Source organism: Pedobacter planticolens, from assembly GCF_014172375.1.
Classification (GTDB): domain Bacteria; phylum Bacteroidota; class Bacteroidia; order Sphingobacteriales; family Sphingobacteriaceae; genus Pedobacter; species Pedobacter planticolens.
Genome location: NZ_WNXD01000001.1, coordinates 115344 through 173014 on the forward strand (window position 1 = coordinate 115344; position 57671 = coordinate 173014).

The 57671-nt window shown below is 40.4% G+C and carries 53 protein-coding genes (2 of these 53 cut by a window edge); 33 read left to right on the forward strand and 20 right to left on the reverse strand.

Features of this window, described 5'->3' with window-relative positions; all coding sequences use genetic code 11:
- Together GM921_RS00450 and GM921_RS00455 are read left to right on the forward strand one after the other, a co-directional pair.
- On the forward strand, positions 1–913 hold the 3' end of the coding sequence (locus GM921_RS00450) for a SusC/RagA family TonB-linked outer membrane protein (RefSeq protein ID WP_182920644.1). It extends 2291 nt beyond the left edge of the window; only the last 913 of its 3204 coding nucleotides appear in the window; its start codon lies beyond the left edge, outside the window; it ends in the stop codon at positions 911–913.
- 6 nt (positions 914–919) lie between these two features.
- Complete coding sequence (locus GM921_RS00455) at positions 920–2281, forward strand: RagB/SusD family nutrient uptake outer membrane protein (protein WP_182920645.1); 1362 nt, start codon at positions 920–922, stop codon at positions 2279–2281.
- A 35-nt stretch (positions 2282–2316) separates the two neighbouring features.
- Here GM921_RS00455 and GM921_RS00460 read toward each other — a convergent pair whose 3' ends face one another.
- The 4 genes from GM921_RS00460 to GM921_RS00475 all read right to left on the reverse strand — a co-directional run bounded on the left by GM921_RS00460 (position 2317) and on the right by GM921_RS00475 (position 4324).
- A complete protein-coding gene (locus GM921_RS00460) occupies positions 2317–2640 on the reverse strand; it encodes a hypothetical protein (RefSeq protein WP_182920646.1) in 324 nt (107 codons plus the stop codon).
- A 133-nt stretch (positions 2641–2773) separates the two neighbouring features.
- Complete coding sequence (locus tag GM921_RS00465; protein ID WP_182920647.1) at positions 2774–3208, reverse strand: MauE/DoxX family redox-associated membrane protein; 435 nt, start codon at positions 3206–3208, stop codon at positions 2774–2776.
- 85 nt (positions 3209–3293) lie between these two features.
- Complete coding sequence (locus tag GM921_RS00470; protein ID WP_182920648.1) at positions 3294–3854, reverse strand: Crp/Fnr family transcriptional regulator; 561 nt, start codon at positions 3852–3854, stop codon at positions 3294–3296.
- A 62-nt stretch (positions 3855–3916) separates the two neighbouring features.
- Positions 3917–4324: a hypothetical protein gene (locus GM921_RS00475; protein WP_182920649.1), complete on the reverse strand. Its 408-nt coding sequence runs from the start codon at positions 4322–4324 to the stop codon at positions 3917–3919.
- Positions 4325–4533: 209 nt separating this feature from the next.
- On the opposite strand from GM921_RS00475, the gene GM921_RS00480 reads away from it, so the two are divergent.
- Both GM921_RS00480 and GM921_RS00485 read left to right on the forward strand, forming a co-directional pair.
- Positions 4534–5439, forward strand: a complete 906-nt coding sequence (locus GM921_RS00480; RefSeq protein WP_182920650.1) for a LytTR family DNA-binding domain-containing protein — start codon at positions 4534–4536, stop codon at positions 5437–5439.
- Between the two features lie 311 nt (positions 5440–5750).
- The gene (locus GM921_RS00485) at positions 5751–6533 is read left to right on the forward strand and encodes a helix-turn-helix domain-containing protein (RefSeq protein WP_182920651.1); all 783 of its coding nucleotides are present in this window, start codon (positions 5751–5753) and stop codon (positions 6531–6533) included.
- A 58-nt stretch (positions 6534–6591) separates the two neighbouring features.
- Here GM921_RS00485 and GM921_RS00490 read toward each other — a convergent pair whose 3' ends face one another.
- The 4 genes from GM921_RS00490 to GM921_RS17630 all read right to left on the reverse strand — a co-directional run bounded on the left by GM921_RS00490 (position 6592) and on the right by GM921_RS17630 (position 11108).
- Positions 6592–8763: a glycosyltransferase gene (locus GM921_RS00490; RefSeq protein ID WP_182920652.1), complete on the reverse strand. Its 2172-nt coding sequence runs from the start codon at positions 8761–8763 to the stop codon at positions 6592–6594.
- Complete coding sequence (locus tag GM921_RS00495; protein ID WP_182920653.1) at positions 8760–9662, reverse strand: glycosyltransferase family 2 protein; 903 nt, start codon at positions 9660–9662, stop codon at positions 8760–8762. The genes GM921_RS00490 and GM921_RS00495 overlap by 4 nt, the downstream gene beginning before the upstream one ends.
- A 66-nt stretch (positions 9663–9728) precedes the next feature.
- Positions 9729–10115 (reverse strand): hypothetical protein, encoded by a 387-nt coding sequence (locus GM921_RS00500; protein WP_182920654.1) that lies wholly within the window; start codon positions 10113–10115, stop codon positions 9729–9731.
- Positions 10116–10124: 9 nt separating this feature from the next.
- A complete protein-coding gene (locus GM921_RS17630) occupies positions 10125–11108 on the reverse strand; it encodes a hypothetical protein (RefSeq protein WP_235969753.1) in 984 nt (327 codons plus the stop codon).
- Positions 11109–11394: 286 nt separating this feature from the next.
- On the opposite strand from GM921_RS17630, the gene GM921_RS00510 reads away from it, so the two are divergent.
- A complete protein-coding gene (locus tag GM921_RS00510; RefSeq protein WP_182920655.1) occupies positions 11395–13677 on the forward strand; it encodes a peptidase domain-containing ABC transporter in 2283 nt (760 codons plus the stop codon).
- 94 nt (positions 13678–13771) lie between these two features.
- Positions 13772–15109, forward strand: a complete 1338-nt coding sequence (locus GM921_RS00515; RefSeq protein ID WP_182920656.1) for an HlyD family secretion protein — start codon at positions 13772–13774, stop codon at positions 15107–15109.
- Positions 15110–15188: 79 nt separating this feature from the next.
- Here GM921_RS00515 and GM921_RS00520 read toward each other — a convergent pair whose 3' ends face one another.
- Positions 15189–15821: a Crp/Fnr family transcriptional regulator gene (locus tag GM921_RS00520; RefSeq protein ID WP_182920657.1), complete on the reverse strand. Its 633-nt coding sequence runs from the start codon at positions 15819–15821 to the stop codon at positions 15189–15191.
- A gap of 264 nt (positions 15822–16085) precedes the next feature.
- On the reverse strand, positions 16086–17312 hold the full coding sequence (locus GM921_RS00525; RefSeq protein ID WP_182920658.1) for a hypothetical protein: 1227 nt from the start codon (positions 17310–17312) through the stop codon (positions 16086–16088).
- Between the two features lie 273 nt (positions 17313–17585).
- Between GM921_RS00525 and GM921_RS00530 the strand changes: the two genes are divergently transcribed.
- Positions 17586–18440: an RteC domain-containing protein gene (locus GM921_RS00530; protein WP_182920659.1), complete on the forward strand. Its 855-nt coding sequence runs from the start codon at positions 17586–17588 to the stop codon at positions 18438–18440.
- A gap of 79 nt (positions 18441–18519) precedes the next feature.
- On the opposite strand, the gene GM921_RS00535 is transcribed toward GM921_RS00530, so the two are convergent.
- Positions 18520–20379 carry a P-loop NTPase fold protein gene (locus GM921_RS00535; protein ID WP_182920660.1) on the reverse strand — a complete coding sequence of 620 codons (1860 nt, stop codon included), beginning with the start codon at positions 20377–20379 and terminating at the stop codon, positions 18520–18522.
- A 264-nt stretch (positions 20380–20643) separates the two neighbouring features.
- On the reverse strand, positions 20644–22071 hold the full coding sequence (locus GM921_RS00540; protein WP_182920661.1) for a hypothetical protein: 1428 nt from the start codon (positions 22069–22071) through the stop codon (positions 20644–20646).
- Positions 22072–22280: 209 nt separating this feature from the next.
- On the opposite strand from GM921_RS00540, the gene GM921_RS00545 reads away from it, so the two are divergent.
- From GM921_RS00545 to GM921_RS00570, 6 genes are all read left to right on the forward strand, one after another.
- Positions 22281–22820, forward strand: a complete 540-nt coding sequence (locus GM921_RS00545; RefSeq protein ID WP_182920662.1) for a hypothetical protein — start codon at positions 22281–22283, stop codon at positions 22818–22820.
- 66 nt (positions 22821–22886) lie between these two features.
- Entirely contained in the window at positions 22887–23150 is a 264-nt protein-coding gene (locus GM921_RS00550; RefSeq protein WP_449415948.1) for a DUF4134 domain-containing protein, read from the forward strand.
- An 11-nt stretch (positions 23151–23161) separates the two neighbouring features.
- On the forward strand, positions 23162–23497 hold the full coding sequence (locus tag GM921_RS00555) for a DUF4133 domain-containing protein (RefSeq protein ID WP_182920664.1): 336 nt from the start codon (positions 23162–23164) through the stop codon (positions 23495–23497).
- A complete protein-coding gene (locus GM921_RS00560; protein ID WP_182920665.1) occupies positions 23484–25943 on the forward strand; it encodes a TraG family conjugative transposon ATPase in 2460 nt (819 codons plus the stop codon). Before GM921_RS00555 ends, GM921_RS00560 begins: the two co-directional genes overlap by 14 nt.
- 7 nt (positions 25944–25950) lie before the next feature.
- Entirely contained in the window at positions 25951–26328 is a 378-nt protein-coding gene (locus GM921_RS00565) for a hypothetical protein (RefSeq protein WP_182920666.1), read from the forward strand.
- On the forward strand, positions 26321–27118 hold the full coding sequence (locus GM921_RS00570) for a conjugal transfer protein TraI (protein WP_317170943.1): 798 nt from the start codon (positions 26321–26323) through the stop codon (positions 27116–27118). Before GM921_RS00565 ends, GM921_RS00570 begins: the two co-directional genes overlap by 8 nt.
- On the opposite strand, the gene GM921_RS00575 is transcribed toward GM921_RS00570, so the two are convergent.
- Positions 27115–27483, reverse strand: coding sequence for a VOC family protein (locus GM921_RS00575; protein WP_182920667.1), 369 nt, complete (start codon positions 27481–27483; stop codon positions 27115–27117). The genes GM921_RS00570 and GM921_RS00575 overlap by 4 nt on opposite strands.
- A 36-nt stretch (positions 27484–27519) precedes the next feature.
- Between GM921_RS00575 and GM921_RS00580 the strand changes: the two genes are divergently transcribed.
- The 11 genes from GM921_RS00580 (at position 27520) to GM921_RS00630 (ending at position 35243) form a co-directional block, all read left to right on the forward strand.
- Positions 27520–28158 (forward strand): hypothetical protein, encoded by a 639-nt coding sequence (locus tag GM921_RS00580; RefSeq protein ID WP_182920668.1) that lies wholly within the window; start codon positions 27520–27522, stop codon positions 28156–28158.
- Positions 28145–28768: a TerB family tellurite resistance protein gene (locus GM921_RS00585; RefSeq protein WP_182920669.1), complete on the forward strand. Its 624-nt coding sequence runs from the start codon at positions 28145–28147 to the stop codon at positions 28766–28768. The genes GM921_RS00580 and GM921_RS00585 overlap by 14 nt, the downstream gene beginning before the upstream one ends.
- A 17-nt stretch (positions 28769–28785) precedes the next feature.
- Positions 28786–29985, forward strand: coding sequence for a conjugative transposon protein TraJ (traJ, locus tag GM921_RS00590; RefSeq protein WP_182920670.1), 1200 nt, complete (start codon positions 28786–28788; stop codon positions 29983–29985).
- A gap of 29 nt (positions 29986–30014) precedes the next feature.
- Entirely contained in the window at positions 30015–30626 is a 612-nt protein-coding gene (gene traK, locus GM921_RS00595; protein ID WP_182920671.1) for a conjugative transposon protein TraK, read from the forward strand.
- 3 nt (positions 30627–30629) lie between these two features.
- A complete protein-coding gene (locus tag GM921_RS00600) occupies positions 30630–30854 on the forward strand; it encodes a hypothetical protein (protein WP_182920672.1) in 225 nt (74 codons plus the stop codon).
- 26 nt (positions 30855–30880) lie between these two features.
- Positions 30881–31924 (forward strand): conjugative transposon protein TraM, encoded by a 1044-nt coding sequence (gene traM, locus GM921_RS00605; protein ID WP_182920673.1) that lies wholly within the window; start codon positions 30881–30883, stop codon positions 31922–31924.
- On the forward strand, positions 31925–32143 hold the full coding sequence (locus GM921_RS00610) for a hypothetical protein (protein WP_182920674.1): 219 nt from the start codon (positions 31925–31927) through the stop codon (positions 32141–32143).
- Between the two features lie 208 nt (positions 32144–32351).
- A complete protein-coding gene (locus tag GM921_RS00615) occupies positions 32352–32549 on the forward strand; it encodes a hypothetical protein (RefSeq protein ID WP_182920675.1) in 198 nt (65 codons plus the stop codon).
- Positions 32550–32567: 18 nt separating this feature from the next.
- On the forward strand, positions 32568–33578 hold the full coding sequence (locus tag GM921_RS00620; RefSeq protein WP_182920676.1) for a hypothetical protein: 1011 nt from the start codon (positions 32568–32570) through the stop codon (positions 33576–33578).
- A 119-nt stretch (positions 33579–33697) separates the two neighbouring features.
- Complete coding sequence (locus GM921_RS00625) at positions 33698–34072, forward strand: hypothetical protein (RefSeq protein WP_182920677.1); 375 nt, start codon at positions 33698–33700, stop codon at positions 34070–34072.
- 28 nt (positions 34073–34100) lie between these two features.
- Positions 34101–35243: a hypothetical protein gene (locus GM921_RS00630; protein WP_182920678.1), complete on the forward strand. Its 1143-nt coding sequence runs from the start codon at positions 34101–34103 to the stop codon at positions 35241–35243.
- An 18-nt stretch (positions 35244–35261) separates the two neighbouring features.
- Here the strand turns inward: GM921_RS00630 and GM921_RS00635 are convergent, their stop codons facing one another.
- The 3 genes from GM921_RS00635 to GM921_RS00645 all read right to left on the reverse strand — a co-directional run bounded on the left by GM921_RS00635 (position 35262) and on the right by GM921_RS00645 (position 38990).
- Positions 35262–36140 (reverse strand): hypothetical protein, encoded by an 879-nt coding sequence (locus GM921_RS00635; RefSeq protein WP_182920679.1) that lies wholly within the window; start codon positions 36138–36140, stop codon positions 35262–35264.
- 256 nt (positions 36141–36396) lie between these two features.
- A complete protein-coding gene (locus GM921_RS00640; RefSeq protein WP_182920680.1) occupies positions 36397–38307 on the reverse strand; it encodes a hypothetical protein in 1911 nt (636 codons plus the stop codon).
- Between the two features lie 8 nt (positions 38308–38315).
- Positions 38316–38990, reverse strand: coding sequence for a hypothetical protein (locus GM921_RS00645; RefSeq protein WP_182920681.1), 675 nt, complete (start codon positions 38988–38990; stop codon positions 38316–38318).
- A gap of 350 nt (positions 38991–39340) precedes the next feature.
- Between GM921_RS00645 and GM921_RS00650 the strand changes: the two genes are divergently transcribed.
- Positions 39341–40054, forward strand: a complete 714-nt coding sequence (locus tag GM921_RS00650; RefSeq protein ID WP_182920682.1) for a hypothetical protein — start codon at positions 39341–39343, stop codon at positions 40052–40054.
- Positions 40055–40076: 22 nt separating this feature from the next.
- Positions 40077–40268 carry a hypothetical protein gene (locus GM921_RS00655; protein ID WP_182920683.1) on the forward strand — a complete coding sequence of 64 codons (192 nt, stop codon included), beginning with the start codon at positions 40077–40079 and terminating at the stop codon, positions 40266–40268.
- A gap of 14 nt (positions 40269–40282) precedes the next feature.
- On the opposite strand, the gene GM921_RS00660 is transcribed toward GM921_RS00655, so the two are convergent.
- The 3 genes from GM921_RS00660 to GM921_RS00670 are packed head-to-tail and all read right to left on the reverse strand — an operon-like array spanning position 40283 to position 44282.
- Positions 40283–41338, reverse strand: a complete 1056-nt coding sequence (locus GM921_RS00660; protein ID WP_182920684.1) for a hypothetical protein — start codon at positions 41336–41338, stop codon at positions 40283–40285.
- Positions 41322–43991, reverse strand: a complete 2670-nt coding sequence (locus GM921_RS00665) for an AAA family ATPase (protein ID WP_182920685.1) — start codon at positions 43989–43991, stop codon at positions 41322–41324. Before GM921_RS00665 ends, GM921_RS00660 begins: the two co-directional genes overlap by 17 nt.
- Positions 43992–44045: 54 nt before the next feature.
- The gene (locus GM921_RS00670) at positions 44046–44282 is read right to left on the reverse strand and encodes a transposase (RefSeq protein WP_182920686.1); all 237 of its coding nucleotides are present in this window, start codon (positions 44280–44282) and stop codon (positions 44046–44048) included.
- Positions 44283–44628: 346 nt separating this feature from the next.
- On the opposite strand from GM921_RS00670, the gene GM921_RS00675 reads away from it, so the two are divergent.
- The 3 genes from GM921_RS00675 to GM921_RS00685 all read left to right on the forward strand — a co-directional run bounded on the left by GM921_RS00675 (position 44629) and on the right by GM921_RS00685 (position 46714).
- Positions 44629–45093 (forward strand): JAB domain-containing protein, encoded by a 465-nt coding sequence (locus GM921_RS00675; RefSeq protein WP_182920687.1) that lies wholly within the window; start codon positions 44629–44631, stop codon positions 45091–45093.
- A 5-nt stretch (positions 45094–45098) separates the two neighbouring features.
- Positions 45099–45305, forward strand: coding sequence for a hypothetical protein (locus GM921_RS00680; RefSeq protein WP_182920688.1), 207 nt, complete (start codon positions 45099–45101; stop codon positions 45303–45305).
- Positions 45306–45415: 110 nt separating this feature from the next.
- On the forward strand, positions 45416–46714 hold the full coding sequence (locus GM921_RS00685) for a hypothetical protein (RefSeq protein WP_182920689.1): 1299 nt from the start codon (positions 45416–45418) through the stop codon (positions 46712–46714).
- A gap of 79 nt (positions 46715–46793) precedes the next feature.
- On the opposite strand, the gene GM921_RS00690 is transcribed toward GM921_RS00685, so the two are convergent.
- Positions 46794–49691 carry a hypothetical protein gene (locus tag GM921_RS00690; protein ID WP_182920690.1) on the reverse strand — a complete coding sequence of 966 codons (2898 nt, stop codon included), beginning with the start codon at positions 49689–49691 and terminating at the stop codon, positions 46794–46796.
- 356 nt (positions 49692–50047) lie between these two features.
- On the opposite strand from GM921_RS00690, the gene GM921_RS00695 reads away from it, so the two are divergent.
- From GM921_RS00695 to GM921_RS00710, 4 genes are all read left to right on the forward strand, one after another.
- Positions 50048–50734 (forward strand): hypothetical protein, encoded by a 687-nt coding sequence (locus GM921_RS00695; protein WP_235969754.1) that lies wholly within the window; start codon positions 50048–50050, stop codon positions 50732–50734.
- A gap of 248 nt (positions 50735–50982) precedes the next feature.
- On the forward strand, positions 50983–52038 hold the full coding sequence (locus tag GM921_RS00700) for a DUF932 domain-containing protein (protein WP_182920691.1): 1056 nt from the start codon (positions 50983–50985) through the stop codon (positions 52036–52038).
- A gap of 272 nt (positions 52039–52310) precedes the next feature.
- Positions 52311–56549 (forward strand): hypothetical protein, encoded by a 4239-nt coding sequence (locus tag GM921_RS00705; protein WP_182920692.1) that lies wholly within the window; start codon positions 52311–52313, stop codon positions 56547–56549.
- Between the two features lie 517 nt (positions 56550–57066).
- On the forward strand, positions 57067–57671 hold the start of the coding sequence (locus tag GM921_RS00710) for an ATP-dependent nuclease (protein ID WP_182920693.1). The gene runs 1399 nt beyond the window's last position; 605 of the gene's 2004 nt are visible here — the first part of the coding sequence; the start codon lies at positions 57067–57069; the stop codon falls past the right edge of the window.

A 57671-nucleotide genomic window follows, 5' to 3' on the forward strand; every position in this document is an offset into this window, starting at 1 on the left:
CGTGAAACGCGGAAAGGATTTGTTGGGTAACCGCACAATCGATCCCACTACAGGCCTTGGTGCAGCGGCAATTACTAATCTGGTGAACTATGCTTCGACTAGAACTAATGGTTTAGATTTTTCGTTGGACTACCGTTCAAAAGGTGCTATCCGATGGACTGCATCATTGCTGTTATCTTATGCAAAGGATATAGTGACCGAATATGAAGAAAAGGCAAATGTGCCAGTCATTACATTGGTGACGGGTACTGTGGTGCCCCCAGCAACGGGAAGATCGCTGAATAGTATATACAGTCTTCCTTGGTACGGGCTAGATCCGGCAACAGGTGATCCGTTGGTGATGGTTGGCGGTGTATTGGGGAAGGACTATACGGGTTATTTTCAACAGCTTAAACCAGAACAACTCATTTACCATGGTAGAGGGAATCCACTGCTGACTGGATTTGTTCGTAACGGAATAAGTTACGGCAATTTTTCGTTAAGTGCAACGCTCAGTTTCAAGACTGGTTATTATTTCAAGCGTGACGGACTGAACTATTCCACACTTTTTTCCAGTGGTGCTGGAAATGTGGAGTTTGCCTCTCGGTGGAAAGTGCCAGGGGATGAACAGTTTACTAGTGTCCCTGCTATTCCTGCCAGTATCAATGCCAATAGAGAAACGGTCTACGGCCAGTCCAGCCTGATGGTGGAACGGGGTGACCATATTCGGCTACAGGATGTCAACCTTTCTTATCAACTGAAGCTTCCATCGAGAACTAAAATGGGTCTACGTGTCATGCAGCTTTATCTGCTGGGGAACAATCTGGGCCTACTGTACCGAGCCAATAAATTGGGACTGGATCCAGATATGCCCTTAGCAATCTATCCGCTAGCTCCCACTTTTACGATTGGTATCAAAACAAACTTAAACTAGATTCTCATGAGAAAAAGAACTAAAACAACTGGACTGGTGATTGTATTTTTACTAGCATTAGTGTTTGGCTGTAGAAAAGATTTTCTGGAAGTCAAATCCAATAAAAAATTGGTTGTACCCACCACGGCGAAAGATCTGCAGGCTCTGCTGGACAATACGGCTGTGATGAATCAGCAGGGAGATCCTTCGCTCGGCGAACAGGGAGCAGGAGATTTTGTACTTGCTGATGCGAGATGGGAGACGATTTCTGCTGCCTCGGAGCGCAATGCCTATATCTGGGCAAGGGATATCTTCGGCTCCGAACCGACTAGCTATGATTGGAACCGTCCTTATCAGATGATTTTCTACGCCAATACGGTGATTGAGGGTGCCCAAAGACTGAAGGATGGCGCTGACGCTGCAAAATTGCGTGGACAGGCGCTGTTTTACCGGGCATGGGCCTTCCATAACCTATTACAGGTTTTTGGCAATCCTTATATGCTAGGTGCCAGCAATGATGCCGCAGGAATTCCCTTAAGGCTGGAGGCCGATATCAATTTGCCTTCCGTAAGATCTACGGTGGCCCAAGGATATGCTCAGGTCATTTCTGATCTGACCGAAGCCAGTGGGTTATTACCAGATCTTCCACTGGTTAAGACCAGGGGATCCAAAGCGGCTGCCTATGCACTACTAGCGAGGGTTTATCTTCAAATGGGCAAGTATGAACAAGCATTAGACTTTGCTGAAAAAGCGCTTACTCTTCAGGCTGTACTCTTGGATTACAATAGCATCAGTCCGACCGCGGCAAATCCTTTCAAGGTTTTGAACGATGAGGTCATTTACCACTCGGAACTAGTCTATGCCTCGGCCTTTGGAAGTACACGTCTTAATGTCGTTCCTGAGCTCTACAATTCTTATGGGGCAGATGATCTGAGGAAGGTGTTATATTTTTTCAACAATGCAGGAACGATGGCATTCAAAGGGAGCTATACGACCTTGCCATTCTTTTTTTCTGGACTTGCAGTGGATGAAATGCTATTGATCAAGGCCGAGTGCCTTACAAGGATGACAAAAGATACTCAGGCGCTTGAGGTGCTGAATACACTCCTAGTGAAAAGGTATAAAACTGGTAAATTTGTGCCACTTGTTCCAAGTGTAAACCAATCGGTGCTAGATCTGGTACTTTCAGAAAGGCGAAAAGAACTGGTATTTCGTGGCATTCGATGGGCGGACCTTCGCCGGTTAAACCAAGATCCTAATTTACAACGCGAACTCATTAGGGTGATCAAAGGACAAACCTATCGATTGCCACCGGGTGATCCAAGATATATAATGCCTTTGCCTAACGATGTACTTCGCCAGTCTGGTATGCCCAATAATAACAGATAGAAAAAGGGGAACGAGTTTACCCGTTCCCCTTTTTATTAATCCAATAATCTTCTGAGCTCGTCAATTTGGTTGGAAGGATCGGAAGCTACGTTTGAAATCGGCGCTTCTGGATTCATCGGATCGGAAATGTCTGTCTCGTCAAAGGCTACACTGCATACAGGTTTAGATGGATTGGAAGATACACAGTCTCCTCCTGGTTCTTCATTGCCTTGATAGCTCAGAATGTCACCGGTTGAGGTGTCTACTTCGAACCAGTACTGGGTATCTTGTTTAGGCTGAAAAGCACTCATGCCCAAGACTAGAACAAGGCCAAAGAAAGCAGCAAGAATGGCGAAATTGAGTTTTTTGATTGTTTTCATGTGATTGATCACTGTTTTGCATTTGAAAAAGCGAACGAAAAAGTTGGGTTTGAATTAGGACGATTTATCTACCGGTGAGGTGGGTAGCTACCGCTATCTCTAGGCTCCCAGAGCCTAGAGGTAGCGTTTTAGTTTAGATTCGGTTCTTCTGTTGGTAAACGACAAGACTTGCATAGGTAGATAAGGCAAAGAAGACGAGATTAAATAGCAGGTGCTGTTTCCAGCCCAAGCTTTTCAACACCCCGCCACAGGAACAGGGCACTTTTTCAAATACCCCTAAAAGTGCTATGACAATGTAAATGGTGAATACGGTTAATAGTAAGGTCGAGAGATAAAATCCTAAGGGTCTTGTAGCTGTAAAGACTAGGAGTGTCGCTGCAGTAAGTTCTGATAGGGGCAGGACCCAGAAAATGAAATCTGAAAAGGATGTGCTAAAAGGTTGCCTATACAGCGAGAAACGAAAGGCTGTTGGTTCGGACCACTTGCTTAGTGCGGTATAGGTCCATAGAAGGATGAGTAAAAAGGTAATGCACTGGATAGCCAGTGTGTTGTATTTTTTAGGTATCATGCCAGTTCTGTTTATTGAACCAAATTAACTAGGATGGAATTTTTTATACGGGAAGGGTTGCACGATTTGGTGAGAAATCATGCAATCAGAGTAGATCGCTGAGGGTTCGTCGGGTGATATTGAGGAAACTGGCTTGTTGTTCTCGCGTCAATTGGTTAAAGGCGCTGTGGAATTCCTTTTGGGCATAGGCGAATTTTTCTGCAGGGCTGTGATAGGTGAGCATAAAGCTATGCCTGATAGACTGGGTGAGGGCCTCTGCTAAGTAAAAGTTCAGGATAAAGTGCATATCATCGTATTTTGCACTCAGGGCATTGACGGTTCGATGGTTGATGGAGTAGGCCGTCGCGTCGGATAGGAACCAGATGTCTTGCTGCGAGGGTTGCTGGTGAAAGAAGCTTTCTCCAGAAAAAACGATATCATGAGCTGTCCATAGCATAGTGATACAATTGGTTTGCTTATAATGCTGGCTGGAGGCCATTGCTCCTTGCTGGATCAATAGGATATCTCGTGATTGTTGTCCGCTTGCCAGCCATTGCTGCCCTTTTTTATAGTGAACCTGTTCGGCTGATGCGGTGAACTCTTGGAGGAAACGTCTGGAAATCATTCGAAGTTCATTTGGCCCTGCGAATAATGTGTTATGGTCCATGGGTTTGCATTTTTAACGGGCTGACTAGTCTTTTCTTGCCAGCCCGTTAGGTGAGTATGGTGCTATACTGGGTTTTGGTAGCTGATGGTGAAGATCAATTCTTCGCTACTGGTGTAGCCATTTGCTGCAGAAAAGCTTGAACTGGTCTTTTTATCCAGATCCAGCAATTTGCCGCGATCCTCGCTATCCTCAGGCTCAGCTCGCTGGACTTGTGCTTCCTTAACTAAGGAAATCGGTAGTCGGTTTCCCAGGAAATACTGGCAGTCACTTGCGGCCCTGGCGATGAATTGTTCATCGATTACTTGTAGAAAATTGATTTGACTTTCATCGAGAATAAAATGTTCGATGATCCAAGCGCTAAAGTCGCTTCCAATAGAATCGGCCTGTTGTTGAAGCTGGGCATCGGGAAGAGCATACATTTCGCTGATGAGGTCCTGTAGACCGCTTGTCGATAAGGGGAATTTTTCCATGATATTGATATTTTAGGTGAATGATCCGTACTCGTAATAGCTACGGCTTGGGTCAAAACTAGCGGATGAAAAAGCGGTTTCTTCACTATTAAAGCCTGTTTTATGGTGAATGGTAGATTTAGGGTGTTCAGTGGTAATTCTTGGAGTGTTAAGGTGTCCAGGCAATGCTGAAAGAAAAAAAATATATACTTTTGGCCTCACCTATGCCTATGAGAAATACATTACATCCTGAAAAAGTCGACTCGATCAATTACCTGAAATGGCCGTTCAGGCTAATACTTTCCATTGTCGTTGCGCACCTGATTACCGTGGAGGGCCAGTCCAAGTCTTCCTGGCAGCTATTCCATCAGTTGAACTATTGGGTGGCTTTGGCCTTTAGTGTAGTGGCTTCCTTTCTACTGATCCAGATGGTTCACTGGATAACCAAATGGTTAGACAGCAAGTACGATTGGGTGAGATCATGGTTGCCAAGAGTATTGTTGCAATTTGTATTGGGAATCCTGCTGGTGTTGGTGCTGGATATTCTTTTTATTAGAGGATATTTCTGGGTCTTCAATAATGATTTTGATAGGAGCGGTTACATGACCGTAGAATTTCCGATCATCAAATGGATGGTATTGTCCTTGAATATACTGTATGTAGCGTGGTTTTTTGCTGCTCATTATTTCGCAAGTTCACTAGTTAATCAGCAGTTGAGCAGCGAGCTTGATGGATTTTACCAGATGCGAGAGAAACAGGAAGGCTATCAGTATACCATTGAAACCAAGCTAGGAAACAAGGTGGTCATGGTGCTACCACAAGAAGTATTGTGTTTTGAACGAGAGGAAAATGTTGGTTATGTTTGGATGAAGGATGGCAGAAAATACAACATCGACCTGAAGATGCAGGAGCTTGCCGAACTATTGGATCCCCTAGAGTTTTATCAAATCAGTCGCTCACTGATGTTCTCCCTTTCGGCTATTAAGGGTTATGAGAAAGTGAAGAACAAGCAGGCCAACCTGATTTTGACCGATGATTTCGAGGTTTCAGTTTCCTTGCTAGTCAGCCGTAACCGTTTCGATGGTTTCAAAAAGGCTTTTGAGGCGTCAAAAGGGCATGCCTTGGGTAAGCTTTAAGTAGAGAAGTTATTGTTTGGATTTTTCGATATGCTTACTTTCATACTGCTCTTTTTTGTTCCAGGAAAACGGTATAGAAATAGGAGAGGTTCTTTTGAAGAAAACAATACCGCTAAACTTATCAATTAAAGGCATATAGCCTGGTTTTACATCTTTATCACAATTTTGTTAAGATGCCCCTATATTTTTAAGGTCAATAATTATGGGAGATCTATACGGCTCGTCTTTCCTTTCCTACCATTGACCACCTAAATAGCGTCTAAGTTCCATTTTTTTAAACCAATCCTATTATTTCGCCTTAAAAAGAAATAATGTATTCAGTTTTTCAAGTAATGGATTCGGCTTTACCTGATGGCTTTAGTGGTCAAAACCAAGTTCTTTTTGTGTTAAGGGGTGATGGTCATTTGAGTATTGGAGCGACGGAATTCAGCTATACTTCGGCAATGGCTTTTGCCTTCAAGGGGGATGTAGCCCCAGAGTTGTTGTCTGGTAGGATGGAGGTGGCTTATCTTGTGTGTTTTTCTGATAAAGATCTTGAGGATTTTGTGTTGCGTTATCCCTTAGCTAGGAATGTTGCTCGAGAGGTTCGGCCCTGGCGACTTAACCTAACCAAAGAACGGATACCTCATTTGGAACAGGAATTAGGACTTTTGAAAATGGAATTGGTTCTCGGGACTAATAGGGAGCGGCTCAGGCTGCTGTTCTCCCTGTTGATGTTACAACTTTTTGAAGGTGAGATTCCAGCTAGGGGTAGCTTGACTGGGAAAAAGGACTTGATCGATGAATTTAGGGAGAGTTTAGAAAGATATTTCCGTTTACAGCGGTCTACCCGTTTCTATGCCCGAAAACTGGCTGTTTCTTCTCGGCGCTTGAATGGTCTGTGCAAGGATTGGTATGCAGGAAAAAGAATGTTTGAGGTGGTGTTGGAACGAATCTGCCTAGAGGCCGAAATTTTGTTGCTAGATATTGATATTCCGATAAAGGCGGTGGCTTATGAACTAGGTTTTTCATCAACACAGCATTTTAGGGTGTATTTCAAACGGTTCAGGGGAATGAGCCCTAGTGAATTTAGGTTTGGGTTAGAGAAAACTTAACTAGCTTACGGTTGAGGATAGTGGTTTTTAATGACAATAAATGTTCTTATAAACGCATTTACTCTACACATTTTTCAAGCAAAAATCTTCTAAACTTTTCAAGCTCCGTTTTTGTATGCTTAGAACTGATATTTTCACTTGCAAAAACCTTATTTAACCAATTATTTAGATTTTCTAGGCGCTCTGAGGTATTAAAAAATCTTTTTCCCATTCCAAAGCCAATAGCGCAATGTAAAACTAGTTCTTCAGTGGTATGCTCTATACCACGCTTGTCCAATTGATCACTTAACAGTTCCATTACGTTTTGCTGCATTTCCTTTTGATGATGCATCACGGTATTGTTAGGATGAGTACGGTAATTGATCAAAGGTATTTGTATGTTTTTTATTTTTGTTTTTCTAGACAATCTGAACCATAGCTCGTAATCCTCACACCTACTGTATTCTATATTATATGGATTTTTTTTTGCTAATTCACTTCTCATAATGACAGTTGGATGAGAAATTGGATTAAAAAAAAGCATTCCTAAATCTATTTCCTTGTTTTCTTCGGGCACTTCAATTTTATAGAATGGCATGCCATTAGGGTCAACAACGTTATGCAAACTACCTACTAAGCCATAATCTAAATTAGCTTCCAAAAAATCTATTTGCTTTTTTAGCCTTTCGACATGCATGGTGTCATCAGCATCCATACGAGCAATGTATTTGCCTTTTGCTAGTTTAATGGCTTTATTCAGTGAATAAGAAATACCTAAGTTACTTTCATTTTGCAAATAAACTATTCGGGTATCGGTTTGGTTTTTAATGAGCTGGTCAGTGCCATCCGAAGAACCATCGTTAATAAGAATAACTTCAAAATCAGTAAAAGATTGTTTAAAAATACTCTCCAAACATTCTTGTAGATATTTTTGGGCATTATAGCAAGGTATGATAATACTGACGAAGGGCGTACTGGATGAAATCACCTTGCTTTGAATATTGTTCTTTATCAATTCGGTTTTTCCCGAAAGAGTTTTCTCGTATACTGCTACCGTTTCTTCAGCCATACGCTCGGCTGTAAAGTTTGCCAAAGCATATCGCATTGCATTTTTAGTTAATCGTTTAGCCTTTTCAGGATTTTCTAGCAAAAACGAGATTTTTTCGATCAGGTCTTTTTGGTTAAGTGAGGCTTTATCTTTTTTAAAATCTACCTTAATTCTTAAACCACAATCATCATTTACCATCTCTTTCAGTCCATCTACATCACTTACAATTATAGGTAGACTGTTATGCATCATTTCCATGCAAGTATAACTGCATTGTTCTACATAGCTAGGAACAATTCCCATATCGCTCATAGCATAGAAATCATACAGTGTTTGCTTGTCTAAACTGCCACATAGTGTTATTCTACTCCAATTGTTTTTAGCGAGTTTTAAGATCCCTTCATAATTACCCGGACCAGCTATAATTAAACGGAAATTGGGGTGCTTTTTTAGTAATAGACTTAAGCTGGATACAATATCAAATATACCTTTTTGTAGATTAATATTACCTGCAAAAATCATCAATTTTTCAACCTCATCAAATCCGTATTGCTTACGTAATTTGTTTTTGTTATGATTAAACTGAGGTTGGATTAGCGAAGGATTTAAGCCATTCGAAATTTTAGTGAGCTTATGGGTATCTATTTTAAACAATTGCGTAAATGATTTCTTAGCGCAATCTGTTACTGTTATAATGTGATCTATATAAGTGTATGACCCAATTTCATAAAGTATTTGCTTGTTTGTAATTTTGATTGCCTTATTTTTTGTAAATGCATTGTGTAGCTCATAAAATAACTTGTAATCAGAAGAAACATATTCTTTCCAGGAAATACAATGATTGACTAAAATTGTTGTACATGTAATCTGTTTTTTGATAAGATATGCTAGATTGCAAAGATTGATCCAGTTAAATTGAAGAACTATATTCTTACAATTTTTGATTTCGTTCACAAAAAAGGATATTGATTTTAAATCAATATCATCTGTGAAAAGCTTTGAAAAGCTACTTACTGGTAACTTATAAAGTTTTCTAGAAGATTGTTCCTCAACTTTTGGTTCTGTAAACTTATCACTAAAGACAACATAATGTAGAATGATATTTCTATTGGCTTCTAAATAAGGAATAATATTGTTTTTGTATGAAGAAACTCCGTTTATAGAGTTTTTCAGATCTAGATCAAAATAAAAAACATTTATCATTCTTGCTCAGTTTCAAGGCCTGCATTTTTCATAATATTTACTTTGAAAGTATCCAACATATACTGAGAAAAGTTTTTTTTTAAGTAACTTGATGAGAATATTTTTTCAAACCACTGTCGCAAATCATTTTCCACCTCTTTTTGTCCAACAAGTTTTTTACTTGAGCCAAAACAAATTGATGCATGTAACATCAATTCTTTAGGAGTATGGCAGATGCCCTTTTTATTAAGTTCTTTAGAAAGTAACTTAATAACAGAAGTTTTTAATTCTTTTTGGTTTAAGTTGCAAGTGCTTTGGGAATGAGATCGAACATTTAAAAAGAAGAATGGTAAATTCGTGACTTTTGAGATTTCAGAAAACCGAGTCCAAAGTTCATGATCTTCGCAGTGCAAAAAATTTTTATCGTAAAGAAGTTTTTTAACAAGTTTAGTTCTCATCATAACAGTAGGATGAGCAAAATGATTTGTAAACATCAATCCTAGTCGTAAGTAATCAGGATCAGTATAATTCTTCATTTCAGAAATTATCCTTCCATTGCTATCCATTATTTTATACCACGAGCCAACTATACCAAATTGCGGGTTCTGATCCAGGAAATCAACTTGCATTTGTAGTCTATTTCCTACCATGATATCATCTGCATCCATACGAGCAATATATTTTCCCTTTGCGAGTTTTATCCCTAAGTTAAGGGTTTCTACGATGCCCAAATTTGCTGGATTCTTTAAGTAATGAATTCGCTTATCTTTTATCCTTTCAACAATTTCCGTTGTATTATCGATACTTCCATCATCCAGAACCAAAAGCTCGTAATCTTTATATGTTTGTTCAAGAATACTTTGAATGCATTTCTCAATATAGTTAGCGTAGTTATAGGTGGGAAGTAATATAGTTATCAAAATTGTTTCAAATAATTAATTTTTAGAAAAAATATAGTACTAGAAATATTATTTCTAGTACTATATTTAAATTATATTAAAATAATTAAAAATAATAGCGGTTACTATTGCAACAGGAGTTAGGATTAATAAAATAAAAATGAATCCAACAAATGCTAATTTGATTGGCTTTTTTTTTCTTTTAAATTCACATATTAATCTTTCTTCATCACTAGATATTGGTTTCTTATAGTATAGAAATAAACCACTATAAAAAAGTAATGCTAAAGAAATAATTGAAATTAAAGGATTAAATCCTATATACTTATAACCTGCTGCACTTAAAAGAAAAGCCGTAATTCCAATAATTATTTCTACTACTCGATATGCCGATCCAATAGAATAAAATCTAAAAATTTTTTGTTGGATTACTAGTGTTGCAGAGATTAAATTTTCATAAAATCGGAATAGCATATTGATATATTAGGGGGTAGTAACTGGTTCAGGAAAGTACTCATCAACTAAATTGGTGATTTGTTCACCAACCCAATCATCTGCGCCAGTAACATCATAAAGAGTAGCGATTATACCACCAGCCAATGGAACAGCACCAAGCGCACGCCCTACAACCTGATCGGTTAAAAAGGTTATTAACTCGCTTCTAGTAATTTGACCATCTTGATAAATTTCTATAAAATCAGTAATTAAACCAAGAGCGCTTCCTATTGCCCCTGAATATTTTTGAAAATCTTTTAAAAGTTGAGTGGCTTCTTTGGCGAAATCTCCCATCTTAGCAATACCTTCAACTGATTGCATCACACCATCAAATGCGTCAGCAGTTTTGCCTGTTGCATCCATTAAAGCAACAAATTCTTTGTCCATCCCTGAGGTATTGAATCCTGCGGAATTGTATCCTGCGGAATTGTATCCTGCGGAATTGTAACCTGCGGAATTGTAACCAGTCAAGTATTCATTATCTCCCGGGGGGTAATATTCACCGCTCGGTGAAAAATTATTAACAACACTATCATAAAAATTATCCCAATTAACATTCAGCCAAGGTTCCTCTTCAATTGGAGGTGGGATTATCCCACTACCTGTTGGGGGATTTGGATTTGAACCACCACCGTAATTGGGTGGCGCAGGAGGCAAAATGTCCGACCAGCCATTTATAGCCTCACCATTTTGTTTCTTCATACCGCCATTTGGTGTGATAGTAACCTCATCAAGATTAATAGTTAAAGGTTTGGGTGCTCCATCTCCAATTTTTATCATCCAATTACCATCCGCATCAACACCACTAGTAACTGGTTTACCAAATGCTATACTTAATTCATTTGTCAACCAACCACCAGAACCCCATGTTATTGGACCGTCACCACCATTAAAATTCTTCAATTCATTTTTTTCAATCAGCTCCATCTCCATCTCCAGCATCTCGAACGCTAATTTAGCTTTGTTTTTCATATTTATATTTGGTTTTAAGTTTAAACGAAACTAGAAGAAATTGTTTACTACTATTTTATAAAGTAAACGCAAACGTTTGTGTAGTATTAAGACTATATAAAGGGGGAATGGTTAATGATCTAGAATAGATCTAAGCATTCTTTAACTAAATACCTAGTTTTATTTTCTTAAATAGTTATCTAAAATTAGATTAAAACAAACACAAACGTTTGTGTAAGATTAATGATGTGGAATTTGTCTAATACAGATTCGTCCATGTTACCTTAGCCAGCAAAATAAAGCTACTATGCTCAATACTAAATTTCCCCTCGATTTACAAATGGATATGATGGACTGTGGTCCAGCCTGTCTTAAAATGATTGTTAAACATTATGGAAAATTTTATTCTTTACAATACTTAAGGGATAAGTGTGGGCTAACTAAAGAAGGTATTTCGTTTGCAGATTTGAGCCACGCAGCAGAAGGGATCGGTTTACGATCATTGGCCTTAAAATGTACAGTAATAGATCTCATCGATAAAATTCCTTTACCCGCCATCGTGCATTGGGATAATAGTCATTTTGTAGTCGTATATAAGGTTAAAGGAGGAAGACAGAAGACTGAAGATTTAGGAAGTAAAATGGGTACCATTTATGTAGCAGACCCAGCAAAAGGGTATGTGAGCTATACTGCAGCAGAATTTGCCGCAAAAACCATCAAGAAAGATGGAGGGGTTGTGAATGATGAAACGAATAAGGAAAAATTGGTGTTAATGGCGCTGGAGCCACAGGCTGATTTTTACGAGCGCCAAGTAGATGAGAAGATAGAGCGTTTGAAAACTTTTGAAAATTTCTTGGGTTATTTTAAACCCTATAAAAAAAGTTTTGCTAACCTGTTTTTTGTTATGTTATTGGTAACCATTCTTCAGGGAATGATGCCTTTTATTAGTAAGGCAATTATTGATGTGGGTATTCAAACACATGACCTTGATTTTATCAATATCATTCTCATTGCCAACGTTGCCATTATCGTTAGTGTTTTGTTGAGCAATATGGTTCGCGATTGGATTTTGTTGCACATTACCTCAAGGATTAACATTGCATTGATTTCCGATTACTTGATCAAGTTAATGCGTTTGCCCATTACTTTTTTTGAGAATAAAAAAACGGGGGATATTTTACAACGGGCACAAGATCACGAGCGCATCCGTTCTTTTTTGATGAACAACTCCATAGGAATGATTTTCTCGATGTTGACTTTTGTCGTTTTTGGTATTATCCTATTCATTTACAACCCTATTATCTTTTATATTTTTTTAGCTGGAAGTACACTATATGTAGGCTGGGTAATGGCTTTTTTAAAACTGCGGAAAAAACTAGATTGGGAGTATTTTGATTTGGTGAGTAAAAATCAGAGTTATTGGGTGGAAACCATTTCGAGTATACAGGATATTAAAATCAATAATTATGAAAAGCAGAAACGCTGGAAATGGGAAGGGATACAGGCTAGGTTGTATAAAGTAAATCTGCGGGTCATGAGTGTCACCAATACGCAGAATTTGGGCGCCCAATTTATCGATCAACTTAAAAACCTGTTTATTACCTTTTATTGTGCTAAGGCGGTTATCTCGGGTGATATCACTTTTGGGGTAATGATTTCTACACAGTTTATCATTGGGATGCTAAATGCACCCGTTAGCCAGTTTATCCAATTTATTATTGGCTTCCAGTTTGCCCAACTGAGTTTTTTACGATTGAATGAAATACACCAATTACCAGATGAACACGACAATGTGGGCCAGAATAGTATGGAGCTGCCTGAAAAAAAGAGTTTAATCATCAACAATGTTGGTTTTCAATATACCCCTGCAGGAAAACCTATTTTGCAAGGCATTCGTTTGATAATTCCTGAAGGAAAGGTAACAGCCATTGTTGGCGATAGCGGTAGCGGGAAATCAACTTTACTAAAATTATTGCTGCGTTTATACAAACCGACCTATGGTGATATTAGAATTGGGGACATGAACATTAATAATATCAGCTTACGTCAATGGCGGGATAAATGTGGGGCAGTGATGCAGGATGGCAAGATATTTAACGATACCATTCTGAACAATATCACTTTGGATGATGAAAAAGTGGATTACGATAGATTGAAAAAAGCTTTACAAACGGCTAACATTTCTCAGGAAATAGAAGCCTTGCCTTTAGGATATGAGACCATCATGGGCGAGCAAGGTCGTGGACTGAGTGGAGGTCAGAAACAGCGTGTTTTAATTGCAAGAGCCCTATATAAGAATCCAGATTACCTTTTTTTCGATGAAGCGACGAATTCACTGGATACCATTAATGAGCAAAAAATAACCGCTGCCTTGGATGATGTTTTTAAAGGAAAAACAGTAATTGTGGTAGCCCATCGTTTAAGTACTATCCGCAAGGCTCATCAAATTGTGGTAATGCAAAATGGGATGGTGGTAGAAATAGGTAATCATGATATGCTCATGCAAAAAAAAGGTAGGTATTATCTATTGGTTCAGTCGCAGGTCGATTTAAGTAGTACGACTATAGCACCTATGGCCTTGGAGAATTAATACTCTCTCTTTTATGAAGAGAACCTTAGCCCTTTCCTAATAATAAATTAAACATGTTAACACATCACTAAAAATAAGATTATAACAGCTAATAATGGAACCTATACCTACAGAACATACTAAACTCGGCATCGCTCTTCAGTCCCAACGTTCAGAAGAAGTGACGGCCATCATCGAGCGGATGCCCAGTCGCTTCGGTTTGGCAGTCAGTGCAATTGTATTATTTCTTTTTATCCTAATGGCTATCTTCGGTTGGATTGGGCGTTATCCTGATATAGCTTCTGGGCATATTGTTGTAAATGCGAGCAATGCTCCTATTAAATTGATTGCTAATGGTAGTGGTAAATTAAAGCTCAATGGCATTGGTTCATTAGACCAGGTAAAAGAAGGGCAAATTATTGCTTACATAGAAAACTCAACAACTCCTTTTGCCGTCGATTCCATAAGTCAGTTGCTTAAAAAATACAATCCATCTTCAGATGATATCAGTAGTATTCGTAATCATGTTCCTAAAAACATCTCCCTTGGTGAATTGAATATCAAATATTATGGTTTTATCAATGCTATTCAACAGTTCATGAATTATAAGGAAGATAAATTCTATGATAATCAGAAGGCCAGTTTCAATTCTATTTTAGTCGAACAGCGCAAAGCAATCGATAATAGTCAAAATCAATTGGCAATGGCAAAGAGTTCGCTGGGTTATGTGTACAAGTTTTATAAAAGAGATTCAACATTATTCAAGAAAAAAGTGATTAGTGAAGCCGAACTTGACCGAACGGAAATGAGTTATTTGAGTGCAAAGGATAGAGTACAGTCTTCAACCAATGCTGTTATTGCAGCTAGACAGTCCATACAGGAAACGCAAAACAAAATACAGCAATTGCATATCGAAGATCCAGAGAAAGAAAAAGAATTGCATATCAACCTCATCTCATCGTATAATGATCTGATTGACAATATCAAAATTTGGGAACAGAAATATGTTTTTAAAGCTCCTTTTGATGGGAAGCTACAATATCTCAAATTTTATAATGAAAATCAGTTTGTGCAAGCGGGAGATCCAATTTTTACAATTGTACCTATTAATAATATGCCTTATGGACAAGTTATATTGCCAGCCATGGGTGCGGGTAAAGTTAAACTTGGGCAGGAGGTAATTGTGAAATTGGACAACTTTCCCTACATGGAATACGGTTCTGTGGAAGGAAAAGTAAAAACTATTTCGCTGACAACAAACACTGAGAAAACTCAGAATGGTAATATCGAAACCTATTTAATTACAGTAGACTTTCCAAATGGGTTAAAAACCAATTATGGCAGTAGACTTGATTTTAAATACGAGAGTAAAGGCACCGCAGAAATTATTACGCATGATAGGAGGCTAATAGAAAGGCTGTTTGATAATTTAAAGTATGCCGTTAAAAAATAATTATCGCTAACTAATTAGCGAATACTGAGGTTTTTCCTGGGGAAGGAAAGTGCCCAATAAGTTCCATGATTGGGTTTTCTTATTTTTTCTTATTAAGGTTGGGTAAGCCGATGCTGGATTTATACCTAAGTAGCTGGCTTCGCATTCGGCTGAAGGTCTCGCGTTCCATGCCCAGGTAAGAAGCGATGTTGACCGTGGTGGTCATCTGTTCTATGCAGGGATATCTGCTTAGCAGCAGCTGATAACGCTGCAGGGGAGATTGAGTGCGGAGGAAAAGTGCACGTTCCTCAGCCTGGATATAGTAGCGTTCGGTGAAGATTCGACTGATGAGGTTTGCTTGAGGGAAATCGGCGTAATAAGATTGAAGCTGATTCCAGGTTAGAGACTGCAGTATGGATTGCTGTAGGGTTTCAATGTATTCTTCAGAGGGCCGTTGGGTGAAGAAGGAACGGGCTGAGATCATCAGTTCGCCACTACCTGCGAACCAAATGGTATGTTGTTTTCCATGGTGATCCAAATGATAGGCACGAAGGAAGCCGGACTTGATAAAGTAGATTTGCCGGGAAATGTCTCCTGGTTGCTGTAATAGATCTTTGGCCGGGTGATGTTCGGTCAACAGTTGTGCCATTATTCTTTCTTGGAAGTTGGCAGGAAGTGGACTGATGCGGCTAAGCACCTGTAAAAAGTCCTGGCTTTGATATGATGTCTCCATGTGTGGCGATATTAGTTTACACTTGGGTCAGTCTTGACCATAGATAAGGCCTTTTGGTCCCTTTCTGACTGTGTTAAACAGCTGTAGTTTTGTAGGTGTTTTGGATGGAGGATGACTTTTTGGGGTCATGAATGGTATTTTTTGGGGTATAGAATTGCTGAATGCTACAGGTATGGGATGTTGTTTCTCCGCTAGGCGGGAATATATTTGCTCAGAATAAGCCTATGCTAATTCTATAAGAATCAGCATAGGCTTATTCGTTAGCTATTGATTTGATGAATTATCTTTCATCATATTTTCTTTTTCAATTTCAGTCATAACAGCAATAGATATGTCCATTAAATCTTGACAGAAGGGGATTTCTTCTGCTGTTGGTGGTTTTCGAAACATCAGGTCATCGGTCAATAGCGCAAGTACGCCTAGGAAGATAGCCGTGTTTTTGCGGTGCTGACCCAAAAGGATATCATAATATTCAGCAATTGGTGAGGCAGACATCTCCTTATCGAGATAACTGTGTGGTTGTAGGGTGGATACGCCCTTTTTATGATTTACCCCATTTCTTAGGCTATTGAGCTTATCGAGTTCGTCAGATTGGATAAACTTCCAGACAAAAGTAAAATAAGGTTGCTGCTTAGCTTTGGGAGGAAGCTTTTGGTCCAGCGCCCGTAATTTTTGCTGATGCTTTTGTTTGGAGTCAAGATCGGTGATCTCAAAGGTAAGTCCAAGGATCATCACGATTTTCTCTACAGATGCCTTGAGGTAATTGATGATGGAATCACATTCCGAAATCGCTTCCATTTCATTGCCTGTAAGTTTATAGTCCCCTTTTTCGTGTTTGATCTCGTTCATCAGATGTATTAAGCTATGGAAGGATGAAAAAATTTTCTGTTGGATAGTTAAAGTTTCATACAGAAATGCAATAAGATCATCTGCCTGTGGGTGTTTGGCGGCCCTAATGGAATTGAAGGTAAAACCCTCTTGCAGTTCCAACCCGTAACGAAGAGAAGTCACAGGGATTTTTGCCATCATTGGAATAACTAGGCTGCACATCAATGGGCTGTAAAGCGCAAGGTTTAAGTGCAAATAATCGCTGGTTGATTTGCTGTTTTTCTGGGCCGTCAATAACCTGACACCCTGTAGGGCTTCAATCTTCTGCTGGTCAATTGCTGTGAGGTAATCTAGGTCCCATTTGCGATGATGATGAAGCAGGTTTATGTCAAAGAGTACATTTCCGAAATCTGTTTTTGTACCAAAGACATCATTGTGCAATACTTCTTTTGCCTTGGCGATCATTTCTTCATTATCTGGCTTCCATCTGATGGTTAAAATTGCCTTGAGTTTGGACGAGAGCTTTAGCTTTTTCCATATCGGCTCGATTTGCACCGACGCCATGTAGGAGCCTTTTTGGTCAAATGGACCAAATGGCACCAAATAATCCTCTTGTAGGCGGAAGTAATATTTGAGCAGGAGCTTAGAGAGCTTTATTTTCATGTGATCGTGTGGGTCAGTTTTTAACAGGATTTATTCTTGGGCAATTTACGAATCACCAGCAGTCATTTGAAAAATTTTTATTCGCCAGAAAATTTCTATCCACATCGCTTTTGTGACCTAAATCACAGGGAATTTCTTTTTTTTAACTTTCTTCGCATGCGTGTTAGGTTTCTTTTTTTCCTTTATCGATTGTGGCTCTGGTCACAGCGCTAGGAGAGTATCCACTGTAGTTTTGACCTGTCTTATCGCTCTTTCAACTTTAATTGAGATGTTATGAATAAAAAATGCGATGCACTGCTTTCAAAACTGCAGGGCGAACTTACAAAAGTGGAGAATGGGCAGTTTTCTGTTCTGGAAATTTTAAGGTCCAGTTTATTCCTGATACAGAGGGCCCTGGATGAGTTACGAACAGTCGTGGTTAAGGGGTTTTCTTCTGAGCAAGAGGAAATTGATTTTTTTAAGGTGATAAAGCCCAAGTGCTATAGTCAGTTAATCTATGTCACCGAACGATATGGTTTTGAAAACGGTAAGCCAGTTTTGGTTAGCGAGTATTCGGCGTATTGTAAGGAGCAGCTGAATTATTTCTCATTGTTTTTTCGCCAGCATGAGTTTTTGTATCAGTATTACCGTTTGGGTGCCCAAGAAATGGATTCTGTTTATTTTGTTCGGGGAGCAGATGTTGGTGGTGTCATGGGTTTGGGTGTGCCAGAACTTGATCCTGCTTTTGCCACTGCGGGCGATTATCTGTTTTCAACGTTCATGGCCTATGAAAAAATGCAGGCTTTTATCCTTGCTGAACTGCAGGCTCCTGTAGCTTTGGTGGGTTCAGATTTGATGAGCAAGAAGGGGCGTAAACTGCGATGGACGGGAGAGGTGACCAATCTGATCGAGCTTTTGTATGGTCTTTTTGAGACCAAGCAGTTCAATGAGGGCGATGTTGATATATCGGATATGGTGGATGTGTTTGAGCAGGCCTTTGAAGTGAATTTGTCCAATTTCTATCGCAGATTTACGACGATCAAACGCCGCAAGTCGATTTCTAAGACCAGGTTTCTGGATGAACTTCGAGATACCGTTGCAAAACGGATCGATGATGCGGATGCCTATGTGCCTGCTTGGGCAAAGTAGTTAGTGATTGTTTTGGTGAATCAGAAGGAGAAATGCTATTATGAAGACCAGTTTTGTGTTTTCTGGAAACAGACCCTTGCTAATATGATAAACAGGAGATGGCTTCTGTTAGATGGGTATTTACAAAATATTTTAGGTTATGTCTCAAAAGACCTTTTTTCAATGGAATGATTTTTTTTGCCAGCAACTCTTTTACCTTAATTAACCATTCAAGTTCAGGAAGAAGCTGGGCTTTAAACTGATGAATATACCTTCTCGAAAATGCTTCGCCAATTTCTACTCTTGCTGCATTGGAAGTTTGCCATATTAGGTCTGAGAATTTTTGTGGCTCAATATGGATGAATATTGGAGTATCATAATAGACGCTTTGAGAAAAATTGGTCACTGTAACCTGCTGAACGAAAAGTTGTAGGTTCGTTTGCATTAGGTCCATTAATTCTTGCGCTAACTTAGGACGTACTTCGCCTTTCTTTTCTATGATACTTTGGAGAATCAATTGTTGAAAATCATTCACTTCCTTTATCATCAATCCCTGATAGGATAGTCCCAAAGAATGTGATCCAGAAAAATAACTTAATGTATTCACGCTGGTATTGGCAATTATATTTTTCAGGCACGCCGTTCCTAATTTAATAATTGCTGATATTTTTATAGGAATTATATCCAAGTTTGAAAGATTACATAGATTGCCCACAACATGCATAAGTATCTCTAAATGGTCTATGGTCTTGTTTTTTAGACTGTTTGTGATGTGGACACGTAGAAGATTGAAATCTTTTTCTTCAATGGTTTGAAAGTAATACAGTTTTACCCAGTCTGGTGTATTCTCATCCAAAAAATAGACGCTATTTTTTACTGATTTTTCTAATAATTGTTTGTCTGCCAGTCCGTATCTAAAGAAAGCAATGAGCTGATTTGTATCTAATGGGTGGTTATAGTTCCTGAAAACAGGATATTTATCACGGATTTCCTGGCATGGTTCTTTCTCTTTGGTGCTAGAGCTCACTTGGAAGTCGATCAAGAATATTTTATGGAGTTGATCTTCTTGAATTTTCCCCATTCTGACTTCAAATGAGATGGAGAAGAAAAGCTCCAAAATGTGTGTTAAAAGGCCAGGTTTTTGTAATTTATTTTTGGGTAGAAATTCATAGAAATGTACGAATTCAAGCACTGATTGTCTGAGGTGACGGAGATTGCCGTATTTGGCTGATTCGAAGATACCTCGGATAAGTTCTTGATTATCCGAGAGGATTTTACTTGCATTGGAATAGTCAATTTCGTTACAGAAGCATTTAAAAGCTGAGAGATAATCAGCTTTTAAATCAAAGCTTTTTCCTATTAGTTTTTCCTTTACGCTAGTATAGCGTATTTTGCTGTTGGGATCTTCAAGATTCAATTTTATGAGTTCCACTTCATTTGCAATTACAACCACCTTCATGTCCATGTTCTCAACAAGTTGGTTGATATATCCAAGTAAACTTTGTAGTTCCACGGAACATCGCTCCAAATCATCAAATATTATTGTTCTGCCATCCAATTTTTTAGCCATTGATTCTACATCAAGTGATGGAATTTTGCCAGCAACTTCTAGGTCTTCCTTTCCATCTCCATTTAAGTCGATTTTTAAGGTCGCCTTTAATACTGTGGTTAGGAATTTACCAGCAAACTTCATTCCTTTTGATCCCAGTAATGGATGTAGTTGGACAAAAAAAGCATCCTCAATTTCTCGAAAACTAGAAATTCCATAAAGACTTATGTAAATATAATTCTCCGGGTTCTCTTTCATGTAATCTTTAATAAACCATGATTTACCACTGCCCCAATTCCCTCTCAATAACATAGCGTAACCAGGAGCAACTGGCATCTGCTCAAATCTTATGAGATAAGTTTTTATATGTTCATTGCTTGACTCTTGTTGTTCGGGAGATTGTTTTTGCATTTTTATTTTGATTGTTTGAATAAGGCTTAAAATACTAGGGCACTTATTTGGTCAGCTAGTCTCTAGTCAAAATGTAGAACCTTAAAAGCAATGATATCTAAAATATACGGAATTTTAGACTTTGACTTCTTAATTTTTTATTGAAAGATAAATTAGTTTTAATCAATGGAGATCAAGAAGATGCCCCTGCCAATTTTGTTAGCTATGATCAAAATGTACACTTAGGGCAGCTGTTCAAGTGCCTTTATCGATGCACTAATTAGTCTAAAAACTAAAGGGTATGGCAGTTTTTATCCCAATCTCACTGCGTTTATAAAATTTTCCTTTGACCTCATACTGCCTGCCACCAAGATCATTGAACCCATAATAGAGCTCGAAGCTGATCGGGCTGGAATCAGCTTTCTCCTTGGTCGGTTTTGAGTTGGTGTTGAAGATCACCCCGATTTCGGCATCTTGCTGAGAACGCCTGAATTTTTCATTTAGCTTATCTTCTCCATAGGGCATATCGAAAAGATATTTGGTCCGCAGACCAAAATTTCCGTTTTTTGAGATCAAGAAATATCCTTCAATAAAGGCCTGGCTAGCATGGTAGGACTTGTAGCTACTCTGGTCATATACGGTATAAGAGTCAGATTTGGTGTAAGTATTGGGGTCGATCTCTTTTTTGGCAACGACTTTGTATTCGGACCCAGAAAGTTCATCAAAGTTGTTGAAACTACCTGCTGAAATACCAAAAGTACCCAAGAACCTGAAATTCCGCTTACTGTTGTTATAATAATAATTAAAGGTGGCACTGGACTGATAGACTGAGCGGTTGGATTTTCCATTTGCAATGGTCTTCTCTGGGAGTACCGCATCGTAAAACCTAAATTGGTTGCCCCCGGCTTTTTGCGTGAGGGTGATCCAGGTCATGTGTTTTGATGGGAATTTCATGGGCGTATAAAGCGCATCCAGTTTCTCTTGCCTGTCATTGATCTTTTTGACAAGCTCTTCTTTTTCCTTCCTGAAAGTTGTATAAGTGTCAAGTTCGTCGGTAATTGCCTTACGTTCTGCACTTACATCTGCACCTTTTTTGAGGAGCTGTTTTTCTAGGATATCGTAGGCTTTGGAAAGTCTCTTGGCTGACTCCTTGAGTTCGTATTCAAGGTATTCTACAGTCGGTCGTTCGTAATCGTAAATGTGGAGTGGAGCGTATGCGGTCTTTAGCTCTTCCTTCAGGGTATAGTTGTCATTTGGGGAATACTTATAGACAGAGCTAAGGATGTAAGAGAAAGATGCATTTGCGGCATAACTTTTTGCGGGCTTCTGGTTTTCCACTAGGGTGATCAGGTCATCGTCAAAACCACCGCTTGCACCCAGGTTGATGAACCATTTCTTGTTCTTTGTCGGGCCGATCGTGTAATTGACTGACGCATTTGGTTTGGTAATGTTAACTGTGGCGTAGTTCAATGGCTTGCCGCTGGTTCCACCTGCTTGCAACAGTTTTGTAAAGTCTACATAAACTAATTCCTTGAAAAGTCCATCGGGAACTGGTTGCTTGGTGGTAACTATTTCCACCAGCTTTTTGTTTAGTTCGGCATTTTTGGCAATGTAGTCGGGTACCAGAGGTCGGGTTGGCGGTGTTTTTTGTGCAAATGATTGGGCAGTGATTAGGCACATAGATGCCATAAGGCACGAGAGGTTAGTTTTCATGATTTGAGAGGTTATTGTTCAAGTGAATTTACGAAGTTTTATAAATAGTTGCAAGTGTTTGTCCTTCAGTCGGTGACACAAGACCTTTCTTCCCTTCATTTATTTTTTTATGGGTTATAACCTGGGTTATTGTGAGGGTTTGGCCTTGGGCTTCAGGACTTTTGAAGTATGCTAAGAGCAATTCCGCATTTAGTGATAATTAAAATAATATGTTACAACAGTTTTCTTGGGGAGCTTTTTTACTTGCCTCATTTGTGCTCAGTTTTTTATGGTATGGTTTTGTGCTGCTAGTATGCTATCGGAAAGAAATGTTGGCGTTTCTGGGAAATGGAAAGCTTGGAGAGCGGCTTCCCCACCGCTGGGAAAAGGGAGTAGAAATTCTGAATAAGGGTTTAGGTGATGGGCGTGCACATGGTGAAGAGCTGGTAGAAAGTCTAATGGGAAAGTCAGCTAGCCCTGCTGGACTTTCGGTACTTGCTATGGGGCAATTATCATTCGCTGGAAGTGAAGATGCACGGTCTGAACAGGTGGGACTTGTGGCGGACGTGATCCAGGAGCTCAAACTGATTTTTGCTACGCTGGAAAAAGAGGCTGGTTCCAAGCTTGATTTTTTTAGGCTATTGGAAAAAGTGAAGGAGGATTATGGGAAGATTGGAGCGCATCCTAATATTGGAAGCATCAATGCATTTATTGCTGAACATGTTCCTTTTTATTTAACTGCGGATGAGCTGGAAAACCTGTGGTATTAATTTAAAAAGAATTGTATGAGAAAAATAGTAGGATTTAAGGTAAGTATAGTTGGGTTTTTGGTGCTGATGGCGGTTTCGATACGGTGTTTTTCACAGGATGGGAATGCGGGAATACAGGAGGCGACCAATAAGGTGAAGAGCTATTTTGATACAGGCTGCGATCTGATGTATGCCATTGGTGCGGTCGTGGGTATAATCGGCGCTGTTAAGGTGTTCAACAAGTGGAATGCGGGAGAGCCTGATACCAACAAGGTAGCTGCTGCCTGGTTTGGCTCCTGCATTTTCCTTGTTGTTGTGGCGACAGTCTTGAAATCGTTCTTTGGGATTTAACGGGTTTGGTTATGGCTAGTGTATATCAGATCAATAAAGGGGTATCTAAGCCCATTGTCTTTAAGGGATTGAAGGCGCAGTATATCGCCTATCTGGCGGTTGGACTAGTATTTCTGTTAGTGCTTTTTGCGGCGCTCTATATTGCTGGGCTTTCGCTTTTTGTGGTTTTGCCGTTGGTGCTGGGTTTGGGTTCGGGCTTGTTTTTTACAGTGTTTAGGTTGTCCCATCGGTTTGGGGAACATGGCTTGATGAAATATTTTGCAAAGCGAGGCATTCCAAAATTCATCAGGTTCAATTCACGTCGGGTTTTCATTTCGCTGAAAGGGGGTTCTCATGAAAGAGGCTAGGGAAATTCTGCCGATCTATAAGATTGAGCATAACTGTATTTTGTCAAGGCAGGGAGATATTACCGTTGGCTTTAAGGTTTCATTACCAGAGATATTTACCCTATCGGATAGGGATTACGAAAGCTATCATCAGGCTTGGGTGAAGGCGATCAAGCTGCTTCCCCAGCACTGCGTTTTCCATAAACAGGACTGGTTTTGCTCGGGCCGCTATGAGGCTGACTTTGGTGCTGCTCGTGATAGTTTTTTATCTCGTTCTTCCGAGCGCTTTTTTAACGAGCGGGAATGTTTGGATCATAGTTGTTATATCTTTTTGACCAAGAAACCGCTGGGAAGAAAATGGTCTTCTTCAGTATATAGCAATGTGCTTCGCAAGAGTATCGCTCCAGCGCAAGTGATACAAAAATCTTTGGCTTCGGATTTCCTTGATTCGGTCGGCCAGTTCGTTCGGGTGATGGAGGATTCGGGGTTTGTGTCATTGGCTAAACTAACTGACGATGAACTGACGGGTACGGCAAATATACCGGGGGTGCTAGAGCGTTATTGTTTTTTGTTGGAAGAGGGACAGGCTTCTGTGATCCGTGATATTCACTTAAAGGATCAGATCAGGGTTGGTGATAAGGCTTTGGAACTCTATACGCTTTCAGACGTGGAAGATCTGCCTGCGCTTTGCGGTTCTAGGATCAACTATGATAGGTATTCTACCGATAGGACAAAGTTTTCTGTCGGGTTTGCTTCTCCTCTTGGGCAGCTATTGCCCTGCAATCATATTTTAAATCAATATGTGTTTTTGGGCGATCCGTCGGTGACGCTAAAAAGATTAGAGGCAAAGAAATTGCGCTTGCAGTCGCTTTCTGGTTATTCTAGGAAAAATGCGATCTCTCGCGATTCGGTGAATGATTTTCTCAACGAGGCGATTGCCTCGGGCAGGCTTCCGGTAAAGGCGCACTTTAATGTTTTGGCCTGGAGCGATGATGCCAGCGGTCAGGCCGATCTTCGGAATAAGGTGTCTTCCGCGATGGCGCAACTGGATGCGGTTGCAAAGCAGGAAACCGACGGTCAGGCGCAGATTTGGTTTGCGGGATTGCCGGGCAACGAGGCAGATTTTCCAATGAACGATACCTTTGATACTTTTTTGGAACAGGCGACGTGCTTTTTCAATCTTGAGTCTAACTATCGTTCGAGTGTTTCTCCTTTTGGTATCCGTTTGGGCGACAGGCTAACTGGTCGTCCGGTACATGTGGATATTTCCGATGAGCCGATTGCTTTGGGTGTTGCGACCAATCGCAACAAATTTATCTTGGGGCCTTCGGGTTCGGGAAAATCGTTTTTTACCAACCATATGGTAAGGAGCTATTATGAACAAGGGGCACATGTGGTGCTGGTAGATGTTGGGCATAGCTACAAGGGGCTTTGTGATCTGGTGGACGGCTATTATTTTACCTATTCACAGGAAAATCCGATTGCCTTTAATCCGTTCTTTTTATCGGATGGTGATGTGTTGGATACCGAAAAAAAGGAGAGCATCAAAACGCTATTGCTTGCGCTCTGGAAAAAGGATGATGAGAACTTTAGGCGCTCTGAGTATGTGGCGCTTTCCAATGCATTAACGCTTTACTTTGAGCATCTGGATTCCCGTTCAGATATCTTTCCCTGCTTTAATACTTTTTACGAGTTTTTGCAAAGTGAGTACCAATCGGTGCTGGATATTTCCAAAGTAAAGGAGAAGGATTTTGACATGGCGGGTTTTCTGTATGTGCTTTCACCCTATTACCGTGGTGGTGAATTTGACTACCTTCTGAATGCAACGGAGAACCTAGACCTGTTGAACGAGCGGTTTATCGTTTTCGAACTGGATCAGGTGAAGGATCATCCTATTTTGTTTCCAGTAATTACGCTGATTATTATGGAAGTATTTATTTCCAAGATGCGCAAGCTCAAAGGTGTTCGCAAGGTGATTTTGCTGGAAGAAGCGTGGAAGGCGATTGCTAAAGAGGGAATGGCCGAATACATCAAGTACCTGTTCAAGACCGTGCGTAAGCATTTTGGTGAAGCAATTGTAGTGACCCAAGAGGTGGAAGATATTATTTCCTCTCCCATTGTCAAGCAGGCGATCATCAACAACTCCGACTGTAAGATTTTGCTCGATCAGAGCAAGTACCAGAACAAGTTCGATCAGATACAGGAATTGCTGGGACTGACCGAAAAGGAAAAGGCGCAGATCCTTTCGATGAATAAGGCCAATGATCCAAAGCGAAAATACAAAGAGGTATTTATTTCCATTGGTGGCCAACTTTCAAAGGTGTACCGTACAGAAGTGTCCTTGGAAGAGTATCTAACCTATACAACTGAAGAGCAGGAAAAGGTACAGGTACATGAATATGCAAGGCGTTACGGTAGTATCCAAAAAGGCATTGCGGCATTGGCTCAGGAATTACGAACTAAATAAAAAAGCAATGAAAAATTTAAGGATAACAATTGGTGTGATGGTATTGGGCTATGCGTTTTTGCTTGGCTGCTCAACCGATAAGGTTAGGGATTTTATGCCCGGGGTTTATGTGAATTCAGCTGGTGGAGAGTTTTCAGTGGCGAGTGATACGCTTGCCATTGAACTGGTGGAAGGAAACAATTATGTCGTGCATCGAAGGACTGGATTCAATCTGGTTACTAATGGTAAGCTGGGCAGACGCGAATATGAAGTTGAAAAGTGGGCTGCCATTTATAATCCTAGTGCGCAGGTTTTGACCGAAACAAAAAAGGGAAAACTGATCTCATTTTTCCCTGACAGTGGTTCGCTCAGTGTTGGGCAAAGGGTATATAAAAAGATTGATTAGAAGGGAAAAGGTATTTGGCTTTGCTGGAAAGCTCAGCTTAATACTGGCCCCCAAAGAAATTAACGTAAAAAATATTAAAGAAATAGAAATGAAATTTTTGAAGTGTATGAAAAAATTTATGGTCATACTCCCCTTGAGTACCATGACGCTTTTTGTTGCATTGCCGACAGGTGCGAATGCGCAGGTGGCGGTGCTGGAAGTGATCAAGGCGGGAGTTAAAAAAGTAATCAAGGCGATGGACCTAAAAGTCCAGCGCCTGCAGAACGAAACGATCTGGCTGCAGAATGCGCAGAAGGTTTTGGAAAACCAACTCTCTAAACTGAAGCTGACGGAGATTTCCGATTGGACTCAGAAGCAGAAGGAACTGTATGCTAAGTATTACCAGGAGCTTTGGAAGGTCAAATCGGCGATTGTCTACTATAAGCGGCTGAAGGAACTTTCTGCTAGGCAGCTGGATATCGTGGAGGAATACAAGTGGGCATGGAGCCTGTTCAACAAGAGTGGCCATTTTTCAGTAGATGAGCTTTCCTCAATTGAAAAGGTGTATTCGGGGATACTCACCGAAAGCGTGAAAAATGTAGACCAGATCTTGGTCGTGGTAAATTCATTTAAGACCCAGATGAGCGATGCGGCTAGGCTGGAACTGATCTCTGAGGCAGCAAAGGAAATGGAACGCAACTGGTCGGACCTGAAAAGGTTCAATAGGGAAAATAGCCTAATAAGTATACAGCGTGCCAGGTCTTTGGAGGAGGCTACTAAGTTAAGGGAGCTTTATGGATTAGAGGATTAATGCGCTGCTTTGGAAATTGGCTGGCCGAAGACCAGGTAGTTACCGTCGGGGTCGCTGATGGCAAAGTCCCGTAAGCCGTATTCACGGTCTCCTATGGGGTAAACGATTTTGACCTGTTTTTCAAGCAGGGAATTATAGTAGCTGTCGATCTGGTCGATGTCGATGCAGATATGACCTTGCCCTAGGGATTTCTTGATGCCATCGTTTCCCTGCCCGCAGAGGTGTATGGTTACTTCTCCCGAACAAATACCAGCATAATCGCCAAAAGTAAAGGCATGCTGGAATCCAAGTACGGTGGTGTAGTAAAGGATCGAGATCTCCAGATTGGAAACATGGAATACGGTGGCCGAGGAAGTTGCTTCCATGGGATTGGATTGATGAACAAATTTAATAAAAACAAAATGAAAAAGATTACAAAAATAGTGGCTGTGCTAGTGCTGTTAATGGGACTGTTTGTCCAGAGCCATGCGCAGACCTATGCGGAGTTTTTTAGGCAGAAAAGAACACAGGAAAAATACCTGTTGAAACAACTGGCCTATCTGAAACTGTATGCGGGCTACCTTAAAAAGGGCTACGATGTGGTGTCGGACGGGTTGGGTACGATCAAGGGGTTTACCTCTGGAGAGTTCGGATTGCACGAGGCATTTTTCGGCTCGCTTGCGCTGGTGAATCCGCTGATCAAAAATGATTATAGGGTCGTAGAGATTGCCTCGATGCAGGGGAAGATTTCGAAGGCTTTTGCTGCGATACTTCGCCTAGAATTGGGACAAGAGAATTTGGCTTATATCCGTTCGGTACGTGATGGGGTATTTTCAGAATGTAACACCGATTTGGATGAACTGCTACTCGTGATTTCGGCTTCGGAGCTGGAAATCAGTGATCAGGAGCGGCTTTCCAGACTTGCAAAGGTGCATGGCTCAATGTCTGAAAAGTTGGAATTTGTTTCGGGGCTTTATGTGGAAGTGCAGTCTATTGCCGAGGCGATCCGAGTTAATAAATCTGAAATTATAAACGTGAGGAGGCTGTATGAAAAAAATTAGATTGATACTGGTGGTGATGTTCTTGGGACTGGGCGCAAATTTCTGCTTTGGCCAATCTTCTGAGGCTACGCAGCTGCTGTTGAACGTAGAAAAGCTATCCCAGCTGAAGAATATTCTGACCGATATGAAAAAGGGATATACCATTGTTTCTAACGGTTACCGTTCGGTAAAAAATATTGCAGAAGGAAATTTTTCCCTGCACGAGGTGTTTTTGGATGGATTGATGCTAGTCTCGCCAGAGGTGAAAAAATATGCAAGGGTGGCAGATATCATTTCTTATCAGAAAAATATTGTTTCAGAGTACAAGCGGGCATTAAAGGGTTTTCGTGCAGCTGATGTGTTTTCAGCGGATGAGCTGTCCTATGTGAGTTTGGTGTATGAGAACCTTTTTGATCAGAGCTTGCAGAATTTGGAGGATCTGACAATGGTGATTACTTCTTCTAAACTGCGCATGAGCGATGATGAAAGGCTTCGGGCAATCGATCGGATATTTATCGATACCCAGGATAAACTGATGTTCCTGCGGAACTTCAATTCAGAGGCGAATATGCTTTTGCTCCAGAAGAAAAAGCAGAAAAAGGAAATTTCCCAGCTCAAGAACCTTTACTGATTTTAAATTAGAAAATTATGGATAGAAAGTTTTTTTTAAGCGCCGTTCTGGTGCTGATGGGGATGGTGTTGCCGCTAGTTTCCTTTGGGCAGGGTGTTTCCGAGTCACTTCGGGGAATGCAGCCCGTTTTGGACAAGGTGTATTCGGAGATGATGCCGCTATGTGCCCGTTTGATTGATGTAGGTCGGGGGCTTGCAGGATTTGGTGCGCTTTGGTATATCGGCTCTCGGGTTTGGAAACAGATTGCCCAGGCCGAGGCGATTGATTTTTACCCCTTACTTCGTCCGTTTGCCTTGGGGCTTGCAATACTGATGTTTCCTATGGTCATTAGTTTGATGAACGGGGTTTTGCAGCCTACGGTTTCGGCAACTGGCGCTATGGTAAAGGATTCCAATAAGGCGATCGAAAGGTTATTGGCGGAAAAGGAAGCGGCACTAAAAAAGACCAAAAAATGGCAGGTCTATGTGGGGGAATCGGGCGATGGTGACAGGGAGAAATGGTATAAGTACCGACATCCAAAAGACCCCAATGGTGATGATGAAGGGTTTTTGGACGGGATGGCCAATGACCTCAGTTTCTACATGGAAAAGCAGCAGTATAACTTTGAGAACTCGATCAAAAAGTGGATGAGCCAGGTGCTGGAAGTGCTGTATGCGGCAGCTGCCTTGTGCATCAATGTGGTGCGAACTTTTATGCTGATCGTGATGGCGATTCTAGGACCTCTGGTTTTCGGCTTTGCTGTGTTTGATGGGTTCCAGCAGACCCTGACGGTGTGGATCGCTAGGTATGTGAACATATTTCTCTGGCTTCCCATTGCCAATATCTTTGGGAGCATCTTGGGAAAGATCCAGGAAAATATGTTGCGTTTGGATATTTCGCAGATCGATGCCGCTGGAGATACCTTTTTCTCCTCGACCGATATTGCTTATCTGATTTTTTTGCTAATTGGAGTTGTTGGTTATACCTGTGTACCCTCTGTTGCGAACTATGTAGTCCATGCTGGAGGGGGAAATACGGTGGTGCAGAAAGTGAATTCGATCATTTCTGGGAGTTCTTCTGCTGGGATGCGAGGCGCTTCGGCAGGTGCGGGTATGGCGGCCGATGGCCTTGGTGATTTGGCAAGAAAGGTGAGCCAAGGGTATGCCGCCCAGAGTACGGGCGATTATTTCCCAGATGGCGGAAGTGCTCACCAGCGCGATAAGCTCTCGGGCAAGTAAAAATTAGGCCTTAATTAAAATTCAAAAAGATGTTTACACAATTTAAAAATATTGATACCGCCTTTAAGCACATCAAGACGTTTTCGCTTTTTCTGATCATTGCCTGCATACTGGTATCGGGATTTGCGATCTACAAGAGCTTTGATATGGTAAGCACCAATAATGCCAAGGTATATATTTTGGCTAATGGTAAGGCCATCGAGGCATTTTCGGCAGAGCGGAAAGATAATATTGGGGTAGAAATCCGTGACCATGTGAAGATGTTCCATCACTGGTTTTTTACGCTCGACCCTGATGAAAAGGTAATTCAGCGCAATATGCTTTTGGCGCTGAATCTGGCCGATCAGAGTGCAAAGAAAAGCTATGATAACCTGAAGGAACAAGGGTATTTCACCAATCTGATTTCTGCCAATATCTCCCAGGAGATTGCGGTTGATTCGGTAGAACTTAATCTGGATGTCTATCCCTATTACTTCAAGTGTTTTGCAACCCAGCAACTGGTCCGCTCTACTTCGACTGTTGTTCGTCGGTTGGTCACGCAAGGGTATTTGCGCAACGTGTCGCGTTCTGACAATAATCCGCATGGGTTTCTGATCCAGCGCTGGGAAACTTTGGAAAATTCGGATGTGATACAGCCTTAAGCTATGGGATGGTTCAAGAGAAAGGTAAGTGAAGACAATGGTGCTTCGCTTGAAATGGTGGCTGAGCGGATTGCTGGAAAAATACTTAACTGGCAAACTGTGTTTTCAGCAAAGCTGAATGCCAAGGCCAAAAAATATAATCAGAAAACGATACTTCTGTTTATGGCAGGCTTGGGGCTTTTGTTCGCGAGCTACTGCCTATGGCTGATGACCAGCCTATTTAGATAATCGATTATTTACACAAATTAATTTTTATGGAAACAATTAAAAAAACAAGGGACAAAAGGAAAATCCTTTTGGTGCTGCCGCTGATGCTTTTGCCCTTTATGGCGCTGGCATTCTATGCGTTGGGTGGCGGTCGAGGTGAGGTGATCGATCCTTCACTTGCTAGCAAGGGGATCAATACCGCTCTTCCGGATCCGAATTTTAAGGCGGACGAACCAGTTGATAAAATGGGGTTTTATGCCAAGGCCGGAAAGGATACTTCAGCTGAAAATAGTGTTTCAGGGATTGCGGGCAAACTGGGTTTTGGTGCTGAGGATGAAAAGACCTCGGAGATCAATGCCAAGCTGGCAGCGTTGAATAAGGAAATTAATTCGTCTGTTGCTCCTGTTGTGGAACCGAAGGCAAAGATTAATTCGGGTGGTGGTAATGCCTCGATTTCTGGAGATGTCGACCGATTGGAACAGATGATGAAATCCATGCAAGAGGGCAAACAGAAAGACCCTGAAATGGAGCAAATGAATTTGGTACTGGAAAAGATACTCGATATTCAGAACCCAGTTCGGGCGCAGCAAAAAGTTTTGGGCAGGATCTATTCTGGGCAGGATCTGGAAAAATTTTCTGCCATTACTGCGGTAATTGATGGGAATCAGAAGGTGGTGCAGGGTGCTTCTGTAAAATTGCGCTTGACCGATTCGGTGATGCTTTCTGGGGTAATGATCCCAAAGGGGCACTTGCTTTTTGGTCTGTGCAAGATTACCAATCAAAGGTTGCTGTTGGACATCAAGAATGTGCGGTTGGGAAGCCAGATTATTCCTGTTGACCTTTCGGTGTATTCGCTGGACGGGATGCCTGGTATTGATGCGCCCGATGCGGTTTTTCGTGATGCAGCTGGAATGGGTGCGGCGGATGGGATTTCGGGTGTTTCGGTCTACGGCATGGAGGGCGTTGGTGGGGAACTGGCTGGTGCTGGGATCGATGCTGCAAAGTCGCTTTTGTCGAGAAAAGTGCGAGTGGTTAAGGTCAAACTAAAAGCTAATCTTCCTGTATTACTTCGGGTAAACAGGCAACTGTAAATGGAAAAGCTACGCAGGCAATTGGCAGACATTGGGCTTTCGGATGAAAATTTACGGGAAAAGGTAAACTCTTTTTTTGCCGATGGTGAGCCTTTGGTACTTGAACGTACCATTGGAGAAGTTAATGTCAGGTTCGACTTGGAAATCCAATTTACTGAAAATGATGATTTAGAACTGCTAGGCTATGAACTATGGAGACCTAGATCAGTAGATACCTGAACATTTCAACTATGGTACACCTACCCAGCCCATCGAAGAACTGCTGAAGGTGATTGACGTTCCGCCCATACTACCGCAGGATTTTATGTTGCGAAGGGATGAGAATGAGGCGTTCGATCAGTTAGGCAATGTATTCCAGGAGTTCAACCATCGTGAGTTTTTCCTACTGGGAGGCGATGATGATTTGGAATTCAAGAAGATCAACCAGATGCAGAATATGCTTTTAGTGAAATATGGTGCTGGCAATGGCATGGAAGATTACCTATTAAAGATTGATAAGAACTACTGGAAGAAAAAGTTTTATGAAACATTTTCTTTTCCACCAACACTGCATGTAGGTGCGGTAATTAACAGAATTAATAACACGGGAAGGCTTCAGTACTTAAGTGAGCTGTCAAAAGTCTAGCCCGAAAACAAATTGATTATGAACTTGAATAATTTAGAGAACCTCCGTGAGGAGATGGCAAACTTGGGCTTTAAAAAAGAGCTCATCGAGCAGATGGAAGAGAAGATGAAGGCGAACGTGGCTGATTTTAAATTGTATGATTCGGTCGAGGCCACTAGAGGGCGTGTTGATATGACCCTGTTCTTCAAGCAGTCGGGCCAGTCAGATTATTATTACCTCAATAAGTTTGAGGTGTGCCACGAAAAGGGGCAGAAAATTCCTGAAGGACAGAAGATCATGGTGTTGACCCATACCGAGGGAGCGGATAAGGGAATGACCAAGGTTTTTGTGCATGTATCTGAGGCGATTGCCTTTTTCAATGGGCAAAAGGAACAGTTCAAGGACCAGAAGGGGATCAGCCATCTGGTGGTTGGCAAGGATGCAAGTTCTGCGGTGAAGCTGGCAACGATGGAAGATGGCAAGGTCAACTATGTGCAGAAAGAGTTTGGGCAGACCTACCGTACCTCTTCGATCAACCAGACGATCTATGTAGAGAAGGGAAAGGGCTTTTCGGCCGAGCAGGCGGTTAACCTGATCCAGGGAAGAGCGGTTTACCGTGATGACATGGTTTCCCAGGCTGGCCAGCAGTATAAGGCTTGGATAAAATTGGATTTTGATGTGCCAAAGGACAGGTTTGGGAATTTCCTGATTAACCAGTACACCGATCCTGCCTATGGGTTTGATCTTTCTAAGGTGCTGGACAAGTTTGAGATAAAGGAACTTTCGGATCCGGCCAAGCGTGAGCTTTTGGAGGGTAGTATCAGAAATGGCAACAGGGCGGTGGTTACCCTTGAAAAAAATGGTGCACCTGTGAAACTGGAACTTGAAGCTGTTCCACGTTACAGCCAGGTCAACCTTTATACAAAGGAAGGTAGGCCAGAAAAGCGTGAGCAGTTCTTAAAGCAGCCTGACATGAAGCAGGAATATGCGCAGAGCAGGGAAAAGTCACAGGCCAAGAATAAAAAGCAAGGGCAGGGATTGGGAGTTTAGATTGTTATAAGTTAGTTTGGAGGGCTGCCAGTTGGTGGCCCTTTTTTGTTAATATCAATTATCATTTCTAATAACTAAAGTCACCAGATTATATTAGCTTTAATCAAAAATTACAAATTATGGCTCTCAAAATCACAAATGTTGAAAATGGCAATACGCCAAAAACCGAAAAGGTTAGGATCACTGCCACTAAAGATGTTAATACAAAAGGTTATGCTTTAGTGGATAAAACATTCGATCAAAATGGGAAGCTTTCCAACGAATTTCGACATATCTATATCTTTCCCGCATTAGATATCAAAAAAGGCGAAGAAATTATATTATGTACAGCGGAAGGTACTGATGAAAAAAGGAAATATGGGAATTCTGACAGCTTGTATCAAGCATTGTACTGGGGTTCTGATCACTGCATCTGGAATGCTGACGGAGACCAGGCAACACTAATCGAATATGCAGTTGTGAACTCTTTTAAAGTAATTCCCAAGAAAAAATAGGTGCTAACTGATTTAACATAGTATTATTATGAAACTAGATTTCGGTTTTACCATATATTTTCTAGACCCACCACCCTTAAGTGAGATAGAAACTTTTTTTGTTCAGGTTCACGGTAAATTGGGAATTCATCAACGACACTTTCAGACAACCATTAACTTGTACCAAAAGGAAGTTGATGCTGAATTGCAAAAACAAAAGGATGAGCTAGGTTCCACTATGGCCACGGCCAACGCCGAGTATAAAAAGGCTTATGATGAACTAAAGGCTGATGAATATGAAAAACATATTTATGCAATTCGCGAATCGGGAATTGATGAAATTGAACACCATTTTGCAACGCTAGACGAGCAGACAAAGCTGGAATATATTGAAATGGCAGACCATTACAATAAATCCTCGGCTGCAACTTTATATGCGCTTTTGGAAAGCGAACTCAGAAGATTTTGTGGTCAAGCAATGAAACATTTTAAACTTACATTTCCTGTAGAGAGATTTGAAAAATCAGATTACCTATACTCTATGATGGAGTACTTAAAACTTGTCGCAATAATAGATACTTCAAAAGCTGACACGTTTTTGCCAAAACTGCAACAGTTGCAGTTTTTAAGAAACAAGATTATGCATAATGGTGCAGAATTTGATAATGAAGCGAACGAAAAGCTGGATAATTTAGTGGATCAAAACAAAGGAGTGTTGTTTTTTGACGAATTACCAGAAGAAAACATTCGTATCCTACGTGTGAAGTCCAATTTCGTGATTCCCTATTATGAGATCATAAATGACTTTTTCATATCACTGTTTTCAGCCCTTAATCAAAAGCTTAACTTTTCATTTTTAGCAGATAGAGTAAAATTTATATTCGGGTTTCTATCTAAAGCGGTTACAGTATCACTCGAGAATGAAAAAGAGGTCAAAAACGGTAAGCAATATGTTTTTGATGTCAAGTCGGACCATAAAGACAATGAATTTGAGTTCAAATTGAAATTAACCATCGCTACTTCAGCCACCGATGGGGTCAGCATTACCAACCAGTTAGATCCGATAAAAGACATGGAAAGATGGGTCCAACAAATTACCCAGAACAATGCAATCCTACGGCAAGCTTTTGTGGGTTTTCTCAATCCAAAATCAAAACACCAAATTGACTTGATGTTATACCCTCCGAGTTAATATGGCTACAAATAATGATTAAAATTTCAGCCCCTTTTTATGGATGCTTTCAATTTTAACAACATTGTCAAATTCACATTTGGTACAATGCTCGATCAGTTCATCCTCTTTTTTACTGTGATAGACTTCTATACCCATGCTCCCACATTCCGGACAGCGTGGGTCGTGGTCAAAGCCTAGATACTTCATGAAAAGATTTTCAAATATAGAAACCGTGGTAGCAGCCATTATAATGCATATTTTCACATCGGGAAAGTTTTTATGGGAAGAGTGGACAATTTCCGAAGCATAGCTCCAAGCCATATCCGTCATTTTTCTTGCATGGTTCCTTAATGTTGCATTTTTTTGATCGGGGGCATATTCCTCGATAAATGCGTAGGCAATTCCCTTGAAGTCAGCTTTCTTAAGCTCTTTTTCAGCTACGATGACTGGATTTCTTTTGGTCAGTTCGTTTCCCAGTGCGATCAGCGCCTCTCTACAGGTAAGCCCAATGGCTTGCATCTCTTCCGGCTCCATTCCGATGTGTACCTTATCTGCTGCAAGGGTAAGTTTTCTTCTGATCTCGTGTACCTGTTCCAGATCCAAAGGTATTTCGTCCAGAATGCCTTTTGACATATTATGATCTTTTTCCAACCTTTGTGTGATGCCTAGATGAAATGAGTAAACTTCATCGACTGAAAAATAAAAAGCATCTTGTGGATAAAGATTCATTGGGGCATATCTTCCCTCGGCAACCCACCATGCGCCCTTTTCAGTTTTTACATTCCAGATATTGATTATTTTGTCAAAATCATCAAAGGTTTGTTCCAGCTGCAGGTGAAGTACTTTCCTGATTTTGTTCATTCTCAGGTACCGCTTGATATCCTTTTCTATCAGTTTAAATTCTTGGGGCGTCATTTTAAATCCTTTTTAAATGTAATAATTTATGGTTTAGCTGTCTAATTTATCCCTGGTATAATGAACTCGTTGGAACTAACAGGGTAAACATATACATCTAGATGCTCTTTCAAGTCCATCGTATCAAGATGCTATTGGGAATATAGGCGACCCTTTTCATCAAAATCCAGGTCAGGTCTAACAGATAGGATAAGGTCCTGGTTCTTGTCGATTTTTGCGGATAAAAGAATCTCGCTCGGCAAGTAACTCATTTTATCTAACTTTTCGACTTGAACAATGGCTTTTGTACTCCAGGTATGCCCATCGTTTTTTTAGCATAATACTCCTCGATGCGATCTGAATATTTCAGCATTTGCAAATGATCGCCGTCTTTTTGCGACCCAAGTGGGAAATTGCCCTCCATAAAGAAACCGAGTACATCCAGCTCATCAGAGAACTCGATATCGTCACGATCGTAGAGTTTAGTGCGATTATCCAGATATTCTTTAAATTTCTCCTCATTTGGCATCAGGTCAGCGAACACCATCAAGTCATATAGTGATACAATCCATGACCATTTATATTCCTCGCTGAAGATACCGGCTTCAACAAGATATTTCAAATTCGCGCTAATGGAGGCAAGATGTTCAAAGGTGACAGTAATTTTGTGGAATGAAGTTATTTTAGTTTTGTCAATTGCTAACGTTTTCCTTGTTCCAGAATCAGCATAGGTAAAATGTGGGTTTTCCGTTGAATTTATATAGTTGATTGCTCTTTGGCACTGGTAGGAGCCAGCAGTAACGGTTTGTTCCAGCCTATCTTTTAGCCCTTTCAATGCTCCACGACGATGTTTGTCGTTCAATATGCCAGCCTTAACTTCTATAATATAAGCTGATTCTTTGCTAATCCCTATTATATCAAGTTCTGTTTTTTTTGCCTTGCCGTTGTCGATAAATTCGTAATCTAATGAATGATAGAAGTTGGCAGTGGGTAGTAGTTTTTCAAAAAGGGATTTTACCTTTCTTTCAACATAATTGTCTTTGGAATCTTTATTGGTATTTCCCTGGAACTCGTGTTCAAAATAGACTTCGCTACCTTTTCGGATCAGCTCTTCGGTGATCCGGAAAATGTTCCTAAAACCCAGATTTAATGAGAGATGATAGAATTTGTCATTTTCTTTGACCAAAGGTTGATATTTGATGAGCGTATCGTTAAGGATAAACGCCTTGAACTTTGCAGGTTCCAGAAAAATATTATTCTGTCCGAAATCAGTGGAGATAGCTTCGAAGATAATTTTCTCGCTCGGGGTATTTGGAATTACCCAGTAGATTATCTGATAGCTTGAAATGTCATCTAGAGATCTTGCAATAACATGGTCTGGACTGTCCGGACTATAAAGATCTGGATTAGCCTCGGTAAACTGTCTTATAAAATGTTTGCCAGTAGCTACCATTTCTTCATGGATCTTATCTTGTCCTTTTTGTTCCATCCACTCGGTCATCCTTTGGTGCGAAAACCCTGCACCAAAAGCAGATCCGATTTTAGAGAATACGAGCGTATCAAGCTTCAATATAACCTGCAATAGCTCCGACGCATCAAAGCCATGTATCTTTTTGATGAAATCGTTGTGTGGGGCGAAAAGTTCATTGAATACTTCAATAATATGGATCTGATAGCCGCTTCCACGTACATGAATACTCTCGGTAACAATTTGCGTGCGCAACCAATGGTCAGCATCGCTGCCATCACCTACGTTTTCTGCCGAAATTTCATAAATTGCCATATTCTGTTTGATTATAGCTAATTGTTCGTAAACGGCATCTATATCTTGTTGTGTGGGAATTTTTCCTTTGTTTTGATTTACACTACTAGTGGCAATGCTCATCGCGTACTCCAGCAAAAGTTCGACCTGATCATCTGGCTGAAGATATTCTTCTTTGGGTATATCACCTTTGTCTTCTCCCTGATAGGTTTCCAAAAACTGATTATGCAGTGTCGGTGTGGCCCTTATGAGCTTAGTGGCGAGTCCACCTAAAATGTAGATCTTATCATGCTTGTTGATCATGTCCATCACTTTTTCTATTTCTTCCTTAATCCAGCCGAGGTACCGATCCCTATCTTTCCTGATTTCTTGGAACGCATATTTCCAGTTTTCCCTAATTTCCTCTGGTATGTTCTCTGTGTGCATATTTTTTTTTATAAGGTGTTAGCAAGGTTTATCTTATCATTAACATTATTAAAATACTCGGTATAACCCAATAAGTTAGGATCGATCCACCCGATTACATCATGAACATCACTAAGTATTTGCGTTGCGGCTGAAAAATCTACTGAATTGCCTCTAAAACAAATTGGTTCGTTATGGTATATCCTATTTCGGAATTCTCTAATGTTCTTCAATTTCGTGGCTATAGCTGATCTATTCGTTGCCGCTGACTTGTTGGGGAATGCGGCCATTATCGACCCGTGCAATAAAATGTAATGATGGTTGTCAAAAAGTGCTGTCCAAAAGCCTAGGGTCTGCTCTGAAATAATTTTTCCAGAGGTAATAGGTTGGGGACGGATCTTACTCTCCGCTTTGAGGACACAGCCTCTGAGAAAATATCTAGATGGGGCAAGGCTGAGGTGGCTCATGAAAAGTGGTTTTTGATTGATAATCCAGTCGTGATCGTTGAAATGTAAGGCCAACTGATTATTGAGCGCGTTGCGAAGGAAGATTTCAAACAAGTTCATTACCGGGTAGAAGGCCTGCGCTACACGAAGATTGATCTTATAGAGTTTCTGCGCCTTAGATTTTGAATTTCCGCATGCTCGTAGGAAGCGATTAAGTCTTGGCTGAGAAACGTATAATTCGAGTTGAGCGTATTTCACAAAAAATTTTGGTTTGATTAAAAATTTACCTTAACTTTGACTTGTTATGCTTAGTCAAGCCTCCTCTTGTTCGCAAGAGCGTAACTAAGTAAAAGCCTTAGCCCTGGTCGTGTCCGGGGCTTATTTGTTTAAAGTGCTTTTCAATAGGCGATCTCAAGTAACAAAAATACTAATTTCTTTAATGGATGACAAGGTTGGACGAGCTTAAACCCAATAGGATATGGAGATTACCAAATGCGCCATTTGTGGCTATGAACTGAAACCGGGAGAAGTAAGCCCGATACTTGGCACCACTATAGAATACGAAACCATCCTTCGTTGGAAAAGTAAAGATTGGCCTGCCAACTTATATGGAGCTTATCAAAGGCGCTTACGAACGCTACCTTATTGCTGGTATTTGCAAGCAAAGGACCTTGGACGGAAAGGCCCCAATACTGATCGACCACCAGTTCATTACCGAAAACTATAAGAATGAAAATCCTCCAATAGAGTTTGAGGAGAAATGTTTTGCCCTGCTTAAAAACCTATATCATATGGGCGGTAAAATCAATAAGGATCTGGAGCTTAATTCTACACGGGATTTTGCATTGGGATATGCTGATGCGGAAGAATTCTGCCGCATAGTTGAACAGTTGGAGGATGACTATTCTATTACCATAAGGAAAACACATAGAATGGCAAGGGGCAATGGTTCAAAAGTGTACATTGGTGTTAAAATGACGTCCTCAGGAAAGGAAAAAGCAGCCAAGGTATTGTCGAAAATGCCTATGGTCGGTCTGGTGAGCCAAGAAATTACTACCGGTGATTTGGAAACAGACCAGAAAATAAATCATGCGAGGGGATTTTTCTTTGCCAAACCGCAAAACATGGATAAGATGAGATCAGCATGCGAAACATTGAGCTATGTGTTAGAACCTTTAAGAGACGATCTAACGGATGTATTTTCCTCGAAAGATGTTGCGGATTTTTTCCAGTTGGTGAATAGGTTCGATATACGACATAATAAAGATACTTTTTGTGGTGGACGTGCAGGGGGCAACGGGAGATTTTACGGTTTTCAATGATGATTTTGAAACGGTGGGCTATATGAATATGCGTGATACCAGTCAGCCGCGAACCGAGCCTGATTATGGTGATGACCGTCCCTTTCCGAACTTTAACGACAATTCACTTTGGGAAGCTTCCAATATGGAGCTGGGTTATGTGCTAAAGGAAATCGTAGAGCAGATCGCGGAGCAACTTGATGAGGGTGAAGATCCTAACTTGGAACAAGGGTAGCAACTAGATTAAGCTTAAATAATATTACTGCAAAGATTTCCATCTTCATCGATGAGATTGATGTCTCTTGAAATATCCTGAATGAATTTTGACATTGGTCTTTTGAACACATCATTTTCATTCACATATGTGCCTATGATTAATCTGGATAGCATACCTTGGTCAGGAAAGAGGTTGTTGAAATTATTAATAAGGGTTTCGTTGTATTCCTTTGTGTAGACTTGTTGTTTATGAATAAGCTCCACTATGATATCTTTTTGCGTATCATATATCTTGCTTATGCTAAACATGTCGTCATAGGTCTTTGCTTTCTTATCATTTTCTTCATTGGGGTCTATGTGGTTGAATACCAGTTTAATGTGGGCTGGATTTTTATCCGCCCAATAATTTATCACAGAGTCATTGGAAAGAGCAAATTTGAATAAGGTGAATTGCGGGCCAGTGTGATACAGAAAAAAATCCGAGGATTTGTTGCTTTTGGCCTTATTGCATGAGCCGCAAACTGGATATAGATTATAGAATGACGTACAGAGGAAGGGATATTTGGATTTTGGATACTTATGATCAAGTTCTAATTTTCCCGTCCATTCTATTATGTCCCCTGCGAGGATACCTTCGTCAGGGTTATCATGAGCAGCCACTGCTTTTTCGATTGTTAGAGTCAACTGCGAATGACAATATATGCAGGTCTTAATCTTCAGTGGATTTAATATCTTTAAAAATTCCCTATCTCTTAAGGCTTCATACCTCATGGCTTCAACAATAGCTTCCCAGAATTTTTCTGTGATTTGTTCAGCAGACATTAGCTTGTCGAATTGTTTGATTAAAATAGCGATTTCATCTTGATCAGCGCTCAATATTTGTTGATAATTCCTTCTTATTTTTTGAAGGTACAAAATCGGTTTGCCTCCTAGAGGCGCATACAGACCTGGCTTACTCGCAATTTTTTTTTCAAGCATTTTTAGTTTAAAAGCCGGCATTTGAAAATTTGATTGCCTATCCTTAAACAGTAGTTTGTTAAAGTCAACAACTTTTTGCTTTAGTTCTTGCGTATTATTTATCTGTCTCACCTCTTAAGAATTTAAGTTTTAGTTCCAATTCTTCAATCAACTGTTCTTTGCCGATTTCTTCTTTAAATTTAGCACCGTGCATATCAAGCAGCCTTTGTTTGATCAAGGGTTCACCAATAAGATTGATAACTTTCAGCGACCGCTCCTTGGACCAGTCTTCTGATTTCTCTACCGAATCTGGGCTAAGGTAGTTTGCTAACTCGACGATAATTTTTTTAACATGGTTACCCATAAATCCCTCCATAAAAAAACTATTTGCAAGTAAGTCGTGGATATTTGAGCCAAACGTTTTAATGTCAGTGTCAGCTTTTCCTAAAAATAAGATATTCGGATTTGGTATATCAGATAGTATGAATGGGGAATGCGTAATAATCAGGATGTTTAAGGCAGCTATTCGGTCTAGGTTGATCCTAGAAATGTAACTTAAAAGATGGTTGATAAAATCTTGTTGCATTTCGGGGTGGAAATAAAGTTCAATTTCATCAAAAATGATATTGATGTATCGGTAATTGACAAATTCTTCTTTCACGCTCACAGAATTGAGATTGTAAAGGTGATAGACAACAGAACTTATGGCATATATGCGTTGCTTTTCTCCAGAGCTTAAGTGGTCTAATTTGCTCCCGTCATCTAAATTTATTGATACTTGCAAGAATGTGGGCGGTATTAAATGAATAGTTTCCAGTTTTTGCTCATCAGAGTTGGAAAGTATTGACTCAATATCAAAGGAGAGTTTATCGATTGGAACCTTTGCTGCTTCGAAATCTGGAGCTTGGGTTAAATGTTTTCGAATATGATCAAACTTGATGAAATTTATTGCTTGTCTGAGCTTGTATGTAATATGGCTATAATCATCGAATAGGCGATTTATAAACTCAATATATCCCGAGAACTTGTTAGTTTTCGTATCGAAATAGGTCCAAGTAGGGTAGGTTCTTGCAATACTTATCAGTTTTTTTAAGATGTACCAAAATGCATAATCTGTGACGGTATTCCGCTGAGTAATATCTTTAGGGATCAGTGAAGAATCAAGCCCAAATTTTGTACAGACCTTCGTCAAAACCCGCATAAAATATTTGGAAGTCACGTCAAAACCAATCGCTTTGGTTCCTGATGTATCTTTGATAGCAATTCTGTACAGGTTCGAAAACTTGCCTTTATCAAGAGCGAGTGTTAAGTTGTCTGCACTTGCTTTTTGAGTGAGTTTTCGCAGGTTCATCTCTTGGGTATTTTCGGGTTCAGGTAAAAGAAGGTTTGTCATCAAGCGCTGCTTAGTTAAACCCTCTTCAATATTCACATTGATATTGCCCTCTTCTCTATAAGGATTAATGGTTAATGGTAACTGATATCCATCATTTTTTTTGAAAAGAGGCTTAATCCAAGTTCCAATATGCCTACTATTTAGTCCGTAAAATGAATAGTTAATTGCAATTGTAAAGAAGAACTGACTTAGGTCGAATTTATTTGTTTCAATTTTCTTAGGTTTAGCAAAAAGGTTATCTTCAGATTCATAACGATAAATAAAAACCTCGCTTTCGATATATTTAATACAGTAGAGGAAATCTGCTATATAGTATAGTTCAAAATCGAACTCCGGTATGTGTTCTAGATCAGTCTGTAAATTAGAATGAGTTTTTGACAATAGATTAATTGCGATATAAATTAGTTCTGTTATCGTACTTTTTCCCTGACCATTTTTTCCTACAATGGCTGAGATGTTTATAGGTAGATTTTTTAGCGAATAGATATGTGCCTCTAGAGTTGGGTCATAGGTAATATTTTCAAAATCTTCAATGTTGAATGCATTATAAAAACAATAAGACTTATCGAATTCAAGTACCTTTTTCAAGTTTTTATTTAACCCTTGTAACGGTTTAATTCCAATTACTCGGAAGTTTCCAATGTTGCTTGACGGTAATTTCTCGTCATTAATGTCGCTATGATCTCCAGGGGTTTCAGAAGGACTATTGACCAACTGATAGGCTATTGTTGCAGTTTCAAGGTATGGTTGATCATGGTCTACTAATAGTTTAATATATTCAGCGTATCCTTTTGGTGCGACTTCAATACGCCCTGTCTGTATGAGGAAGCCCACTGTATTTTTGTCCAAGGGCAAAAAGTTATTGGAATCAATCCAAAACAGAAAAATTGTAAAGGATACAATATCGATTCCTCTAATGTATTGAAGTCTTTCAAACACAGCCTCTTCGAGAAATGAAGGGCCAAGTTTCAGTGAATGCTCAAAGATCCACCATATTGTTTCCTGGTTTTGTTTACTGCGTATAGACATCAAGTTGATGCTTATAGGGGTGGGGCAGCCGCTAAAATCGATATCCCTAAAAGTTTTGTCAAGTAAAATACGACACAAGGTATTTACCCGTAATAGCCTATTTTCTCTTTTCGACATAGACGCGTTCAAACTTGCAAACAATACCAACGGGTCTATAAGTTGTACTTTGATGGACGAATATTTAGCGAACCATTGATTGCTACTTAAAAACTTTGCATCTCTTACTAAGACGCTATGAAGATGAGAGCCTGCTTTTTTACCGTAGTCAGTCCTGATTTTGGCCAAGGCCAAGGCAAGTTCGTGGTACACGATATTCCATCTTACCGTTGAAGTTGATGCATTGCCAGTTTTTAAGGGTGCCATTTTGAGATTGTTAATTTAGGATGCAAGTTAACAAATTTGAATTCTCTAATTGACTTAAGAATATTTCAAATGCATATTTGTTAACTTTGTTAAAACGATAGGCTGATGTGCGCTAAGACCTGCAACATCCATCATAATCTTGCCGCCGTTGAATTGTGGATTATTACGCCATTTACTCAAGCGTGATGCTGTAATATCAAGTTCGTAGGCTGCATCTTTTACCGAACCTTTCAATTTCGATAGCTCTACAGCCATCTTTTTGAATTCATCATCAAATACCCTGTGTTTCATATCAATCAAATTTAAAATTACTTCTTTAAATCTGCTATATAAATGCCTCTACTCAAAGGTAGCAACTCCAGTAGCAACTCCAGCATTCTTTGGGCTTTTGGAAGGGATGGAAAGATGATTTTCTATGTCACAGAAAAACCCGTTTGGCCTTTTGGGGCGCGAATTTCTGAACCATCCTTTTTCCGTCAAGGCCATGCCCTAGCGGGTTTGCTGAAAAAATCTTCCCTTCTGGCTTCGCCAGCGAGGTTTTTTTTCGCAAAGCCTTGTCTTGAAAAATGATGGTGTCAAGGTGAGGGGGCTTAACAAAAAGCCAGGAGGCTCGAGCCGACTGATAAAAACTAAAGCCATGAAAAAAACAACATTTCCATTAAGCAGGGTTGCAGAAATCAAGATTAGCTACTCCCCAAAATTTAAGGCCTGTGAGCGTGCAAAGGTCTGCACCTCGCAGGAAGTTTATCAGATCCTTTTACAGAATTGGGATTTTGGACTTTTGCAGCTACAGGAGCAGTTTAAGATCATATTGCTTAATCGCAATAATGCGGTCTTGGGGATTTGCGAGATTTCAAGGGGCGGTATGTCGGATTGTCTGGTAGATGCAAAACTGATTTTTTCGGTTGCGCTGAAAGCTGGCGCGAGTGCCATCGTTTTGGCGCACAACCACCCCAGCGGAAACCTAGTCGCCTCGTCTGCGGATCTGCAAATGACCAAAAAAATCTGTGAGGGGGGAATGCTGCTAGACATTACGGTTTTTGACCATTTGATTATTTCGGGGCATGGCTATCTGTCCTTGGCTGATGAACAGTTAATGTAAAGCTTATGAAAAGGGAAACACTTGTAGTAATCGTGAAACTGGTATTGGATACCAGTTTACCATCGACCGAGGAAACGGCGTTAGAGCTTCGGAAAAAGCTGAAAATGAAAATGATGGAATCCGAGGGCGTCAAGGTCTTGGAGTCAGAATTGATTGGATGCGTTGCGCCTGATTTGCCACAAGGTTCAGCAGGTAGCGAACTGGTCAATTAGCTTTTAATTGCCAAGGAGAAAGGGTTTAGTAGGCCCTTTTTTTGTTTCGACTCAAGTGTCTGTTAAGTGATGTTTAGATGAAGGATTAATTATTATAGTTATTTTCGCATATGAGATATACTCAGCACCTAAAAATTGACCCACTATCGGCTACAGACTTGGCAGAATCACTGTTGGAGGTGGAGAAACAGGCAGCCGAAAATTTTTCAACAATGGAGAACGGTGATGTGTTGATCGCTCAAGTTATCTCCCTGTTCCATCAGGCTTTTCAGATAGATAATAAAAATTTCGTCAATGAGATGTTCTTTGAAAGCCAGCGTGCCATTCGGGCAACTCAGAAACATCAGCTCTACATTTTTGCCCAATGGGATAGGCTAAAATCCAATGCTGGGGGAGAGTTTTACCAAGTTGAATTGGTCAATTTGTACAGGAACATTGTCTCTGACATGTTTGATCCTTACCTTTCCATCGTAGTGGGTAGCCTTAAAATGATTGATGGAAATTTTAAGTCTTTTTTGGAAGCAAATCTCTCCTCGGCCGAGTTTAGCAAATTCCAATATGCCTCTAAAAAACTATCGCAAACAAAATTGCTAAGCGGCTACTTTCCCATTATCAGAAATGCGGTGTCTCACGCAGGAACTGATAGCATTGATTATCTTCCCGAGGGAATAGTTTTTAAAAAGATTGAAAGGGGTAGCGATCCCAGTATAAGCGATTTTTTGAGGTTGACCGAAGCTGAGCTCGTTGTCCATATCCAGTCGCTGATAGATTTTACAACTGCCATCGACGTATCGATGAACATTTTTGGTCTTGACATCATTGGATTTATAAAAGAACAAAGAGACGTGAGTTTTCAATTTGCCGAAAAACTTGCATCAGTTGAAGCCTTTGAGTTATGGCGGAAGAACTGCGACGATTTTTACCTCCCGATATGGTCTGATCACAATCTTGACGAGAAGGCAAAGCAGGAATATTTTGCCATGGTTTTTGCGCAGGAGTGCAATAATAGAGGGCTTCCTGCTAAGCAGCTAGTATTTAAGGAAAACCGTTTGCTGTTAATTGAAGTTTCCGCCCGTAAAATTGATCTACACGATCATCAACAGTTGGTAGAAAGAATTGTTGAGCTAATCAGGTATTGTTTACTGGCCGAGCCACTTTTTTATCCCCGGGTAGACTCCTTTGTAGTGGACGAGCTTGCCGAGGAAGGAAAGAATTCCCATCAGGTTTGGCTAAAAGCGGGTGATCTAAGGGACTATAGTATACGCAAGGCGAATATATATGACCTGTTACACGATGGTAACTTTTATCGGAATAAGATGAACCTTAATATCAATGTAGACTTTGAAAAATTGAAAGAGCTTAACATTAAATCTTTTGACGTTGTAAGAAAGGGCAGGCAACGTGGCTGACAAATCTTCAGGCAACTTACCAGAAGCGGCAATCCCTTATCCCTGCTAATTTGAAAGGCCCTAGTTCAATCCATGCAGATCATGTCTTTGCGAAATACCCAAAATAGATCTCGGCTAGTTTTTTATCAAAACTTTTCCTAAGGTTATCTTCCAATGATAGGGCAATCAGTTGATTTCCTTTCAAACGTTCATGAACGAATTTGTTGCATGCGAGCAGCCAGTTAGGCTCAAAGCTTTCATAGTCAAAGTTGAGTGGGTTTCTCAGCCAGCTTTCAAATGGGGACAAGGTATCCAACACCTCAAACTCTGGTAACCCAAAATCCAAGTTTAGAATGTAGGGGATCATAAGGAAGTTGATGTGTACCGTGTGTGTAAATTTCGCATTGCCATTTTCCATACCAGTATATCCAATTACCTTAAACTTGTTCACCTCGTTGGCCAACCTAAAAAGATAGTCTTTTCGGTCATGTGGGATGATCTTTTGCTTGAGTAAATGTTCATAAAAATCTTCATTGAAATTGTTATCCAATTGCCGCTCGAATTCCAAGGTTAATAACCGTTGGTTTTCCAAGCTGGATATTTTCCAGATTGCTGCCAATGGCAGCAGATCAGCTATGCCTTCATTGTGACAACTTAATATTGCAGCCCTTACGGTATGTTCATCCGTGAGCAAAAAGCCCGGGTGAAATTTTTCCATGGCCTGGCAAATATCATTAATCAAGGTTTTATACTTGTTGCCTTTAGGATATCGGTGAGGACCAATAGAGGATTTTAACAGGTCATAAAGCTGTTTTTCGTTAAGAATATCAACTGAAGTAATCAGTTTGCCCAATTGTTGAACGTCCCACCACCGAAGATCATCATCCACAGCAATAAATCTCACTATAGGTTCGGATAAAGGTAAAAACTCCTCCCTTGACGGTTCGATATGCGACAATAAAGTGCATAAATTATTAAACATATCATTGAATTTGTCGTGGAACCTCCAGTTGTGGAGCTGTCGAGCGATAAGCTCATTCTTTGAGAGGTTTCCAAATATTCCGACATTAACATACGATGAGAAGAAAGCCTCCGCTTTTTTCAGGAAAATATGTTTTTGTTCCCGCTCCATTGGTATCCTTCCCATCCTGGCCAACAACTCCTTTACCCTGGAATTGGAGGCGTAAATGACAGCCTCGGTCAAGTAGAACTCCCTTATGATTGAAAGTCCCGCGCCTATGGTCTGAGCGCTTGTTAGCATAGCCTCAAAAACCAGTTCGACGTATTCCCGGTAACTACTGAAAACATCTCGGACGAGATAATTCTGTTGAAAGTGCCCATAAACCTTAAGGTATTCATCATGGATCAATTCGGGGTAGTTAGGCCCCGACATTTCGCCTCCCCTTTCATAGAGGGATTTCATCTCCTTTATTTGCTGCAGGGTTTCCCTGCAATTGTGAATCGCATCCTTAAATAGCTTGTCATCTTTTATGTCCACCAGAAGCTTTCTGACCTCTTTATCAACATAAATATCAATTTCGTTATTGATCAACCTATCTAGGTCTATATTATACAATTCCTTGCGTATCTTCTTGCCATCTCCCTCGTCGTAGAAAAGGTTATAATGGTACAACAGATTGAACTTCGCGGCAAAGTGTAGAAGAATGTGCTTATCGACCCCTTTGGTATCATGTTCTATGTCCTTGAGGATTTTATATGACCTTTTGTGATTATCGGTAGAGATAAGATAATGTCCGTAAGCTAGTTCAAGTGGATTGTAATCTTCCTGAGCCTCAATTTTCTCAACCTTGCCTATGAGTTTCCTGAAATCAAGGGACCTGTAATTGCAAGAAAGACAATCGCAATCAGTAACGCTTTTTGGTTTGATTTTAAGTATCGCTCCATTACCAGCGTTTATAGGTACAGGGTGGCGATAGGAAAAGCCAATGGTGTGTTTTTTTTCCTCCTTGGTTGTTTCTAGGCTTTTCAATGCAGAAATGGCATATATCTGTGACCGATATAGTTTTTCAAAAATGAAATCCAATTTCTTTCGGTATTCGATTACCTGCTCGCTTATTAAGGCTTTCTCATATTCGGGCTCGATTTGCAACTCACCTTGAACATACTTGAGGTTTCGGATTAATTCAAAAATCTGGAAGTTCAGGGTGAAGAGTTTGCCCGATGGACTATAATGCCACACATAATTATCCAAAACATTGAAGGGCCGTAAATTGGCTATCAGTCTTGGGCTGACAAAGTTCATTTCCTCGAAGCGTTTAAGGCTCAAATGGAGCTCGTCGATGATATGTGCATTTGTGATTTCCCTGGGCAAGGATTTTTGGTGTATGACAAGCAACTTTTCGGTTGTTGATTCCAATTGGTTGTCTAGCCTGTCTCGATGGAACAGATATAATAGTTCCTTAAGTTTTTCTTCATGCAAAAGCTCGGTCAACAGGTAACGCTGATAGCGACTTTGGTCATTGGCGCGGTAGAATCGTATCTCCCTAAGATTGGTCACCACTACCCACTTGCATTTGCCCTCCATCTTTGTGGAGTATAAAAAGGCTTGATCGACAGGAGATATCCCAGTTTTCCGAAGCTGTTTGTCATCTAGTAACGCAGAAGAATTTTTGACTTCTATAACTATCCTAACTTCACTTTTAATCCTATCCTCACTGATGTAGAATGTTCCTAAAGCTCCATCGGGTTTGGTCTGTCCGACCTTTGATCTTTGTTCTTCCTGAAAAAGCCATTTTCCAGTGTTTTTATAATTGAAGCCAAGCAGTTGGCCGAATATTTCAAGTAAAAACCTTGATTTAATGCTTTCCTCTTTCATCAAATCCAATTTTCCCGACTCATCGGTGTCAGCCCAGTTCGAGATTATTTCCCTGTTCTTTTTGATCCCACTAACAGTAGATAAGTCGAAATTTAAAAGGTAGCCGGAAAGGAATTCAGCGCTGAACAGCGGTTTGTAACCTTTTGTTTTTTTATCTGCCATCAAGCCAATTTACTTCATTCACATGGTTGTCGCTGGATAAAATTATCCACAAAAGTTCAATGTCAAAGGAATTTGATTAACACCAAGCATGATTACTGGAGCTTAAAACATTATGATAACAGTATTACTGAAATGATTTCTAATACATCCAACCTTTTTGAGTAGCAAATTTCTGAACAATTGATTTTCCGAAAAGACCGAGCCCCCAAGGGGTTTGCTGAAAAAATCTTCCCTGTCCAGCTGTGCTGGACGAGGTTTTTTTTCGCAAAGTCTTGTCTTGAAAATCAATTGTATCAAGGTGAGGGGCTTAACAAAAAGCCAGGAGGCGCTAGCCGACTGACCTAAATATTTAAGCCATGATAACAGTAAAAGACAGAAGCCCACCAAGAAAAAGCAGTTCGCAAAAATTGAACGCCCAAATTAAAAACCCAACGCCCATAGGGCAATTAATCAAATTTCATTACCCCAAATTTTTAAAAACAGAAATTATGAACACAATTAAATTAAATGGAAAAGCAAATGGCAACGGAGCAAATGCCGCAGCGACAGCAGTACAAACGCCACAGGCTAAAAGTAGAGCTTTGCAAAATAGCACGGCTTTTGAGGATAAAAAAGACGATGCAAAAAAAATAGATGTTGCCCCGACTGCTAACGGGCTAAGCTCGGCGCAGCCACAGATCGAGGCACCGAAAGCCGATTCGCCAAAGACAGAGGAAAAACCAGTAGCATCAGAAAAACCTGCCTTGAATTTGGAAGGCACTTTAAAGCTTGTTGAAGAGTTGCACAAAAGAAAGGTTCACCGTGACAACCTGTTGAATACCATTAAGACCCTTGATGATTTTAAGGTAATGGTTCAAGAGGATGATTCAGAGGATATCGAGTCTACCCACTTTCAAGGTTGTAAACTCACCATTGAGGACGATGACAGAAATTCATTCACCACTAAAAACCCATTTATCATTAAGGCAGTTGCCGAGTTTGTCAACAAACTTTGCACTAGCAAATTGTCAGAGATTGAAGCCAACTTGGTGATCCCTGCCTAAAATCTTTGCCCTTTGCGCATAATAGCGCAAGGGGCTATCTATTCACTAAAAATCTATTGTTATGAAAAAGTATCACACCCTTTATCTAATGGTTAGGGTAATGGCAGAGACCGAACTAACTACTGTTTCCGATGCAGTCCATGAGGTGGAAACCCATTCTAAATTTCTCTTGCCAGACACGCCAAAAGTTAAAATCTTGGAAACCGAAATCTTATTGACCCGAGTTAGGAACATAAATAATATCAATCATGGCACACAATCTTAATTATAACGAAACTACGCAGAAACACAGTTTTTTTAGCGTGAAGGAAAAGGCTTGGCACAACCTTGGGCAAATTATCTCGGATTACCCGACAAGCGCCGAAGCTATCAAACATGCGCAGCTAGATTACTTGGTAGAGAAACGCCCTTTATTTACCTATGATTCTGAAAACCAAAACGGACAGACCGATTTAATCATTCCAGAGGTTGAAGTAAATGATTTTTACGCTACAGTAAGAACGGATACCGACCAAGTTTTGGGCGTAGTTGGCAAAGATTACCATGTGGTGCAAAACATTGATGCCTTCACGTTTTTTGATTCGATTGTTGGCGGAAAAGATGGGATTCTTTATGAAACCGCTGGCGCACTGGGTAAGGGCGAAAAGATTTTTATTACCGCCAAGTTGCCCGATTATATCCGTGTTGGAAGAAATGATTTGATAGAGCAGTATCTATTTTTGACCACCTCGCACGATGGATACGGAAGTATTACGGCAGCATTTACCCCTGTTCGCATCGTTTGCCAAAATACGCTGAATGCGGCAATGCGCAGTAAATCAAATTGCATCAAGATCCGCCACACCTCGAGCGCAACCGACAGGCTCAAACAGGCGCACGAACTACTGGGCATTACCAATCTCTTAGCATCAGAAATGGAAGAATTATTTAACAGCTGGGCAAAAATCCGCATTACAGATTCCGAAGTTAAAAAATTGGTGCAAATGGCAATGGCTCCCAATAAGGAAACCTTGCAAAGCCTACAAAGTAACAGGTATGAGCAGCTGTCCAGCATTTATAATAATTCGATAAGTGCGGTTTTAGACTATGCAGGTTCGCACGAATCCCAGCAGGATTATACCACAAAAGGCACTTTGTATGGGGCATATAATGCGGTTAATGGTTATTTTCAGAACGTGCGGAATTATAAGGATGAGGAAAGCAAATTTAAATCCATTATGTACGGCACGGCCTTACAGCGAAACCAAACCGCCTTTGATTTATGCCAACGCTTTGCCAAAAGTGGCTTAAAGGCTTTTAATTAAACCCTAATAATAAAATTGGAAACGTCTATAGAGATAGAGGCGTTTTTTTGCGGCCTTTAAGTGCTTGAAAAGTGATTATAGAAGTCTTTATTTGAGTTGGGAAAGGCTTTTATCAATAGCAACATTTATTTCATCTATGAGAAAGCTTTATTCAATTTTTATTAAAAGCTTCCTGAGTTTAGCGGAATTCGATATGTGTGGAAGTATTTGTTAATTTAACAATACAATAACGTATTATTGGGAATTGAGGAATTTTTTAAATGGGGTGAAACATGAACATAGGAAGGCTTAACAACTACAATAGTTCGCCAGAGGAGGCTTTTGAATCGTTGTGTACACAACTTTTTCAAAGGTGGTTAAATCGAATGTATGCAGCGGAAATTTCATATTTTTCTGTTGTCAATGGCGCTGGTGGCGATGGGGGTGTTGAGGCTTATGGTGTATTTAATGATGGATCAATAATTGGCCTTCAGGCAAAATATTTTTTGCGCTCAATTAATAAAGGACAAAGAGATCAGATTGAAAAATCTGTTCGAACAGCCATAGCGGTACGGCCTGAATTATCCTGTTATATCATTTGTTTCCCAAGGAAACGTTTCAGTAAGAAAAAAGGCCAAGAAGGCAAGTTAATCGACGATGAAGAGACGAAATTAAATTTGCTTCTGTCACAGTTTAACACAGAATTTCCAAATCTTGTTATCGAATTGTGGTTCGAAGACCGTTTGTTGCTGGAACTTGCTGAGGCTGGAAACGAAGGGATTGCACGTTACTGGTTTGATAAGGAGGAAATTTCTTTTGATACCCTAGACCTCCGATTTAGATTAGCAAAAGTAGGGTGGCTAAATGAACGTTATGTCCCTGATCTTCATGCCACTGGTAAGATCGCGACCTATATTGAGGAACTTCTCTACACCCCTGCCTTTATTGATCAAAAACGTTCTGATATCCTCAAGGTTAGAATGGTGGTGCATTCTGCTTGTGATTTGATACTTAATTTTTCAAATCTAAATACGGCTGCTCCGCTCATCAACAGCCAATTATTGGAACTCAGAGACAAACTGCTGGAATACATCGAAGTTTTCGATGAGTTACTTGAAGATTTAGAGCGTCAGTTATGTCCTTTTCGAATTAGGATACCAGGTGAAGTGAATATATGGGCACTGATTTCTGATATTGAACAGTTGCCGAAAATAAACACACTTCGAAATTTATATCCGAAACTGATCTCTGTATTAAAAGAGGTTCATCAGATTCATCTTGAGGGATATTTTAAAGATTTAATACAGTTGTTCAGCCCGCACAACTACAGTATCCTTGGTCCCGTGGGTACCGGGAAAACCCACGCCCTGGCTAATGTCGTTGAATCATGTTTAGCCGAAGGTCGACCCGCAATAATCATAGCGGCGAAGGATGCCGCCTGCAAGAGTTGGGGAAACATCCTTCGGGGGTATTTGGACTGTTGCAATGACTGGAGCGATGAAGAAATTTTCACTGGTCTGGAGGCATTGGCAGTTAGAAAAAGTGTTAGTCAAGCAGGAGGTAAAAAGACGGGGGAAAAATTTTTGAACAGAATGTGCCGGGTTCTTATCTGTATTGACGGTATTGATGAGGCAGATGATTGGTCAGCATGGCGCACCCGCCTGCTCGAGGCGCAGGAGTGGATCATAAAAATGCCGATTATCCGCTTTATGGCCACTGCGAGGTCATATCCTCCTCTAAATATGAACCCATGTGATCTTCCCGATAATGATTTGGGTCAAATACGCATCGACTTGCCCGAATATGGGGATTATGTCCTCCGGGATTTGGTGCCAAAGTATTTGAGCGCATATGATATCACTTTTAATGAGAACAGTTGGATTTTAGATGCTTTTGAAAATGCATTGACACTAAGGCTCTTTTGTGAAATCAACCAGGGCCGCAATGTTTCCTCATTTTCCCCCAAGCCAGCTAATTTCACACTAGGGGCACTCCTAAAGATTAAAATCGACAGATTGGAAGCTGAATGCCTAAGGAAATTTCCAAAAAAGTTTGCTGAGGATGAACAGGTGATGTTGAAGGTGCTCACTTTTTCAGCTGAAGAATTTATGGTAACCAAACAAATAGAACGTGAAGATCTGCGTAACCGGATTTTTCAGCAGATGTCAGGTTTGTTGGATAAAGGTACCGTTGCTCAAATCATGTTAATGTTGGCAGATCATGGATTTTTTCAGGTCCAGCACATTCCGTCTGAAGATGGGATTTCGCCGGATAAAAAACTTTATGGAATTGGCATCCAGTCCTATATGGAATACTTACTGGCAATTAAATATGCCGCATTGATTTCGGGGAGTCATACCAAGATGCTTCCGGCGGCACTGCTTGAGCCAACTAATGAATACATCAGGACGCTGACCGCTATCATTCTTTTTACTGATCATGGCATATTTGTGGGTAAAGACGGTTACTGGGAAGCTGCATTGGACATGAGGCAGATAATGCGTTTGCAATTTGCTGTGTTGAAGAGTAGTCCAGACGAGCTAATTGCCCCACAATTGGAGTACATAAAAACAAAATTCTTAAGTTCCTATGTTAACCGGGACCTGGTTGTAAACGAGTTTATTCTTCCTAATTTGCATAGGAAACAACTGCGACTCGGCGTTGATTTTATCCATCAGACGTTAATTGAATTTCCCAATACTTATCAGCGGGACCTTTTCTGGTCAGGCCCTGATTATCATGACTATATTGATAACAGCCATTTGTCGCTTTACCTGGACAGTCAGCGTATTTACTTTTTTGATGAGTATGATCAAACGCCATTGTTAATGGCATGGTCCCTTAGTTCGATCAATAATAAATACCGAGCACATTGCCGCTCAGAACTGTGTACTTGGGCGGCTTACAATCTGGAAGGATTTGTTAAGCTTTTAGATCTCGTATACAAATGCGGGGATCCTCAGATTCAGGAAGATCTTTCAACGGTAATGCGAGGAATTACCGCTAAGTTGAATAAATCTGACCCAAAAATCCGCCTTCTAGTTGATTGGATATTGATAGAGATATTTGACAATAGTGTTATTGTGAATATTACAAATTCAGTTGTTCGGTATGGCGCCTTGAGTTTTATTCAAAGGGCGCATGCTTTGGGAATGTGTACTGAAGAGGAGTTATTTAAATGTAGCCCCCCTTATCGTGTATCAGATCGGCTCCTAGAACTAAATTTGACAGCCCACCCTTTAGATACTGCACATGATGGACGTTTTCCAATACAAGACGACTTGGGGTGGTATGTTATCAAAAAAGCCTTCGAGATGTTTTTGCCCTACAAAAGCGGGGGATTAGATGAGGACGGGAAAGTGTTCATCGCACCGTATGAATTGAAATATGGCGTAAAACTAAACCAAAATCAATTTGCTGTTGCCGCCGCAATCGCATTCATCAGAAAACTTGGTTGGAATAAAGAAACTGGGCCAGCTTGGGACGGTAATAGTGGATGGGCGACCTTCGAAGAAAAATACACACACCTAGCCGTTCATGAAATTCAAGGTTACCTAGCTGATCGTGTTTCCTATAACGGTTATGGTACAGAAAATCGATTAATGGATTATGGAAAATTATTTCATATCTCAAATCCTGCCGATCATGATTTAGCTTTAAGATATCATTACTTTCATAAAGACGCTCATAATTGGTTTGTGCCCGAGGAAATAGCTGAGCCCCTTGCATTTGATTCTAAAGCCACATTGAGCCAGATACGTAACTGGAGCAGCCGCGCATTCGTTCCGGATTTTAAAAAGTGGTTTTATCCTTCAAAATTACAGTTGCATGGAAGTCACAATTGCCAAGATGATTGGATTACATTGTATTGCAGTACTTCATTTCCAGAGGTAAATGGTATAGGTAGAGCACGCCTGAGAATGACATGTGTTCTAGTTGACTTGGAAGAGTGGGAAGACATCAAATCGGTATTGGAAGATCCAAATGTTGGAGTTGATACTGGTGACATTAGTCCAGATGATTTGCGCGCGTCTATTTCGGGCGGGGTCTACCACTCAGTGACGGATGTTGTTTTAAATGGTAAGCCGGAAGATGACGCCGCAAAATGGATATCAACTGATCATGGTGAGTTCCAAGTCTGTGCAACAGTTGCTGAAGTACACGAGTCAGATGGCGATAGTGATGGCGATATCCTGACCATTCCCGCATTAGCGCTCAGGTCGGGTCTTAATATTCAAAAAACAGATGGTCGGGGATTTTTTAATACTATGGACGACCTAGTTGCCGTAAATTATAGAAATGTGGAAACTACTTATACGCGACAAGAGCTAACACTTGTAAATAGGACAAGCTTTGAACAGTATTTATCAGAAAGAAAACTGATTGCGGTTTGGTTTGCTGAAAATTTCAGAAGTACCATTTCTGATAGTGGACAAAAAGCAAAAGATGACCATTGGCAAAACTGTACTAAATGGGTAGTGCATTCTGATAGCTTTAAAGTGATCGAACTACACAATTCATCACATTGCTAGGGGCTAATGCAGTGCCATAAGGTTTTCTTAAAATGGCAGAAAATACGTTAGTACTTAGTTTCTCACTACATTCAGTGCAGGTCAGATTAATATGGACAAAGTTTTTTGATAAGCAAAAAAATCGCTAATTTGAAAGCCTTAACGACTCAAACGATGGCAAAATTAAGATCAGCTAATCATTCTTTACAAGACAAGCGACCAATGGATTGTCTAAAGGGTGCAATCGCATCTGGCTTACAATCCGAAATCCTTCAAATATATATATCTCTAGGCATAATAGAATTTCCAACCAGGAACTTTTGTGCATTAGCTGAATTATCAAATGATGAAATAATATTCTTTTTCAGAAAACATGTCGAAAGTGCTTATAATTTGTATACAAGTGCAGCCTAGGATTGGAACGATCCTAAGATATTGGTTAAAAATCCAATAGGATGAAAAGACCTGACCTAGTCAATAGAGTTGAACCAGGCAATCTCTCAAATTAAAATAAACTGAAGCTAAATAATTAACGCCAATGTACATCCAAAAGATCAAGATCGAAAATTTTAGGCTGCTGAAGGAAACCGAGGTTGAACTCAGCATCGAAAAGAAACAGGACCTCGCCCTTCTGATCGGTAAGAACAACTCTGGAAAGACCTCTTTCATCATGCTGTTCGATAAATTCTTCCGTCCTGAGAACATCAAGTTCGACTTCAACGACTTTTCGCTCGCCCTTAGAACAAAGATCCGCGACATACTTACTGGAACAGACCTCAGTGACTGCCACATCCGCATGTCTCTTGACATAGCTTACACCGAACATGACGACCTTGAACACCTGTCGGATTTCATCTTGGACCTCGACCCTGCCAACAACATCGTCAGGCTTTTATTTGAATGCAGCATCAACAGCGCTGAGCTCATCAAGGATCTTGGGGAGATCAGCGAAAAGAACCGAAAGGACTATATTGAAAAAAACCTCACCAACTATCTGCAAACGCGATACTATGTTTATAGCGAGGACGAAGACGTGGAGGTCCATGACCGTAGCGAGCTGGTGGAAAAGAAGATCTCCGACATCCGCAGGGTGATCAACTATCAAGTCATCCACGCCAAGCGCAACGTCTCAAGTTCCGACCA

What these genes read in the sequence shown, in the direction of transcription:
- GM921_RS00690 (WP_182920690.1), bottom strand. Translation starts at nt 49,691, where the DNA reads ATGGCAGATAAAAAAACAAAAGGTTACAAACCGCTGTTCAGCGCTGAA.
- GM921_RS00520 (WP_182920657.1), bottom strand. Translation starts at nt 15,821, where the DNA reads ATGGAGACATCATATCAAAGCCAGGACTTTTTACAGGTGCTTAGCCGC.
- GM921_RS00705 (WP_182920692.1), top strand. Translation starts at nt 52,311, where the DNA reads ATGAACATAGGAAGGCTTAACAACTACAATAGTTCGCCAGAGGAGGCT.
- GM921_RS17630 (WP_235969753.1), bottom strand. Translation starts at nt 11,108, where the DNA reads ATGAAAAACAAAGCTAAATTAGCGTTCGAGATGCTGGAGATGGAGATG.
- GM921_RS00540 (WP_182920661.1), bottom strand. Translation starts at nt 22,071, where the DNA reads ATGAAAACTAACCTCTCGTGCCTTATGGCATCTATGTGCCTAATCACT.
- traJ (WP_182920670.1), top strand. Translation starts at nt 28,786, where the DNA reads ATGGATAGAAAGTTTTTTTTAAGCGCCGTTCTGGTGCTGATGGGGATG.
- GM921_RS00685 (WP_182920689.1), top strand. Translation starts at nt 45,416, where the DNA reads ATGAGATATACTCAGCACCTAAAAATTGACCCACTATCGGCTACAGAC.
- GM921_RS00470 (WP_182920648.1), bottom strand. Translation starts at nt 3,854, where the DNA reads ATGGACCATAACACATTATTCGCAGGGCCAAATGAACTTCGAATGATT.
- GM921_RS00465 (WP_182920647.1), bottom strand. Translation starts at nt 3,208, where the DNA reads ATGATACCTAAAAAATACAACACACTGGCTATCCAGTGCATTACCTTT.
- GM921_RS00490 (WP_182920652.1), bottom strand. Translation starts at nt 8,763, where the DNA reads ATGATAAATGTTTTTTATTTTGATCTAGATCTGAAAAACTCTATAAAC.
- GM921_RS00455 (WP_182920645.1), top strand. Translation starts at nt 920, where the DNA reads ATGAGAAAAAGAACTAAAACAACTGGACTGGTGATTGTATTTTTACTA.
- GM921_RS00560 (WP_182920665.1), top strand. Translation starts at nt 23,484, where the DNA reads ATGAAAGAGGCTAGGGAAATTCTGCCGATCTATAAGATTGAGCATAAC.
- GM921_RS00550 (WP_449415948.1), top strand. Translation starts at nt 22,887, where the DNA reads ATGGCGGTTTCGATACGGTGTTTTTCACAGGATGGGAATGCGGGAATA.
- GM921_RS00585 (WP_182920669.1), top strand. Translation starts at nt 28,145, where the DNA reads ATGAAAAAAATTAGATTGATACTGGTGGTGATGTTCTTGGGACTGGGC.
- GM921_RS00665 (WP_182920685.1), bottom strand. Translation starts at nt 43,991, where the DNA reads ATGGCACCCTTAAAAACTGGCAATGCATCAACTTCAACGGTAAGATGG.
- GM921_RS00625 (WP_182920677.1), top strand. Translation starts at nt 33,698, where the DNA reads ATGGCTCTCAAAATCACAAATGTTGAAAATGGCAATACGCCAAAAACC.
- GM921_RS00670 (WP_182920686.1), bottom strand. Translation starts at nt 44,282, where the DNA reads ATGAAACACAGGGTATTTGATGATGAATTCAAAAAGATGGCTGTAGAG.
- GM921_RS00500 (WP_182920654.1), bottom strand. Translation starts at nt 10,115, where the DNA reads ATGCTATTCCGATTTTATGAAAATTTAATCTCTGCAACACTAGTAATC.
- traM (WP_182920673.1), top strand. Translation starts at nt 30,881, where the DNA reads ATGGAAACAATTAAAAAAACAAGGGACAAAAGGAAAATCCTTTTGGTG.
- GM921_RS00460 (WP_182920646.1), bottom strand. Translation starts at nt 2,640, where the DNA reads ATGAAAACAATCAAAAAACTCAATTTCGCCATTCTTGCTGCTTTCTTT.
- GM921_RS00600 (WP_182920672.1), top strand. Translation starts at nt 30,630, where the DNA reads ATGGGATGGTTCAAGAGAAAGGTAAGTGAAGACAATGGTGCTTCGCTT.
- GM921_RS00630 (WP_182920678.1), top strand. Translation starts at nt 34,101, where the DNA reads ATGAAACTAGATTTCGGTTTTACCATATATTTTCTAGACCCACCACCC.
- GM921_RS00650 (WP_182920682.1), top strand. Translation starts at nt 39,341, where the DNA reads ATGGAGCTTATCAAAGGCGCTTACGAACGCTACCTTATTGCTGGTATT.
- GM921_RS00615 (WP_182920675.1), top strand. Translation starts at nt 32,352, where the DNA reads ATGCAGAATATGCTTTTAGTGAAATATGGTGCTGGCAATGGCATGGAA.
- GM921_RS00655 (WP_182920683.1), top strand. Translation starts at nt 40,077, where the DNA reads ATGAATATGCGTGATACCAGTCAGCCGCGAACCGAGCCTGATTATGGT.
- GM921_RS00640 (WP_182920680.1), bottom strand. Translation starts at nt 38,307, where the DNA reads ATGCACACAGAGAACATACCAGAGGAAATTAGGGAAAACTGGAAATAT.
- GM921_RS00535 (WP_182920660.1), bottom strand. Translation starts at nt 20,379, where the DNA reads ATGCAAAAACAATCTCCCGAACAACAAGAGTCAAGCAATGAACATATA.
- GM921_RS00545 (WP_182920662.1), top strand. Translation starts at nt 22,281, where the DNA reads ATGTTACAACAGTTTTCTTGGGGAGCTTTTTTACTTGCCTCATTTGTG.
- GM921_RS00475 (WP_182920649.1), bottom strand. Translation starts at nt 4,324, where the DNA reads ATGGAAAAATTCCCCTTATCGACAAGCGGTCTACAGGACCTCATCAGC.
- GM921_RS00675 (WP_182920687.1), top strand. Translation starts at nt 44,629, where the DNA reads ATGAAAAAAACAACATTTCCATTAAGCAGGGTTGCAGAAATCAAGATT.
- GM921_RS00610 (WP_182920674.1), top strand. Translation starts at nt 31,925, where the DNA reads ATGGAAAAGCTACGCAGGCAATTGGCAGACATTGGGCTTTCGGATGAA.
- GM921_RS00700 (WP_182920691.1), top strand. Translation starts at nt 50,983, where the DNA reads ATGGCACACAATCTTAATTATAACGAAACTACGCAGAAACACAGTTTT.
- GM921_RS00580 (WP_182920668.1), top strand. Translation starts at nt 27,520, where the DNA reads ATGAAAAAGATTACAAAAATAGTGGCTGTGCTAGTGCTGTTAATGGGA.
- GM921_RS00480 (WP_182920650.1), top strand. Translation starts at nt 4,534, where the DNA reads ATGAGAAATACATTACATCCTGAAAAAGTCGACTCGATCAATTACCTG.
- GM921_RS00485 (WP_182920651.1), top strand. Translation starts at nt 5,751, where the DNA reads ATGTATTCAGTTTTTCAAGTAATGGATTCGGCTTTACCTGATGGCTTT.
- GM921_RS00515 (WP_182920656.1), top strand. Translation starts at nt 13,772, where the DNA reads ATGGAACCTATACCTACAGAACATACTAAACTCGGCATCGCTCTTCAG.
- GM921_RS00525 (WP_182920658.1), bottom strand. Translation starts at nt 17,312, where the DNA reads ATGAAAATAAAGCTCTCTAAGCTCCTGCTCAAATATTACTTCCGCCTA.
- GM921_RS00680 (WP_182920688.1), top strand. Translation starts at nt 45,099, where the DNA reads ATGAAAAGGGAAACACTTGTAGTAATCGTGAAACTGGTATTGGATACC.
- GM921_RS00575 (WP_182920667.1), bottom strand. Translation starts at nt 27,483, where the DNA reads ATGGAAGCAACTTCCTCGGCCACCGTATTCCATGTTTCCAATCTGGAG.
- GM921_RS00555 (WP_182920664.1), top strand. Translation starts at nt 23,162, where the DNA reads ATGGCTAGTGTATATCAGATCAATAAAGGGGTATCTAAGCCCATTGTC.
- GM921_RS00565 (WP_182920666.1), top strand. Translation starts at nt 25,951, where the DNA reads ATGAAAAATTTAAGGATAACAATTGGTGTGATGGTATTGGGCTATGCG.
- GM921_RS00695 (WP_235969754.1), top strand. Translation starts at nt 50,048, where the DNA reads ATGATAACAGTAAAAGACAGAAGCCCACCAAGAAAAAGCAGTTCGCAA.
- GM921_RS00510 (WP_182920655.1), top strand. Translation starts at nt 11,395, where the DNA reads ATGCTCAATACTAAATTTCCCCTCGATTTACAAATGGATATGATGGAC.
- GM921_RS00530 (WP_182920659.1), top strand. Translation starts at nt 17,586, where the DNA reads ATGAATAAAAAATGCGATGCACTGCTTTCAAAACTGCAGGGCGAACTT.
- GM921_RS00620 (WP_182920676.1), top strand. Translation starts at nt 32,568, where the DNA reads ATGAACTTGAATAATTTAGAGAACCTCCGTGAGGAGATGGCAAACTTG.
- traK (WP_182920671.1), top strand. Translation starts at nt 30,015, where the DNA reads ATGTTTACACAATTTAAAAATATTGATACCGCCTTTAAGCACATCAAG.
- GM921_RS00635 (WP_182920679.1), bottom strand. Translation starts at nt 36,140, where the DNA reads ATGACGCCCCAAGAATTTAAACTGATAGAAAAGGATATCAAGCGGTAC.